The organism is Stutzerimonas kunmingensis, assembly GCF_032106285.1.
In the GTDB taxonomy this organism is placed as follows: Bacteria; Pseudomonadota; Gammaproteobacteria; order Pseudomonadales; family Pseudomonadaceae; genus Stutzerimonas; species Stutzerimonas kunmingensis_B.
In genome coordinates this window covers 57,672-114,424 of the sequence record NZ_DAMCPO010000004.1, presented here as the reverse complement: position 1 = coordinate 114,424, position 56,753 = coordinate 57,672, and the positions used below count along the sequence as shown (strand labels likewise).

51 protein-coding genes, 1 tRNA gene and 1 pseudogene (2 of these 53 cut by a window edge) are annotated in these 56,753 nt (G+C 63.0%); 23 read left to right on the top strand and 30 right to left on the bottom strand.

What is annotated here, in order from left to right; genetic code table 11:
• Positions 1-691: the 3' portion of an NAD(P)H-quinone oxidoreductase gene (locus RT582_RS04775; RefSeq protein WP_014819785.1), read on the top strand. Its footprint begins 272 nt before the window's first position; only the last 691 of its 963 coding nucleotides appear in the window; its start codon lies beyond the left edge, outside the window; it ends in the stop codon at positions 689-691.
• Positions 692-782: 91 nt separating this feature from the next.
• On the opposite strand, the gene RT582_RS04770 is transcribed toward RT582_RS04775, so the two are convergent.
• The 5 genes from RT582_RS04770 to minC form a co-directional block, all read right to left on the bottom strand.
• The gene (locus tag RT582_RS04770; protein WP_278401614.1) at positions 783-2,072 is read right to left on the bottom strand and encodes a M18 family aminopeptidase; all 1,290 of its coding nucleotides are present in this window, start codon (positions 2,070-2,072) and stop codon (positions 783-785) included.
• Between the two features lie 113 nt (positions 2,073-2,185).
• Positions 2,186-2,821, bottom strand: a complete 636-nt coding sequence (locus tag RT582_RS04765) for an RluA family pseudouridine synthase (protein ID WP_044314585.1) — start codon at positions 2,819-2,821, stop codon at positions 2,186-2,188.
• A 61-nt stretch (positions 2,822-2,882) separates the two neighbouring features.
• On the bottom strand, positions 2,883-3,140 hold the full coding sequence (gene minE, locus RT582_RS04760; RefSeq protein ID WP_003301267.1) for a cell division topological specificity factor MinE: 258 nt from the start codon (positions 3,138-3,140) through the stop codon (positions 2,883-2,885).
• A complete protein-coding gene (minD, locus tag RT582_RS04755; protein ID WP_003301265.1) occupies positions 3,137-3,952 on the bottom strand; it encodes a septum site-determining protein MinD in 816 nt (271 codons plus the stop codon). Before minD ends, minE begins: the two co-directional genes overlap by 4 nt.
• Positions 3,953-4,048: 96 nt before the next feature.
• Entirely contained in the window at positions 4,049-4,774 is a 726-nt protein-coding gene (gene minC, locus RT582_RS04750) for a septum site-determining protein MinC (RefSeq protein ID WP_090519044.1), read from the bottom strand.
• A gap of 158 nt (positions 4,775-4,932) precedes the next feature.
• On the opposite strand from minC, the gene RT582_RS04745 reads away from it, so the two are divergent.
• Positions 4,933-5,880, top strand: coding sequence for a lipid A biosynthesis lauroyl acyltransferase (locus RT582_RS04745; protein ID WP_090519043.1), 948 nt, complete (start codon positions 4,933-4,935; stop codon positions 5,878-5,880).
• A gap of 51 nt (positions 5,881-5,931) precedes the next feature.
• Here RT582_RS04745 and RT582_RS04740 read toward each other — a convergent pair whose 3' ends face one another.
• The 4 genes from RT582_RS04740 to RT582_RS04725 all read right to left on the bottom strand — a co-directional run bounded on the left by RT582_RS04740 (position 5,932) and on the right by RT582_RS04725 (position 9,312).
• The gene (locus RT582_RS04740) at positions 5,932-6,774 is read right to left on the bottom strand and encodes a pirin family protein (protein WP_313476761.1); all 843 of its coding nucleotides are present in this window, start codon (positions 6,772-6,774) and stop codon (positions 5,932-5,934) included.
• A 94-nt stretch (positions 6,775-6,868) separates the two neighbouring features.
• Complete coding sequence (locus RT582_RS04735; protein WP_313476880.1) at positions 6,869-7,624, bottom strand: MlaA family lipoprotein; 756 nt, start codon at positions 7,622-7,624, stop codon at positions 6,869-6,871.
• Positions 7,625-7,628: 4 nt separating this feature from the next.
• Positions 7,629-8,921, bottom strand: coding sequence for a serine/threonine protein kinase (locus RT582_RS04730; protein WP_044315883.1), 1,293 nt, complete (start codon positions 8,919-8,921; stop codon positions 7,629-7,631).
• Positions 8,922-9,087: 166 nt separating this feature from the next.
• The gene (locus RT582_RS04725) at positions 9,088-9,312 is read right to left on the bottom strand and encodes a DUF2061 domain-containing protein (protein WP_014819793.1); all 225 of its coding nucleotides are present in this window, start codon (positions 9,310-9,312) and stop codon (positions 9,088-9,090) included.
• 281 nt (positions 9,313-9,593) lie between these two features.
• Here RT582_RS04725 and RT582_RS04720 point away from each other — a divergent pair, with 281 nt between their 5' ends.
• The 5 genes from RT582_RS04720 (at position 9,594) to RT582_RS04700 (ending at position 14,414) form a co-directional block, all read left to right on the top strand.
• Positions 9,594-9,908, top strand: a complete 315-nt coding sequence (locus RT582_RS04720) for a DUF485 domain-containing protein (RefSeq protein ID WP_023445032.1) — start codon at positions 9,594-9,596, stop codon at positions 9,906-9,908.
• Positions 9,908-11,563 (top strand): cation acetate symporter, encoded by a 1,656-nt coding sequence (locus RT582_RS04715; protein WP_023445031.1) that lies wholly within the window; start codon positions 9,908-9,910, stop codon positions 11,561-11,563. The genes RT582_RS04720 and RT582_RS04715 overlap by 1 nt, the downstream gene beginning before the upstream one ends.
• 239 nt (positions 11,564-11,802) lie before the next feature.
• Positions 11,803-12,612, top strand: a complete 810-nt coding sequence (locus tag RT582_RS04710) for an SDR family oxidoreductase (protein ID WP_313476758.1) — start codon at positions 11,803-11,805, stop codon at positions 12,610-12,612.
• Positions 12,613-12,740: 128 nt separating this feature from the next.
• Positions 12,741-13,871 carry an MFS transporter gene (locus tag RT582_RS04705; RefSeq protein WP_313476877.1) on the top strand — a complete coding sequence of 377 codons (1,131 nt, stop codon included), beginning with the start codon at positions 12,741-12,743 and terminating at the stop codon, positions 13,869-13,871.
• Between the two features lie 114 nt (positions 13,872-13,985).
• Positions 13,986-14,414: a hypothetical protein gene (locus tag RT582_RS04700; protein ID WP_003301247.1), complete on the top strand. Its 429-nt coding sequence runs from the start codon at positions 13,986-13,988 to the stop codon at positions 14,412-14,414.
• A gap of 15 nt (positions 14,415-14,429) precedes the next feature.
• On the opposite strand, the gene RT582_RS04695 is transcribed toward RT582_RS04700, so the two are convergent.
• The 5 genes from RT582_RS04695 to RT582_RS04675 form a co-directional block, all read right to left on the bottom strand.
• The gene (locus tag RT582_RS04695; protein WP_003301246.1) at positions 14,430-14,657 is read right to left on the bottom strand and encodes a YheU family protein; all 228 of its coding nucleotides are present in this window, start codon (positions 14,655-14,657) and stop codon (positions 14,430-14,432) included.
• Between the two features lie 45 nt (positions 14,658-14,702).
• Positions 14,703-17,450, bottom strand: a complete 2,748-nt coding sequence (locus tag RT582_RS04690) for a hybrid sensor histidine kinase/response regulator (protein WP_313476755.1) — start codon at positions 17,448-17,450, stop codon at positions 14,703-14,705.
• 194 nt (positions 17,451-17,644) lie between these two features.
• Positions 17,645-18,850: an osmoprotectant NAGGN system M42 family peptidase gene (locus tag RT582_RS04685; RefSeq protein ID WP_278349263.1), complete on the bottom strand. Its 1,206-nt coding sequence runs from the start codon at positions 18,848-18,850 to the stop codon at positions 17,645-17,647.
• A 119-nt stretch (positions 18,851-18,969) separates the two neighbouring features.
• On the bottom strand, positions 18,970-20,709 hold the full coding sequence (ngg, locus tag RT582_RS04680; RefSeq protein ID WP_045666273.1) for an N-acetylglutaminylglutamine synthetase: 1,740 nt from the start codon (positions 20,707-20,709) through the stop codon (positions 18,970-18,972).
• A gap of 135 nt (positions 20,710-20,844) precedes the next feature.
• Positions 20,845-22,617 (bottom strand): N-acetylglutaminylglutamine amidotransferase, encoded by a 1,773-nt coding sequence (locus RT582_RS04675; protein WP_313476753.1) that lies wholly within the window; start codon positions 22,615-22,617, stop codon positions 20,845-20,847.
• Positions 22,618-22,792: 175 nt separating this feature from the next.
• On the opposite strand from RT582_RS04675, the gene RT582_RS04670 reads away from it, so the two are divergent.
• The gene (locus RT582_RS04670; RefSeq protein ID WP_104097083.1) at positions 22,793-23,266 is read left to right on the top strand and encodes a MarR family winged helix-turn-helix transcriptional regulator; all 474 of its coding nucleotides are present in this window, start codon (positions 22,793-22,795) and stop codon (positions 23,264-23,266) included.
• A gap of 58 nt (positions 23,267-23,324) precedes the next feature.
• Here RT582_RS04670 and RT582_RS04665 read toward each other — a convergent pair whose 3' ends face one another.
• Genes RT582_RS04665 through egtB form a run of 3 tightly spaced genes read right to left on the bottom strand, consistent with a single transcriptional unit; the run spans position 23,325 to position 27,367 of the window.
• Positions 23,325-25,103, bottom strand: coding sequence for a S8/S53 family peptidase (locus RT582_RS04665; RefSeq protein ID WP_313476751.1), 1,779 nt, complete (start codon positions 25,101-25,103; stop codon positions 23,325-23,327).
• A 3-nt stretch (positions 25,104-25,106) separates the two neighbouring features.
• The gene (gene egtD / locus RT582_RS04660) at positions 25,107-26,069 is read right to left on the bottom strand and encodes an L-histidine N(alpha)-methyltransferase (protein WP_313476748.1); all 963 of its coding nucleotides are present in this window, start codon (positions 26,067-26,069) and stop codon (positions 25,107-25,109) included.
• Positions 26,070-26,071: 2 nt separating this feature from the next.
• Positions 26,072-27,367 (bottom strand): ergothioneine biosynthesis protein EgtB, encoded by a 1,296-nt coding sequence (gene egtB / locus RT582_RS04655; RefSeq protein WP_313476746.1) that lies wholly within the window; start codon positions 27,365-27,367, stop codon positions 26,072-26,074.
• Between the two features lie 149 nt (positions 27,368-27,516).
• Between egtB and RT582_RS04650 the strand changes: the two are divergent.
• Positions 27,517-28,333: pseudogene (locus tag RT582_RS04650) on the top strand (OBAP family protein).
• 2 nt (positions 28,334-28,335) lie between these two features.
• Here RT582_RS04650 and RT582_RS04645 read toward each other — a convergent pair.
• The gene (locus RT582_RS04645) at positions 28,336-29,028 is read right to left on the bottom strand and encodes an SDR family oxidoreductase (protein WP_313476743.1); all 693 of its coding nucleotides are present in this window, start codon (positions 29,026-29,028) and stop codon (positions 28,336-28,338) included.
• A 9-nt stretch (positions 29,029-29,037) separates the two neighbouring features.
• The gene (locus tag RT582_RS04640) at positions 29,038-29,343 is read right to left on the bottom strand and encodes a hypothetical protein (RefSeq protein WP_014819807.1); all 306 of its coding nucleotides are present in this window, start codon (positions 29,341-29,343) and stop codon (positions 29,038-29,040) included.
• 117 nt (positions 29,344-29,460) lie between these two features.
• Here RT582_RS04640 and RT582_RS04635 point away from each other — a divergent pair, with 117 nt between their 5' ends.
• Positions 29,461-33,780: a DEAD/DEAH box helicase gene (locus RT582_RS04635; RefSeq protein ID WP_313476741.1), complete on the top strand. Its 4,320-nt coding sequence runs from the start codon at positions 29,461-29,463 to the stop codon at positions 33,778-33,780.
• Positions 33,781-33,955: 175 nt separating this feature from the next.
• Here RT582_RS04635 and RT582_RS04630 read toward each other — a convergent pair whose 3' ends face one another.
• Positions 33,956-34,819 (bottom strand): DUF6279 family lipoprotein, encoded by an 864-nt coding sequence (locus RT582_RS04630; protein ID WP_104097089.1) that lies wholly within the window; start codon positions 34,817-34,819, stop codon positions 33,956-33,958.
• Between the two features lie 178 nt (positions 34,820-34,997).
• Between RT582_RS04630 and RT582_RS04625 the strand changes: the two genes are divergently transcribed.
• Complete coding sequence (locus tag RT582_RS04625; RefSeq protein WP_014819810.1) at positions 34,998-35,186, top strand: hypothetical protein; 189 nt, start codon at positions 34,998-35,000, stop codon at positions 35,184-35,186.
• A gap of 29 nt (positions 35,187-35,215) precedes the next feature.
• Here RT582_RS04625 and RT582_RS04620 read toward each other — a convergent pair whose 3' ends face one another.
• The 4 genes from RT582_RS04620 to RT582_RS04605 form a co-directional block, all read right to left on the bottom strand.
• Positions 35,216-35,764 carry a hypothetical protein gene (locus tag RT582_RS04620; RefSeq protein WP_312915679.1) on the bottom strand — a complete coding sequence of 183 codons (549 nt, stop codon included), beginning with the start codon at positions 35,762-35,764 and terminating at the stop codon, positions 35,216-35,218.
• Positions 35,765-35,842: 78 nt separating this feature from the next.
• Positions 35,843-36,613, bottom strand: coding sequence for a PAAT family amino acid ABC transporter substrate-binding protein (locus tag RT582_RS04615; protein WP_313476737.1), 771 nt, complete (start codon positions 36,611-36,613; stop codon positions 35,843-35,845).
• Positions 36,614-36,734: 121 nt separating this feature from the next.
• Positions 36,735-37,460, bottom strand: a complete 726-nt coding sequence (locus RT582_RS04610) for an RNA pseudouridine synthase (protein WP_042926141.1) — start codon at positions 37,458-37,460, stop codon at positions 36,735-36,737.
• Positions 37,461-37,538: 78 nt separating this feature from the next.
• On the bottom strand, positions 37,539-37,718 hold the full coding sequence (locus RT582_RS04605; RefSeq protein WP_014819814.1) for a hypothetical protein: 180 nt from the start codon (positions 37,716-37,718) through the stop codon (positions 37,539-37,541).
• Between the two features lie 181 nt (positions 37,719-37,899).
• On the opposite strand from RT582_RS04605, the gene RT582_RS04600 reads away from it, so the two are divergent.
• The 3 genes from RT582_RS04600 to RT582_RS04590 all read left to right on the top strand — a co-directional run bounded on the left by RT582_RS04600 (position 37,900) and on the right by RT582_RS04590 (position 42,423).
• A complete protein-coding gene (locus tag RT582_RS04600) occupies positions 37,900-39,048 on the top strand; it encodes a PQQ-dependent sugar dehydrogenase (protein ID WP_313476734.1) in 1,149 nt (382 codons plus the stop codon).
• A gap of 166 nt (positions 39,049-39,214) precedes the next feature.
• Positions 39,215-41,545, top strand: coding sequence for a glucose/quinate/shikimate family membrane-bound PQQ-dependent dehydrogenase (locus tag RT582_RS04595; RefSeq protein ID WP_313476732.1), 2,331 nt, complete (start codon positions 39,215-39,217; stop codon positions 41,543-41,545).
• Positions 41,546-41,586: 41 nt separating this feature from the next.
• Positions 41,587-42,423, top strand: coding sequence for a CvfB family protein (locus RT582_RS04590; protein WP_179484541.1), 837 nt, complete (start codon positions 41,587-41,589; stop codon positions 42,421-42,423).
• Between the two features lie 42 nt (positions 42,424-42,465).
• Here RT582_RS04590 and RT582_RS04585 read toward each other — a convergent pair whose 3' ends face one another.
• Both RT582_RS04585 and RT582_RS04580 read right to left on the bottom strand, forming a co-directional pair.
• Complete coding sequence (locus tag RT582_RS04585) at positions 42,466-43,047, bottom strand: DUF488 domain-containing protein (RefSeq protein ID WP_230355555.1); 582 nt, start codon at positions 43,045-43,047, stop codon at positions 42,466-42,468.
• Positions 43,048-43,049: 2 nt separating this feature from the next.
• Entirely contained in the window at positions 43,050-43,262 is a 213-nt protein-coding gene (locus tag RT582_RS04580; protein ID WP_003301215.1) for a DUF2945 domain-containing protein, read from the bottom strand.
• A gap of 533 nt (positions 43,263-43,795) precedes the next feature.
• On the opposite strand from RT582_RS04580, the gene RT582_RS04575 reads away from it, so the two are divergent.
• The 9 genes from RT582_RS04575 to RT582_RS04535 all read left to right on the top strand — a co-directional run bounded on the left by RT582_RS04575 (position 43,796) and on the right by RT582_RS04535 (position 53,175).
• Positions 43,796-45,880 (top strand): glycoside hydrolase family 5 protein, encoded by a 2,085-nt coding sequence (locus tag RT582_RS04575; RefSeq protein WP_313476729.1) that lies wholly within the window; start codon positions 43,796-43,798, stop codon positions 45,878-45,880.
• Between the two features lie 444 nt (positions 45,881-46,324).
• Entirely contained in the window at positions 46,325-47,107 is a 783-nt protein-coding gene (locus RT582_RS04570; protein ID WP_313476874.1) for a hypothetical protein, read from the top strand.
• Entirely contained in the window at positions 47,104-47,529 is a 426-nt protein-coding gene (locus RT582_RS04565) for a phage holin family protein (protein WP_014819822.1), read from the top strand. Before RT582_RS04570 ends, RT582_RS04565 begins: the two co-directional genes overlap by 4 nt.
• Positions 47,526-48,284 (top strand): DUF3618 domain-containing protein, encoded by a 759-nt coding sequence (locus RT582_RS04560; RefSeq protein WP_313476727.1) that lies wholly within the window; start codon positions 47,526-47,528, stop codon positions 48,282-48,284. Before RT582_RS04565 ends, RT582_RS04560 begins: the two co-directional genes overlap by 4 nt.
• A gap of 239 nt (positions 48,285-48,523) precedes the next feature.
• A tRNA-Thr gene (locus RT582_RS04555) sits at positions 48,524-48,599 on the top strand.
• Between the two features lie 385 nt (positions 48,600-48,984).
• Complete coding sequence (locus RT582_RS04550; RefSeq protein ID WP_313476724.1) at positions 48,985-49,287, top strand: helix-turn-helix transcriptional regulator; 303 nt, start codon at positions 48,985-48,987, stop codon at positions 49,285-49,287.
• Positions 49,284-51,530, top strand: coding sequence for a VapE domain-containing protein (locus RT582_RS04545; protein WP_313476722.1), 2,247 nt, complete (start codon positions 49,284-49,286; stop codon positions 51,528-51,530). The genes RT582_RS04550 and RT582_RS04545 overlap by 4 nt, the downstream gene beginning before the upstream one ends.
• A gap of 597 nt (positions 51,531-52,127) precedes the next feature.
• Complete coding sequence (locus tag RT582_RS04540) at positions 52,128-52,571, top strand: hypothetical protein (RefSeq protein ID WP_313476720.1); 444 nt, start codon at positions 52,128-52,130, stop codon at positions 52,569-52,571.
• Between the two features lie 91 nt (positions 52,572-52,662).
• Positions 52,663-53,175, top strand: coding sequence for a hypothetical protein (locus tag RT582_RS04535; protein WP_313476717.1), 513 nt, complete (start codon positions 52,663-52,665; stop codon positions 53,173-53,175).
• An 88-nt stretch (positions 53,176-53,263) separates the two neighbouring features.
• On the opposite strand, the gene RT582_RS04530 is transcribed toward RT582_RS04535, so the two are convergent.
• The 4 genes from RT582_RS04530 to RT582_RS04515 all read right to left on the bottom strand — a co-directional run.
• Complete coding sequence (locus RT582_RS04530) at positions 53,264-54,157, bottom strand: tyrosine-type recombinase/integrase (protein ID WP_313476716.1); 894 nt, start codon at positions 54,155-54,157, stop codon at positions 53,264-53,266.
• Between the two features lie 12 nt (positions 54,158-54,169).
• Positions 54,170-55,257 (bottom strand): IS3 family transposase gene (locus RT582_RS04525; protein WP_085988588.1). Its coding sequence is split into 2 segments (ribosomal slippage): positions 54,170-55,005 and positions 55,005-55,257, totalling 1,089 coding nucleotides; the frame shifts between segments, so codons are not numbered across the junction.
• 55 nt (positions 55,258-55,312) lie between these two features.
• The gene (locus RT582_RS04520; RefSeq protein ID WP_313476713.1) at positions 55,313-55,519 is read right to left on the bottom strand and encodes a hypothetical protein; all 207 of its coding nucleotides are present in this window, start codon (positions 55,517-55,519) and stop codon (positions 55,313-55,315) included.
• 341 nt (positions 55,520-55,860) lie between these two features.
• Positions 55,861-56,753: the end of a TonB-dependent siderophore receptor gene (locus RT582_RS04515; RefSeq protein ID WP_313476711.1), read on the bottom strand. 1,237 nt of this gene lie beyond the right edge of the window; the window shows 893 of its 2,130 coding nt (coding positions 1,238-2,130); the start codon falls outside the window, past its right edge; the stop codon is at positions 55,861-55,863.

Sequence of the window (56,753 nt, the reverse complement as noted above, 5' to 3'; positions counted from 1 at the left end):
GGAGGTGGTGGTCGATGCCCGTCATGCGCTGCCGGTTCCCGAGGGCATGTCGCTGCATGAAGCTGCGGTGATCCCGGAGGTATATGCCACGGCCTGGCTCAATCTCTATCGTCTGGGTGCTTTACTGGCCGGCGACAAGGTGCTGCTGCACGCTGGCGCCAGTGGTGTTGGCTCGGCGGCGATCCAGTTGTGCAAGGCTTTCGGCAATCCCTGCTGGGTCAGTGTCGGCTCGGCCGAGCGGCTGGCCTACTGTGAGTCGCTCGGTGCTCAGGGTGGTGTGCTGCGTGGTGACTCGCTCGAAGCGCTACGCGATTTTGGTCCGTTCGACATGATCCTCGACCCGGTCGGTGCCAAGTACGCCGCATTGAACATGCAGCTGCTGGCGATGGATGGGCGTTGGGTGATGATCGGCTTGATGGGCGGACGCAAGGCCGAGATGGATCTGGCTGGTTTGCTGGCCAAGCGCATCCAGTTGATCGGCTCGACCCTGCGCAGCCGCGACGCCGATTACAAGGCCGGGCTGCTGGCGGAAATGGAAGAGAAGGTCTGGCCGCTGTTCACCCAGGGCAAGCTTTCGCCGCGTCTGGAGCGAACCTTTGCCATCGGTGATGTGGAGGCTGCATTCGAAACGCTGGCCAGCAACACCGTGTCCGGCAAGGTGGCCCTGGTGATCGATAGCGCGCTTTCCTGATCCGCATCGTCCTGATGTGGACGGAGCCAGATTTCGCTTTGCCTTGATGGATCGAGCAGGTTTGCAGTGCTGCAGACCTGCCCGGTGCGGTTCAAGGCAACTGGCTGCTGGCGTAGAACGCGGTCAGTACCTTGACCAGATGCGCCAGGTCCTGGCTACCCGCAAGCTCGCGGATCGAGTGCATGGCGAAGGTCGGCAGGCCGATGTCGACGGTACGCACACCCAGCTGACTGGCCGTGATCGGGCCGATCGTGGAGCCGCAACCCATGTCGCTGCGGGTGACGAAACTCTGCACCGGCACTTCGTTTTCCAGGCAGAGATGGCGGAAGAAGCCGGCAGTTTCGCTGCTGGTGGCGTAGCGCTGGTTGTTGTTCACCTTGATCACTGGACCAGCGTTGAGCTTCGGCCCGTGATTGCCGTCGTGCTTGTCGGCGTAGTTCGGGTGCACCGCGTGGGCATTGTCGGCGGAAATCAGCAGAGAATGGCTGATGGCGCGCTGGAAGTCGTCCTCATCCGGCAGCACGCGACGCAAGACCTGCTCCAGGAACGGGCCATCCGCGCCGCACAGCGAGGTCGAGCCGACTTCCTCGTGATCGGTGCAGACCAGCACGCAGGTGTGCTCGGGTTCGGCGTTCAGCAAGGCCTGCAAGCCCGCAAAGCACGAAAGCAGATTGTCCAGACGCGCGCCGGCGATGAAGTCACTGTGCAAGCCGATGACCGCCGCGCTCTGGGTGTCGTAGAAGCTCAGTTCGAAGTCCAGCACCACGTCGGCGACCAGCCCATGTTCACGGCCAAGTTGATCGGCGAGCAGTGCGCGGAAGTCCGGGCTTTCCTGGCTGGCGATCTGGGCCAGAATCGGCGGTAGCTCGTTCTGCGCGTTGATGGCCCAGCCCTGATTGGCTTCCCGATTGAGGTGGATCGCCAGGTTCGGAATCGTCGCGATCGGAACCTTGAAGTCGATCAGCTGGCTTTCGATGCGGCCATCACGGCTATAGGTGACACGGCCGGCCAGCGACAGATCGCGGTCGAACCAAGGAGCGAGCAGGGCGCCGCCATACACCTCGACACCCAGCTGCCAGAAGCCCTGGCGCTGCAGCTCGGGCTGCGGCTTGACCCGCAGGCACGGGCTGTCGGTATGGGCGCCAACCAAGCGCAGGCCGTGTTCGACGAGCGCCTTGCTGCCCAGCTGGAAGGCGATGATGGCCGAGTCGTTGCGGGTGACGTAATAACGCCCGCCCGCCTCGGTATGCCAGACGTCGCGCTCGTCCAGCGCACGGTAGCCGGCGGCCTGTAGCGCCTGGGCGAGATTCTGGGTGGCATGGAACGGGGTAGGGGACGCCTGCAGATATTCGATCAGGCCTTGGTTGAGAGCTTTGCGCATTTCGGACTCCGGACTGCAAGGTCACGAAGTCTATAGCATTCGACACCTGGTAATAAGCGCACCGGAACCGCCTGCATCTAGTAAGTGCGCGCGATGGCACGTGCTTGTCGTCATCAGAACGGTGCCGGGCACTCGAAGCGTAGGCGCTCGCCGGTTTGCGGGTGGGTCAGGGTGAGCATACTGGCGTGCAGACACAGGCGCTCATGGGCTTGCAGGGCTTGCTCGTGGGCATACAGGCGATCGCCGAGCAGCGGATGCCCGATCGACAGCATATGGACTCGCAACTGGTGGGAGCGGCCGGTGATGGGGGTCAGCTCGACGCGGCTGTAGTCGCCGCAGCGTTCAAGCACGCGCCAGAAGGTCAGTGCGTGCTTGCCCAGCTCGTGGTCGACGACGTGGCGCGGCTTGGTCGGCGGATCGTAGCGCAGCGGCAGGTCAATGCTGCCGCTGTCCTGTTCGGGCTGGCCCCAGCACAGCGCGGTATAGGCCTTTTCCGTTTCACGATCATGGAACTGACGGGACAGCTCACGGTGCGTATCAGCGTCGCGGGCGAGCACGATTAGTCCGGAGGTTTCCCAGTCCAGGCGATGCACGATGCGCGCTTCGGGATAGCCGTTTTCCTGCAGGCGGGTCACCAGGCAGTCACGGTTGTCTTCGGCGCGGCCCGGTACGGACAGCAGCAGGGTCGGCTTGTTGATGACCAGCAGGGCGGCGTCCTGATGGACGATCTCGATAGCGCTTAGAGGCATTCGCTTTTCCACAAACGAAGACGGCGACCCGTGGGCCGCCGCTTCTGTACGCCGGTTTCGCTCAGCGATCCGGCAGGGTGATATTGAGTTCGAGAATCGAGCAGCTGCCCTGGTCCTCGAGTGCAACCTGGACCTGATCGCTGTCGATGTTGACGTACTTGCGGATCACCTCGACCAGCTCTTTCTGCAGGGCCGGCAGGTAGTCCGGCTCGGTGCGCTGGCCACGCTCGTGGGCGACGATGATCTGCAGACGCTCCTTGGCGATCGCGGCTGGGGTTTCCTTCTTCTTGCGTTCACGGAAGAAGTCGAAAAGGTTCATTCGCGGCCTCCGAAAAGTCGTTGCAGGAAGCCCGGCTTCTTGACGTCGAGGAAGCGGTGCGCGACTTCCTTGCCGAGCAGACGGTCCACGGCGTCGCTGTACGCCTGGCCGGCGTCGCTCTGGTCGTCGAGAATCACCGGGATACCCTGGTTGGAAGCCTTGAGTACAGCCTGCGACTCGGGGATCACGCCCAGCAGGCGGATGGAGAGGATTTCCTCGACGTCTTCGACGCCGAGCATTTCGCCCTTGGTGACACGCTCGGGGTTGTAGCGGGTCAGCAGCAGATGCTCCCGGATCGGTTCTTCGCCGTTCTCGGCGCGACGCGACTTGCTCGCCAGCAGGCCGAGCATGCGGTCGGAGTCGCGAACCGAAGAGACTTCCGGGTTGGTGACGACGATGGCTTCGTCGGCGAAGTACATCGCCAGGTGCGCGCCCTTCTCGATACCGGCCGGGGAGTCGCAGATGACGTATTCGAAATTCTTGCCCAGCTCGTCGATGACCTTGCCAACGCCTTCCTGGGTCAGCGCGTCCTTGTCGCGTGTCTGGCTGGCGGCCAGCACGTAGAGGTTCTCGAGACGCTTGTCCTTGATCAGGGCCTGGGTCAGGGTTGCGTCGCCATTGATTACGTTGACGAAGTCGTAAACCACCCGGCGTTCGCAGCCCATGATCAAGTCGAGGTTCCGCAGACCGACGTCGAAGTCGACGATGACAGTCTTGTGGCCGCGCAGAGCGAGGCCGGTACCGATGGCGGCGCTGGTGGTGGTTTTACCAACGCCACCTTTGCCGGAAGTGACTACGATGATCTTGGCCAAGGTGATTCACCCTAAATATTTAAAAAATCGGGACCTTTCGCCGATTTCAGCGTCAGGATTGCCCGTTTGGTCCTTGAAAATTCGCGGCAGTATCCGTTAAAGGCGGGTGATGTTCAACACGTCGCCAGAGAGGCTGATCTGTACCGCTTCAGCCCAGAGAGGATCGCGTCGCAGATCCTCGGCTACCTTGTACTGGCCGGCGATGGAGACCATTTCAGCGGTGAGTTGCTGACAGAAGATCCGCGCCGAAGTGTCGCCTTTGATACCCGCCAAGGCGCGACCTCGAAGCGGACCGTAGACATGGATGTTGCCATCGGCGAGAAGTTCCGCACCGGGGCTCACGGGAGCGAGAACGATGAGGTCGCCGCCTTGCGCGTAGACCTGCTGGCCGCCGCGGATGGGGGTGGTCACGACGCGGGTCGGGCGATAGACCGGCTCGGCTGGTTTGGCCGGGGTTTTCGAGCTCAGGTCGACCTGCCGCTCACGAGCACCGGAAGGCGGCAGCACCGGCAGATCGAGCACCGCGGCCGCCTCGAGGTGGGACGGTTCGCTGGTGCGCAGGGCCAGGGTACGCAGACGATGCTTGCGGCACAGGCTGACCAGCGCAGCGATATCGATCTCGCGAGCCGCCTCCGGCAGCTTGTCCAAGGCCAGGACCAGCGGGGTGTTATTGAAGAAGTCCGGCGCCTGCTCGACCTTGGCCGCGAGTTGCTCGTCGAGACGCTCGATGTCGTTGCTGGCGAGTTCCAGCACGGTGATGGCGAGCATGCTGCCCTTGAGCTGGAAGGCTGGGGACTGATCGGTGAGGTCGGCTTGGCTCATGGTCTGTCTGCTGCGGTAAATGGCGAGGACTTATAGCGGGGAGCGCCGCCGCCTGCAACCCGGCAAGGGCCTGCGGAACGATCACTGGTGCGTTGAGGTTCGGTCAATGCGGGCATTTGCCGGTAGAATGCGCCGCTTCATAGGCTGTCGAGCTATTCATGGACCGTCCTCAGTTTCGTGCGTACTTCCTGCACCCGCGCTTCTGGCCGCTGTGGCTGGGCCTGGGCGTGCTGTGGCTGCTGGTCCAGTTGCCATATTCGGTTCTGTTGAAACTGGGGCGCGGGCTTGGCGCACTGATGTTTCGTTTCGCCGGTTCGCGTCGCTACATCGCCCGGCGCAATCTGGAGCTGTGTTTCCCCGAACTGAGTCAGGCGCAACGCGAGCGTCTGTTGCGGGAGAACTTTGCCTCCAACGGCATTGCCTTCTTCGAGATGGCCATGAGCTGGTGGTGGCCGCAGGCACGCCTGCAGCGCCTGGCCAGGATCGATGGGCTCGAGCATCTGCAGCAGGCTCAGGCTGCAGGGCAGGGTGTGATCCTGATGGCGCTGCATTTCACTACGCTGGAGATCGGCGCCGCGCTGCTCGGCCAGCGGCACACCATCGATGGCATGTATCGCGAGCACAAGAATCCGCTTTTCGACTTCGTCCAGCGTCGCGGGCGCGAACGGCACAACCGTGATGCGAGTGCCATCGAGCGCGAGGATGTGCGGGCGATGCTCAAGGTATTGCGCGCGGGGCGCGCCATTTGGTACGCGCCGGACCAGGACTATGGGCGCAAACAGAGCCTGTTTGTACCGCTATTTGGCGTCCAGGCGGCGACCGTCACCGCCACGACCAAGTTCGCCCGGCTGGGCCGGGCGCGGGTCATACCCTTCACCCAGGAACGCCTGGCGGACGGTTCGGGGTATCGACTGGTGATCCATCCGCCGCTGCAGGACTTCCCGGGTGAAAGTGAAGAGGCGGACTGTCTGCGGATCAACCAGTGGATAGAAGAGGCGGTCAGTGCGGTACCCGAGCAGTACCTCTGGGCGCATCGCCGCTTCAAGACCCGCCCGGTAGGCGAGCCCAGCTTGTATAAAAAGAGGAAGACGCGTTCGGCCGTCTAGTGGACTGCCATTTGCGCCAGGCCTGGTGCCTTCCCGGGCAGATCGTGCAGGTCAGGCCAACGTACCGTCCCGGAAGTCTCGCAGCGCCTGCTCGATCTCCTCGCGGCTGTTCATCACGAATGGCCCGTACTGCACGATCGGCTCACCGAGTGGGCGGCCTGCCAGCAGCATCAGCCGGGCGCCACGTTCGCTGGACAGATTGAGCTCGCCGTCCTGGGACATCTGAACCAACTGGCCTTTGCTCACCGCCTGCTCACCCACCCGCAGCGTCCCTTCATAGACGTAGAGCAGCAACCGATGGCCATCCGGCACTTGCGGCGAGACGGCACTCTCGGCTGAAAGCTGCAGGTCGAACAGCAGAGGCTCGGTATCGGGCCGCTGCACGATCCCGTGCTGTTCGATATCGCCGGCCTTGAACACGCCGGCGATGACCTTGGCCTGCACGCCGCCCGGCTGGGCGAGTCGCGGTATTTCGGCCGGGGCGAAATCGCGATAGTCCGGATCGCCGAGCTTGGCGTGGGAGGGCAGGTTCAACCATAGCTGGAAGCCGCGCATGGTGCCTTCCTGCTGCTGCGGCATCTCGCTATGGATGACGCCGCGCGCTGCGGTCATCCACTGCACGCCTCCGCTCTCCAACAACCCCACATTGCCCATGTGATCCTCGTGGCGCATGCGTCCTTCGAGCATGTAGGTGATGGTTTCGAAGCCGCGATGTGGGTGGGGCGGGAAGCCGGCAATGTACTCGTCAGGGTCGTTGGAACCGAACTCGTCGAGCATCAGGAACGGATCGAAGCGCTCCGGGGCAGCGCCGCCGAAGACGCGGGTCAGGCTGACGCCGGCGCCATCGGACGTGGCGCGGCCGCTGGTGATGGAAAGAATTTCACGCTGGGACATGATCGAATGCCTCTCGGTTTGAATTCGCCAAGAGTAGATGGGTTGCTTCGATCAATGGGTGCGTAATATCGCTACAAACAATCGATAAAGTGGGTTATTCCTCTACCAGCAGATCCCGCGCCCGGCTGTAGACGTAGCGCACCTTCTCGTATTCGAACGGCGAATTGAGCTGACCGTAGCGGAAGCTGGTGACATGCCGCGCATTGACGGCCCGCAGCGCCGTCAGGCTCAACTCGCCGCCGGTGGTTTCGGAATACTGCAGAAACTCCACCTGCCGCTCGACGGCGAAGTCGGCCACGCGGCCCGTGGTGTCGCGCAGGTTGGACGGGCCCAGCGCCGGAAGAATCAGGTACGGCCCCTGGGGAACGCCCCAATAACCGAGGGTCTGGCCGAAGTCTTCGCTCTGACGCGGCAGCCCCATGCGCGTTGCCGGGTCCCAGAGGCCGCCCACACCCAGGATGCTGTTGAACAGGAAGCGTGCGGTGGCATTCGCCGCGCGCTGGCCCTTGAATTGAGCCAGGCTGTTGAACAGCGTCGGCACTTCGCCGAGGTTGCTGAAGAAATTGCTCACGCCAGTGCGCACCGGCCGCGGCGTGACGTAGCGATAGCCGCGCACCACCGGCAGCATCACCCACTGATCGAGCCGATAGTTGAAGTGGTAGATGCGCCGGTTGACCGACTCGAACGGATCGTAGACGTCCAGTGCCTGGAAGGTGGCGCGCTCGAACTCGCGCTGATCCAGGCCGGGATTGAACTCCAGATTGCGCAGCGGATGGGTGAAACCATCCTCATCCACCTTCGGCGTGTCGGCGAAGGCCAGACCACTGGCCAGAAGCAACGGCAGCAGCATTCCTTTAGCCACGGAAGAACTCCAGCATGTGTTGAGTGTTTACGCGGTAGTTGAGGTTGCCGCAGTGGCCGCCTCGCGGATAAAGGGTCAGGCGATCACCGAAGGTACGGCGCAGGAAGCCGAGGTCACCCTCGCCGAGGATCAGGTCGTCGGCGTTGTGCATGACGGCGATCTTCGGACTCTGGCGCAGGTAATCCTCCAGCGCGTACAGGCTGACCTGCTGGATCAGCTGGGTCAGGCTGCCGCCGTCGTACTGGGCGCGCCACATCGGAATCACCTGCTCGGTGATGTAGCAGTCGAAGCTGCACAGCAGTGCGCGCTTGAAGAACGGCTCCAGACGGGTGCCTTCGTTGATCGGATACTCGGGAGGCGTGATCAGGCCGCGACGGTTGATCAGGTCGGAGGTGAAGGTGATATCCGCGGCGGAGAAGCGGAACACCGAACCGATGAGCATCGCCATCTGCTCGTCGCTGAGCTTCAGGTTCGATTGCTGGAAATCGTAGAGAACGGCCTCGTCGAGGTCGATATAGCCCTTCTGACGGTAATAGCGCGTGAGCTTTTCCAGAATCACTTCGTAGAAGGTGGTGTGGTCGTTAATGCCTTCGACGCGGGTCTGCACCAGCTTGTCCAGGTTGCTGACCGAGGTGTAGAGGTTGACCGGCGGATTCAGCAGCAGCACGCGCTTGAAGTTGAAGCTGCGGCGGGTTTCGTCCAGCTGGCTGACGAACGCGGCATTCAGGGCGCCGAGGCTGTAGCCGGTGAGGTGGTATTCGGTGACGGGCAGCTTGTGGTGCTGCGCGCGGACTGCCTGCATGACCCGGTACAGGTCCTTGGCATCGTCGCTGCTGATCCCGGGTGTTGCGTAGCGCGAGGCGGCGGACATGAAGTCATAGCTGGTCGGCGACGACAACTGCACCACATGGTAGCCGGCGCCGTAGAACAGACGCTTCAGGGCTTCGGTCTTGCCTGCCGAATAGCGCGCGCCGGTACCGGAAATGATGAACATGAGTGGCGCGGGGCCGCTTTGCCGAGCGAGCCGATAACGCAGCTTTTTGACCGGCCAGAAGTTGTCCGGCAGGGTGAACTCGCGTTCGGGACGCAGACGCAGGTTGTAGTCGGCCTGGTCGATATCGTCATCGGTCGGCACTTCGGCGCGTAGCTCGATGGGCGTACCGGCGATGGTGGCTTCGAAGGGGTTGGACAGCGGGAAGCCGTACTCCTCGACAGTCAGATCGGCGGCGTGGACAGGCGCAACGACCAGGGCGAGCAGGGCGGTCAGGCGCAACAACAGCTGCATGGTGCTTCTCCGTTAACAGGCCCGGCTGGCCTGTGGCAAGGCAGCGACGGGGTCCCGCGCTACCTGTCCCAATAGAACTGCATCGGCCGCACAATGCAAGCCAACTTCACTATGGCAGCGCGGTTGCGGATTCGATCCCTGCGCAGGATGAGAAATGACGACGGCGTCAGGCGTGATGGTGCAGCCAGGCATGTTTGGGGATGGGCATCTTGCTTGCCGGACTGCGTTCGAAACGCTGCCAGAGCTTCTCGTGGAAGTAGAAGCCCACCGAGTTGCACAGCGGTTCGACGGTGGCGACCAGGCCGCCAATGGCGATGCTGCCAGTCAGTGCATAGGTCACCGAAAAGGCGATGCAGAAGTGCATCAGGGTGAACGTCACGGTCTTCAGCATGGCCCCGTCTCCTTGTGCAGTCGAGAATCGTTCTCGCGATGGAGAGAGTCTGGTCGAGCCCGGGCAATGTCTGAAATCAACGTTTCGCATGTGCGACATAGCGCCACACTATTTGTATGTGGATTTGTTGCGGCGCCCCATTTTCCGCGGCTGAACGGCTCTACGACGGGTGTTTTTGTGAACTGCATTCAGACCAAAGTCGGGTGGTGTTCATCCGACCCAAGCCTAAAGTAGCCGCCCCTGCTCCCACCGGGGGGTAGCGACCGTGGAGACAGATTCCAATGCACAATGAAAATGTTTACCGGCAGATCTATGCCAATCCGCGTTTCCAGGAACTGGTTGCCAAGCGCGGCCGTTTTGCCTGGCTGCTATCGGCTGTCATGCTCAGCGCCTACCTGGCGTTCATCCTGCTGATCGCCTTCGAGCCAAAGATCCTCGGCATTCCGCTGTCCGCCAATACCGTGACCACCTGGGGTATCCCGGTTGGCGTCGGGGTGATCTTCATGGCGTTCATCCTGACCGGTGTCTATGTGCAGCGTGCCAATGGTGAGTTCGATCGCATCAACCAGGAAATCCTCAACGAGGCACAGAAATAATGATCCTGCGTTTCCTGATGGCTGCCTTCCTCCTGGCAGTCTCGCCTGCGCTGCTCGCCGATGCGATTACCGGCGAAGTCCAGAAACAGGCCACCAACTACACCGCCATCATCATGTTCGTGGTGTTCATCGTCTTCACCATGGGCATCACCAAGTGGGCGGCCAAGCGCAACACCTCCACGGCTGATTACTACACCGCGGGTGGTAGCATCACCGGCTTCCAGAACGGCCTGGCTATCGCCGGCGACTTCATGTCGGCGGCATCCTTCCTGGGCATTTCCGCGCTGGTCTACACCAGCGGCTACGACGGCCTGATCTACTCCATCGGCTTCCTCGTCGGCTGGCCGATCATCCTCTTCTTGATGGCCGAGCGCCTGCGCAACCTGGGCAAGTTCACCTTCTCCGACGTGGCGTCCTATCGCCTCGGTCAGACGCAGATCCGTCTGCTCTCCGCGTTCGGTTCGCTGATCGTGGTGGCCTTCTACCTGATCGCGCAGATGGTCGGCGCCGGCAAGCTGATCCAGCTGCTGTTCGGCCTGGACTACTACGTAGCCGTGGTGCTGGTCGGTGTGCTGATGGTCATGTACGTGCTGTTCGGCGGCATGCTCGCCACCACTTGGGTGCAGATCATCAAGGCGGTCCTGCTGCTGTCCGGTGCCTCCTTCATGGCCATCATGGTGATGAAGAGCGTTGGCTTCGACTTTGGCAGCCTGTTCGCCGAAGCAGTGAAGATCCACGAGAAAGGCGCTCAGATCATGAGCCCGGGCGGCCTGGTTTCCGATCCGATCTCGGCGATCTCCCTCGGACTGGCGCTGATGTTCGGCACCGCTGGCCTGCCGCACATCCTGATGCGCTTCTTTACCGTTTCCGACGCCAAGGAAGCGCGCAAGAGCGTGTTCTACGCCACCGGCTTCATCGGCTACTTCTACATCCTGACCTTCATCATCGGCTTCGGCGCGATCCTGCTGGTCAGCACCAACCCGGACTTCAAGGACGTGACCGGCGCCATCGTCGGCGGCACCAACATGGTCGCCATCCACCTGGCCAGCGCGGTGGGCGGCAACCTGTTCCTCGGCTTCATCTCCGCAGTCGCCTTCGCCACCATTCTCGCCGTCGTGGCGGGTCTGACCCTGGCCGGTGCGTCGGCGGTTTCCCACGACCTCTATGCCTGCGTGATCAAGCAAGGCAAGGCGCGGGAAGAGGACGAGATGCGCGTGACCAAGCTGACCACCCTGACCCTGGGCGTGGTGGCGATTCTGCTCGGCATCATCTTCGAAAAGCAGAACATCGCCTTCATGGTCGGCCTGGCATTCTCCATCGCCGCCAGCTGCAACTTCCCAGTGCTGTTCCTTTCCATGTACTGGAAGGGCCTAAGCACCCGCGGCGCGCTGTTCGGTGGCTCGCTGGGGCTGTTCACTGCGTTGCTGCTGACCATCATCAGCCCGACCGTATGGGTCGACGTGTTCGGTTATGCCGAGGCGATCTTCCCCTACAAATACCCGGCGCTGTTCTCGATGGCCGCCGCGTTCATCGGCATCTGGTTCTTCTCGGTCACCGACAAGTCCAAGCGTGCCGGCGAGGAGCGCGAGCGCTTCTTCGCCCAGTTCGTTCGTTCGCAGACCGGCCTGGGTGCCACCGGTGCCGTCGCGCACTGACGCAATGCTGGCAGAAACAAGGGCAGCCCTCGGGCTGCCCTTTTTTATTCGTGGCGCAGGTCGCTCGTGCAGCTATAGCGAGCCCATGCTGCCGCCATATTGCCTGCCCGGAACCGTGCGGTCAGCCCCATGAGCCGCGGGTTTGCCAAGGGCATTCATCAGTCTGATGGATGCCGGTCCGTGCCCCGGCATTCGCTAGACTCGCTGGCACTACCCGAACAACAAAAGGCAGCACAACGATGCACAACCGCATGATGATTACCGGTGCCGGCTCCGGGCTCGGTCGCGAGATTGCCCTGCGCTGGGCGCGTGAGGGCTGGCAGCTGGCGCTTTCCGATGTCAACGAAGGCGGCCTGGCGGAAACCCTGAAAATGGTCCGCGAAGCGGGCGGTGACGGCTTCACCATGCGCTGCGACGTGCGTGACTACAGCCAGCTGATCGCCTTCGCCCAGGCCTGCGAGGAGAAGCTTGGCGGCATCGATATCGTGGTCAACAATGCCGGTGTGGCTTCCGGCGGCTTCTTCGACGAGTTGTCGCTGGAGGACTGGGACTGGCAGATCGCGATCAACCTGATGGGCGTGGTCAAGGGCTGCAAGGCGTTCCTGCCGTTAGTACAGAAGAGCAAGGGCAAGATCATCAACATCGCCTCCATGGCGGCGCTGATGCAGGCACCGGGCATGAGTAACTACAACGTGGCCAAGGCCGGCGTGGTGGCGCTGTCGGAAAGCCTGCTGGTCGAGCTGCGCCAGGCCGAGGTCGGCGTGCATGTGGTCTGCCCGTCGTTCTTCCAGACCAACCTGCTGGATTCCTTCCGCGGCCCGACGCCGAACGTGAAGGCGCAGATCGGCAAGCTGCTGGAGTCCTCGCCGATTACTGCGGCGGACATCGCTGACTACATCCACCAGCAGGTCGCCAAGGGCGAGTTCATGATCCTGCCGCACGACGAGGGCCGTATGGCCTGGAAGGTCAAGCAGCAGAACCCTCAGGCGATCTACGACGATATGGCGCTGCTGGCCGAAAAGAAACGCGCCAAGAGCAAGGCGCTCTGAGACTGCCCGGCCGCTTCGGCGGCCGCTGCGGTTGCCTCGGGGAGAGGCGGGGAGTAGGGTTGCCTGTCCGGCTTTTTTCGCCGTAACCCTATGGATCGCTTGTGAATTTCCCCTCCCGCGGGCTGCTGATGCTGGCGCTGGTCCTGGCTGCCATCAACCTGCGCCCAGGTATTACCTCCTTCGCTCCGCTGATCGAGCGCATCGCCGAAGAGCTTTCGCTTTCTCGCGGTCTGATCAGTCTCACCACGGCCTTGCCGGTTCTGCTGATGGGCTTGCTCGCCCCCCTGGCGCCGCGGCTGGCCGTGCGTTTCGGGCTGGAGCGCAGCATCGCGCTGTGCCTCGGGCTGATCGGCGTGGCATTGCTGTTGCGGCTGTTCGGCCACAATGCCGTTCTGCTGATCGGCACCGCCGGGCTGGTTGGCGCAGGGATCGCCGTCGCCGGGCCGCTGCTGTCCGGTTTCATCAAGCGCTACTTCCTCGAACGCATGGGCCAGACCGCCGCCTGGTACTCGCTGAGCATGGCGGTCGGCGGCACCCTCGGCGTAGTGGTGACGGCGCCGGCCACCGAGGTGATGGGGCAGGACTGGACGCGTGGCCTGGCGCTCTGGGCGCTGCCGGCCCTGGCTGCGCTGCTGATCTGGTCGCGCTTGCCCAATCAGCCGGAAGCCGCCAGCGAGAGTCGTGCCGGTTTGCCCTGGAAGGAGCCTCGGGCCTGGTTGCTCAGTGTCTACTTCGCCCTTCAGGCCGGGCTGTTCTACGCGCTGGCCACTTGGCTGGTGGCTCGTTATCACGAGGTTGGCTACAGCCTGCTGCAAAGTAATGCGTTCTTCAGTGGCTTCATGCTCATCGGCCTGCCGAGCGCCTTTGCCATGCCCTGGTTGGCGCAGCGGCTAGGCAATCGGCATCGAATCATGGCGGCGTGCGGCGGGTTGGCGACCCTTTGTCTGGCAACAATCGCTCTGGCACCGAGCTGGCAACCCCTGCTGGCCTGCATGCTGCTCGGCGTCGCGCTCAACGGCACTTTCTCCCTGGCGCTGATCTCGCCGATGTACGAAGCCAATACTCCGTTGGCGGTCAGCCGGCTGACCGCGATGATGCTCTGCACCGGCTACTGCCTGGCGTGCCTGACACCGGTACTGGCCGGGCTCGGGCGTGATCTGGCGGGTGACTATCGCATGCCATTCCTGGTCCTCACCGGCATGGCGGCATGCATGTCGTTGTTGGCGATGCGCCTGCGGCCACGGCATCAGGATCGCTGAACCGTCCCGAGGCTGTGGCCTGTTTCACCACTTCCCAAGCCGCGGGTGACCCGCCCGCCGCGCTGTGCTAGAAAGCTCGCCGTCCCAGTTCATCCCTGCGTTTCGGAGTTTCGAGTGGAGTCTGAATCCATCGTTTATGGCTGCATCCGTGATTGGCCTTCCGCCGACCCCGAGCAGTGCCGCCAGCGCCGGGCGAACAATCTGGCTGCCGTGCAGGCGTTGCCGCAGGGCGAGGCCTGGCCCTTCATCGGTCGCGAGATGTTTTCCTTCTGCCGTAACGAGGAGCTGGGCCTGTACCAGACCCAGGTGATCCACTTCGGTGCCAGCTACCGCGCAGTGGAGTACGAGTGGGCGCTCTGGGTCCAGCGCTTCGAGGAGCTGCTCAAACAGTTGTACTGGACCAGCGCGGTGGTGCACCTGGAAACCGAGCTCAACGGCACCCACACCTTTCGCTGGGAAACCGATACCGGCAGCCACAGTCCGCAGCAGAGCGACCTGCGCATGCGCTGTGCCTGGGAGCGCGAGAGCGGTCTGTTCGGCTGAAACGCGCGGCGGCGTTCAGTCCAGCCACTCGCGCGGCACATCGCGCCTGAGGGCCAGCTGGCATTGCTGACTGTCGGGGTCGAAGACGATGACCGCCTCCCCCTTGTCCAGCGCGCGGCGCACCCGTGTCACCCGGGTTTCAAGCGGGGTTTCGTCACCATTATCGGTGCCATCGCGGGTGACGAAATCTTCAATTAGGCGGGTCAGGGTGTCCGGTTCGAGCTGGTCGTGCGGTATGAGCATGGGATTTCTTCGGGTGAGCCGGTTTGCCACAAGGCCGGGCGGACGTTAGCTCGCGCCGCCCTGCAGGTAGCTGTCCAGGCAAGCATACAGCTGCCGGCTCTCCAGAGGTTTGCCGATGAATTCATCCATACCCGATTCCAGGCCGCGCTGACGGTGCTCTGCCAGTACGTGGGCGGTCACGGCGATGATCGGCACGGCTTGTAGCTCAAGCTCCGCTTCCAGCTTGCGTATCCGCCGGCTGGCTTCGAAGCCATCGAGCTCCGGCATTTCGCAGTCCATCAGGATCAGTTGCACGGCTTCCGGATCGCGACGATAGAGGTCCACGGCCTGGCGTCCGTTGTCGGCGAGCTGAACTGCGTAACCGCGCTTCTTCAGCAGGCCGCGCACCACCATCTGATTCACCGGGTTGTCTTCGGCGACCAGAATGCACGGCTCGCGGGGTGGCTGCTCGGCCGGCGCTTCTTCGATAGCTTCGCTGGTCCGCCGCGGCTCCTCGGCGTACAGGGTTTGCAGCGCCTCGCGCAGCGGCGTGCTCTGCAGAGGGAGCGCCAGGCTGATCAGGCGTAAGCCGGGCGATGGTGGCGGTGGCTCGTGGACTGGCGAATAGAGCATCAGCACCCGCTGATTCGCCTCCAGATGCGGGCGAAGACGCTCCAGCCACTGCGCCGGACTACCCGGCCAGGGCGCCAGCAGAACCAGCAGTGGCGGGGCGGTGAAGTCAGACAGGTAGTCCGGCAGGCATTCCGGGGTCTGGCAGCGCTCGGTGCGCATGCCCCAGCGCCGCAGCAGATGGCTCAACGCTTCGAGGCCCTCGGTATCCTGCGAGGCGAGCAGCGCCGGGCGGCCGCCGAGCAGATGGGCGAGGGGGTCTTCCGTGTCGCTGGCGCTTTGCAGCGGAATCTCGAAGCAGAAGCGACTGCCGCGGCCCGGTGCGCTCTGCACCTCGATATGGCCGTTCATCATTTCCACCAGCTCCTTGCTGATCGCCAGGCCAAGTCCGCTGCCACCATAACGTCGGGTGGTACTCGAATCGCCCTGAGAGAAGGACTCGAACAGTTGCGCCAATACTTCCTGACGCATGCCGATACCGCTGTCGCTGACGCAGAACACCAGGCGCCGGGTGCCTTCCTGGGTCTGACGGCAGGAGACTTCGAGCAGTACGTGGCCGTGCTCGGTGAATTTCAGCGCATTGCTCAGCAGGTTCATCAGAATCTGTTTGAGTCGCGTGGGGTCGCCACGAATCCGTCGCGGCACGCCGGGCTCCAGGCCTACGTGCAGGCTCAGCTGTTTCTCCAGCGCCTGCGCGGTGAACAGGCGGATGGTTTCGGAAATCAGGATTTCCAGATCGAAGTCGATGTCTTCCAGGCTGAGCTTGCCGGAGCCGATCCGGGCGTAGTCGAGGATGTCGTTGATCACCGCCATCAGCGAGTTGCCGGAGCTGGAGATGGTATCCAGATAGAACTGCTGGCTGCGGTCCAGCGGCGTTTCACGCAGCAGTTGCAGCATGCCGAGCACGCCATTGAGCGGAGTGCGGATCTCGTGACTCATCTTGGCCAGGAAGCGGCTCTTGGCTTCATTCTCGCTGGCGGCCCGCTCGGCGGCCTCACGCGAGCGGTAGCCCTCTTCCTTGAGCAGGTTGATGCGATCGGCCAGGCCGATGGACAGGGTGATCAGTTCGAAAGCGACGCTGGCCTTGACCACCGCCGCGCCGTACAGGCCGAACAGCTCGAAGCCCAGCGAGCCGGCCGTGACCAGGATGAACGAGGCCAGCAGTACGCCCCAGGCCAGCGTGTAGTAGACGCCATAGCGCACGCCGCGACGCCAGACGAAGGCGCCGGTGGCAAGCAGGCCGACCGAGGCGGCGATCACCGTGATGCTGGCCAGGATGCTCCAGGTCTGCACGTCCAGCAGCAGCCCGGAAACCATGCTGCCGAGGGCGATCAGCAGCGTGCAGCGCAGCACCAGGTCGAGCCGTGGAAAGAGCTCGCGGGTGTGCAGGAAGTGGCGGCTGAACTGGATGGCGATCAGGCAATGGCTGAACATCAGGACGTAGATGCCCATGGCCACCAGCCCGCCGTCGTCGGCCAGCCATTTGACCAGCAGGCCGTCGAAGGAGAGCGCGAACAGTCCGACGTTGAGGGTGTAGACCAGATACCAGAAGTACGCCGGCTCGCGCAGCGAGGCGAAGAGGAACAGGTTGTAGCAGAACATCGCGAACAGCACGCCGTAGAAGGCGCCGCTGATGCCGCTCAACTCCTGTTGCTGGGCCGCGCTGGCGTTGTAGCTGCTGAAGTACAGCGGCACGTAGAGCGTGCTGGTGGTCTTGATGCGCAACAGAAGGGTGGTTTCGCCCGGAGGCAGATCGACGGGAAACCAGAAGTCGCTGACCTTTACCGGACGATCCGCGAAGGGGTAGCGATCTCCGGTCAGCTGCCTGCTGATGCTGCCGTCGGGGTACTGCAGGAACAGCTCGATGTGGTCGAGCAGCGGGTAGTTGATTTCGACGAAGCCGCCGAGCGGTGCGTCCAGCTCGTTGACCAGTCTGGCGCGTAACCACCATGTCGAGCTGTTCTTGCCCTCGTTCACATGGCCGCTCTCGACGGTGCGCATGCGCTCATCCGCGAATGCCATGACTTCATCGACATCCAGCGTGCCATCCGGGTCCTCGAGGTAGAGGGTGCCGCTTCCGAGTGACTTGCGCAGGTCGGGTGAATCGAACACGACGGGCGAGATTGCCCAGGCTTGGAGCGACAGGCAAAACAGCAGCAAAGCCAGGCATGAACGCGGCGTCATGTTTCGTTCCGGAAGAGGCGCGCCCAAATGGGCGACACATATTAGTAGAGCGATGTGACGGTACCGATTCCTTGGGCTCTACATGGCGCCTTCAGAGTGCCGCACGTCCTTGTCCGGTTAACTTTGCCGAGTTACACGCCGAGCGGCAAGCGTCTGCTGTGCGAAGCAGGCGCCTGGTCACGTAAGCCGATGGCTCAACTATCACGCTCCTGGGGTTGGTGCTGGCGCCCGATCAGTGTGTCGACGGGTGGTACACGGGTGTCGTTCTCCATCTGCGCATCATGTTCCAGTTGATGGCTGAAACGTTCCAGCGAGTCCTTCGAGTGCTGTGAGTCGCTGGCGAAGACCGGCTGGCTGAGCATGTAGCCGCAGAGCAGGCGGCTCATGGCCGCGAGGCTGTCGATGTGGGTGCGTTCGTAGCCATGGGTGGCATCGCAGCCGAAAGCCAGCAGCGCGGTGCGGATGTCGTGTCCCGCTTCGACCGCCGATTGGGCGTCGCTGTGGTAGTAGCGGAACAGGTCGCGGCGCACCGGGATTTCGTTCTCGCTGGCAAGCTTGAGCAGGTGCCGGGACAGATGGAAGTCATAGGGGCCGCCGGAGTCCTGCATCGCCACGGTTACCGCATGCTCACTGGAGGCCTGGCCCTTGGCGGCTGGCGCGATGTCGATGCCGACGAACTCGCTGACATCCCAAGGCAGGGCGCCGGCGGCTCCGGAGCCGGTTTCCTCGGTGATGGTAAACAGCGGATGCACATCGATGGGCGGTTCGCGGCCGCTTTCGACGATGGCCTTCAGTGCCGCTAGCAGCGCGGCGACGCCTGCCTTGTCATCCAGGTGACGGGCGCTGATGTAGCCGTTCTCGGTGAATTCCGGCATTGGATCGAAGGCGACGAAATCACCGACGTTGACCCCCAGCGCGCAGGTTTCGTTGCGGCTGTAGGTATAGGCGTCCAGGCGCAGCTCGACGTGGTCCCAGCTCACCGGTGCTTCATCCACGGCGGTATTGAAGGCATGCCCCGATGCGAGCAGCGGCAGTACGCTACCGCGGATAACTCCGGTATCGGTGAAGACACTGACGCGGCTGCCCTCGGCGAAGCGGCTCGACCAGCAGCCCACCGGTGCCAGGCCCAGGCGGCCGGTATCGTGAATCTCGCGAACAATGGCGCCGATGGTGTCCAGGTGCGCCGCGACGGCGCGATCCGGGCTGTAGCGCCGGCCCTTGAGTGTGGCGCGGATGGTCCCGCGGCGGGTCAGCTCGTAGGGGATGCCCAGCTCGGCCAGGCGCTCGGCAACATAGCGCACAATGGTGTCGGTGAATCCGGTGGGGCTGGGGATGGCGAGCATCTCCAGCAACACGCGTTGCATGTAGTTGAGATCGGGTTCGGGGAGTTTTGCGGTCATGAGAGCTCCTGTTGACGGTGCCTTTTCAGCCACCGGATGGAGTGAATGTCGGAGAGCGGGACCCGCCATAGTGACGAACGACCTGTGGCGACCCGGCTTGGCGCCGGGTCGCGCCAGACTTAACCTGCGGTGCTAAGTGGGAAGAGCAGGTCGATGAAGCGTTCGGCGGTCGGCTGCGGCTGATGATTGGCCAGGCCGACGCGCTCGTTGGCCTCGATGAAGACGTACTCCGGCTGGTCCGGTGCAGGCACCAGCAGGTCCAGGCCCACCACCGGGATGTCCAGCGCGCGGGCGGCGCGTACGGCGGCGTCGACCAGCTCGGGGTGCAGTTGCGCGGTGACGTCTTCCAGCGTGCCACCGGTATGCAGGTTGGCGGTGCGGCGCACCGCGAGCCGGTGTCCGTCCGGCAATACACTTTCGAAGTCGAAGCCGGCGTCGCGCAGGCAGCGCTGGGTTTCCTCATCCAGCGGAATGGAACTCTCACCGCCGGTAGCGGCCTGGCGCCGGCGGCTCTGCTTCTCGATCAGCGAACCGATGCTGGTGCGGCCATCTCCGATGACTTCCGCCGGGCGGCGTATCGCCGCGGCGACCACCTCGAAACCGATCACCACGATGCGCAGGTCGAACCCCGGATGAAAGCTTTCCAGCAGCACGCGGCTATCGTACTGCCGGGCGCGCTGGATGGCGTCTTCCATTTCGGTCGCATCGCGCAGGTCCACGGCGACGCCCATGCCCTGTTCGCCATCCACCGGTTTGACCACCACGCTGCCGTGCTCGGCGAGGAACGCGGCATTTTCCTTCGGGCCGGCGGCCAGTTGTTGCGCCGGAAGGCAGATGCCCGCCTGGGACAGGGTGCGGTGGGTCAGGCGCTTGTCCTGGCAGAGCGTCATGCTGACAGCCGAGGTCAGGTCGGATAGCGACTCTCGGCAGCGTACCCGCCGGCCGCCCTGGGTCAGGGTGAACAGACCGGCTTCGGCATCGTTGATCTCGATCTCGATACCGCGCCGCCGGGCCTCGTCGACGATGATCTTGGCGTAGGGGTTGAGCTTTGCTTCCGGGCCAGGGCCGAGAAACAGCGGCTGGTTGAAGCTGTTCTTGCGCTTGACGGTGAAGGTCTGCAGGTCGCGGAAGCCCAGCTTGGCGTACAGCGCCTTGGCTTGCTGGTTGTCGTGCAGCACCGACAGATCGAGATAGGCCAGGCCGCGGCCCATGTAGTGTTCGATCAGGTGACGCACCAGCGCCTCGCCGACGCCCGGCCGCGGGCAGCTTGGCGAAACCGCCAGGCACCACAGGCTGGAGCCGTTTTCCGGATCGTTGAAGGCGCGGTGGTGGTCGATGCCCATCACGCTGCCGATGATCTGCCCGGAGGTCTCGTCCTCGGCCAGCCAGTACACCGGACCGCCCTGTTCGCGAGGGGTGCAGCGCTCCGGGTCGACTGGCATCATGCCGCGCGCCTGGTACAGGCCGTTGATGGCCTGCCAGTCGGCTTCGCTCTGGGCACGGCGCACGCAGAAACCGCGGAAACGCTTCTGCGCAGGGCGGTAGTCGGTGAACCAGATACGCAGGGTATCGGAGGGGTCGAGGAAGAGTTGCTGCGGTGCATAGGACAGAACCTGATGTGGCGCGGCGACGTACAGCGCGATATCGCGCTCGCCCGCCTGCTCGTTGAGCAGTTCGGCAGCGAGTTGGGCGGGATCGGAGTAGGTGTGGCCGACCAGAATGCGACCCCAGCCGCAATGCAGGATCACCGGGCCGCAGGGCTCCTCCTGACCGTCCTCGGCGAAGCGTGCCTGCAGCCGCTGGTAGGTCGGAGCCTGTCCGCGCAACAGACGCTGACCGTAGGCTTGGGACTTCTGCATGGTGCGTTCCTTGATGCTAAGTCACGAACCGGCAGCGGCGGGGCGATGTGCTTGCCCCCGTGGCGCGTGGCAACCGCAGCCGTTCGTGAGCGGGTTATCGGGGCCGTCGTGGCCTGGCGCCTGCAGCGGCCAACGTCAAAGGCCTTGTTCGCTCAACCATAGGTTGACCGCCGCCAGCTGCCAGAGTTTTGAACCGCGCAGCGGCGTGAGCTGGCCATCCGGATCGGCGAGCAGCTTCTCCAGTGCCTGCGGGTTGTAGAGGCCGCGCTCCTGGCTGGGGTCGAGCAGCATCTCGCGAACCCAGTTCAGCGTCGCTCCCTGCAAGTGCTTGAGGCCCGGCACCGGGAAGTAGCCCTTAGGCCGGTCGATCACCTCGGCAGGAATCACCTGGCGCGCCGCTTCCTTGAGCACATACTTGCCGCCCTCGGGCAGCTTGAATCTGGCCGGGATGCGCGCCGACAGTTCGGCAACGCGGTAGTCGAGGAACGGCGTGCGCGCCTCCAGGCCCCAGGCCATGGTCATGTTGTCGACGCGCTTGACCGGGTCATCGACCAGCATCACCGTGCTGTCGATACGCAGCGCCTTGTCCACCGCCGCATCGGCGCCGGGCTGGGCGAAGTGCTGACGGACGAAGTCGCCGGAGAAGTCGCCCTGGACCCACTGCTGCTGCACGGTCTCGGCATATTCCTCGTACGTGCGGTCGCGGAACGCGGCCAGGTAGGCCGCCACCGGGTCTTCGGCGCCGTCCACCAGCGGATACCAGTGGTAGCCGGCGAACAGTTCGTCCGCACCCTGGCCGCTCTGCACCACCTTGCAGTGCTTGGCCACTTCCCGCGAGAGCAGGTAGAAGGCTATGCAGTCATGGCTGACCATCGGCTCGCTCATCGCCTGGAAGGCGGCCGGTAGCTGCTCGAGGATTTCCTTTTCCTGAATGCGCAGCTGGTGGTGGCGCGTGTTGTAGTGCTTGGCGATCAGATCCGAGTACTTGAACTCGTCGCCGCGCTCGCCGCCGGCATCTTCGAAGCCGATGGAAAAGGTCAGCAGGTTATCGGCCACGCCGGCTTCGCGCAGCAGGCCGACCAGCAGGCTGGAGTCGACACCGCCGGAGAGCAGTACGCCGACATCCACCGCGGCGCGCTGACGGATCGCCACCGCCTCGCGCATGGTGTCCAGGGTGCGCTGTTTCCAGTCTTCGAAGCTGTAGTTGCGCTCCTCTTCACGGGCGCCGAATTCCAGCTCCCACCAGCGCTGGGTGGTGGTCGCGCCATTGGCGTCGACGCGCATCCAGCTCGCCGGCGGCAGCTTCTCGATACCGGCGATCAGCGTGTCCGGTGCCGGAACCACGGCGTGGAAACTCATGTAGTGATTCAGCGCCACCGGATTCAAAACACCGGCGATATCGCCGCCCTTGAGCAGTGCCGGCAGCGACGAGGCGAAGCGCAGGCGCTGGTCGGTGCGCGACAGGTACAGCGGCTTGACGCCGAGACGGTCGCGGGCGATGAACAGCTGCTGGCTGTCGCGCTCCCAGATGGCAAAGGCAAACATGCCGTTCAGCCGCGGCAGCAGCGCTTCGCCCCAGGCATGGAAGCCCTTGAGCAGCACTTCGGTATCGCCTTCGGAGAAGAAGCGGTAGCCCAGGCCTTCCAGCTCGGCGCGCAGTTCCGGGTAGTTGTAGATGGCGCCATTGAAGACCATCGACAGGCCGAGGGCCGAGTCGATCATCGGCTGGCCGGACGCCTCGCACAGATCCATGATCTTCAGGCGTCGGTGACCCAGGGCGAGTGGGCCCTGGCTGTGGAAACCGCACGCGTCGGGGCCGCGCGCAGTCAGTTGTTGAGTGATGCGTTCAACCGCAGCCAGATCGGCCGGGCGGTTATCGAAGCGAAGTTCTCCAGCTATGCCACACATAAGATCCTTACCGGTTTTGCCGTTGGGGAGTGTGACTGGCCCGTCACCCGCGAAGTTCAGCCTTTCGGATCAGCGCAGCGGCACCGATGCGGCCGGGAACAGGTCAGTCAGCTTTTTACACCAAAACAAAAAAATGCTTTGATGTCAAAGTTAGTTTTCGCAAGAAAAGCCGCATATGACTGAAGAAACAGTTTTAAACGAAAGCAATAGTGCCGGGCTGGAAGCCTTCGAAATGCCGCTGTTTCAGGCCATGCGCCGGTTGCAGCAGGACGCCGAAGTACATGCCAAGCGTCTGGCGCGCTACGGAGGCTTGAGCCCTGTGCAGCTGATGATCCTGCAGGTGCTGGCTAGCGAAGGGCAGTTGACCGCAAGTGACCTGAGCCGGCGCGTCAGCCTTACCGCAGCCACGCTTTCCGGGCAGATCGACCGGCTGGAGGAGCGCGGGCTGTTGCAGCGCCAGCGCGACGACCAGGACCGCCGCCGCCAGTGGCTGCTGCTCAGCGATAGCGGCCGCGCCTTGTTGCAGCAGGCGCCAGCGCTGCTGCCACCGGAATTCCGCGCGCGTTTCGCCGCCTTGCCGCAATGGGAGCGCCACGCGCTGACCGCCGCGCTGCTGCGTGCCGCCGAGCTGTGCGGCGACATGGAGTGAACACCTAGGGGTCTGTTCCCGTTTCATCGCGAGCCCGCGAATGAAACGGGAACAGACCCTAGCGCGAGTTCTTCAGGCTTTCCACGGTCAGCTCCAGCGCCTTGCGCATGTCCAGCCGTGCTGAGCGACCGACATCGCGATCATCCAGTCGATAGCCGCGCTCGGACGGCAGGATCGGCGCGGTAAGGTCATCCGCCTCGGCGGGCTCGAAATCCGAGTCGCGGCCGATGGTCATGGCGCTGCGGCGTAGCAGTTCACGCACCTGATCCGGCTCCAGCCCGGGATTGACCGAAAGCATCGCACCCACCGCACCGGCGACCAGCGGCGTGGCATAGGAAGTGCCGCAGTGCACGTCGCCGCGCTGCTCGGGATCGAGAGTTGCTGCACGGGTGCAGGCGGCGGCGGTGATGTCCACGCGCATATCGACGTTGGATGATTTGCGCTTGCGTACGTAGTCGGGGTGCTCCACCGAGACCTTTTTCCGGTCGTTGCGCTCATGGCCGCCGACCACCAGCAGCTGCTCGGTGATGAACGAGGAGGGCAGTCGATAGTCGTCACGCCCGGAGTGCGCCGAGCCATTGCCGGCGGAGTTGATCACCAGGACGTCGGGATGTTCGCGGCGCAACCAGAGGAAGAATTCCTCCAGCAATTCCTCGTAGCCGCTCATGGCAATGCCCGAACGCAGCAGCGAATCCACCGGTTCGCCCTCCACATCCACCGTGCCAATGCGGTGGATGCCCCAACTCCAGTTGAGGATGCGCGCGCCGTCCTCCACCAGATTCACCGAGGCCGCGACGTTGGCCGTGATGCCGGCGTCCGAGTTGCGCTCGACGATCACCTCGAAGCCCGGCCCGGTGCCGTCCAGTGCACTGAGAAAGCCCTGGTCGCGGGCATCGCTGGCGTGGGCGGCGAGAATGCCGGCGACGCTGCTGCCGTGATTGTCCGGCCGGTCGGCGTCGCGGGCGTAGAGGCAGATGCGCTGTTGTTGTGGATCGCAGGGTCCGAGGTACTCGGCAAAATGCGGTGCATCGAAGTCCACCGCACGCTCGATGATGCCGATACGCACCGGCTGTTTTTCGCCGGCGCGCTGGCCGGCGGGAATGCGTTCGCGGTAGTAGTCCACCGCATCGAGGAAGCGGTTGGCGGCCCACTCCCGGTTCTGCGGACGCTTCTGATCCGCGGTCTTGCCGGTTTCCTGCTCGTCGTTCTCGGCGGCCGATTCCTCGATCACCACGGCATCCACGCCTACCTCGCTGCCCAGGCGCAGCACCATGGCGTCGCGCTCGGTCAGATCTTTCACTGGTAGGCGCAGCTGATAGGTGTTCAGCGGCGGTATGGCGCCGACCACCTTGGCGCCGTACTTCTCGGCGAGCTGCCGCGCCTTGTCCAGGCCTTCGTGATCCTCCTCGATGATCAGGCTGACCAGGTCTACGTAGGTGGTCAGGTCATCCATGTTGCGCGCCACTTCATCGGGTTTGGCGGCGAGCACCTGGCTGCGACCAGCCGAGAGCCAGACCGGATTGCTGCGTTGCCCGTGGCGTTCCAGCCACAGCGGGCCGCTGCGCACCGCGTCCGGCGCTAGGGTCAGGCGCAGCTGCTTGCCGTCGCGTTGGAGCGTGTCGGCAGCCACTCGCTCGCCGTTGAGGTGCAGCTGCACCTCGCCACGGGGCAAACCTTTGGCGCTCAGGCACCAGCTCAGCGAATCCTCGGCGAAGAGGTCGCCGCAGCGCTTGAGCTGGGTGATGCGGATGGGATCTTCTGCAGCTGCCGGAAAGGCGGCGAGGGCGCTCAATAACCCGAGGCCGAGGGTGAACAGGGTGGAGGCGCGTTCTGGCATGGTTCAACGTCGCTCGAGGTAGTTGACGCTGAAAAGCCCGCGCCGATCGGTCCACTGACCGCGACAGTCGAAGCCGGCGGCATCGGCCAGGGCAGCGAAGGATTCCAGCGTGTACTTGTAGGAGTTTTCCGTATGCAGGCTTTCCCCAGCATCGAAGTGGAAGCGCCGGCCTTCGATGGTCACGTCCTGCGCATCGGGGCTGATCAGGTGCATCTCAATGCGCGATTCGGCCTCGTTGAAGAAGGCGCGATGGACGAAGCGTGACGGGTCGATGTCGCTGTCCAGCTCGTTGCGGATGCGCTGCAGCAGGTTGAGGTTGAAGGCGGCGGTGACATGGGCGCGGTCGTTGTAGGCCGCCTCCAGCACCGCGCGGTCCTTGACCAGGTCGACGCCGATCACCAGGCCGCCGCCGGCCGGCAGCACATCGTGCAGACGCTGCAGAAAGGCTGCGGCCTCGCCCGGGGTGAAGTTGCCGATGCTGGAACCGGGGAAGAACATCAGCGGGTGCTCGCTGGAAAAATCTTCCGGCAGGTTCAGCTCGTTGGAAAAGTCGGTACAGGCAGCATGCACCTCCAGCCATGGGTAGTCCGCCGCCAGGCGTTGGGTACTGCTGAGCAGGAAGTCCTCGGAGATGTCGATGCCCAGATAGCTGGTCGGGTGCAGTGCCTCCAGCAGCAGGCGTACCTTGCGACTGGCACCGCTGCCCAGCTCGATCAGGTCGCTGTGAGGGCCGGCGATGTCGAGGATGTCGTTGGCCGCCTCGGCGAGAATCTGCTCCTCGGTGCGGGTGATGTAGTACTCGGGCTGCTGGCAGATCTGCTCGAACAGCTCGGACCCGCGACGATCATAGAAAAACTTCGGCGAGGCCCATTTCGGGCTCGCGGCGAACCCGGCGAGGGTTTCGTCGCGCAGCGAGGCGTCGTGTGGCTGTTGCAGCTGATCGTGAAAGTGAATTGCCAGCGCCATGTTCAGAGCCCTCTGGCCAGGCGCAGCCCGGCGAACTGCCAGCGCATGGCCGGCTGGAAGAAGTTGCGGTAGGTGACCCGTAGGTGGGATTCCGGCGTGGCGCAGCAACCGCCACGCAAGACCATCTGGCCGGACATGAACTTGCCGTTGTACTCGCCGAGGCTGCCCTCCAGCGGGCGAAAACCCGGATAGGGCAGGTAGGCGCTGGCGGTCCACTCCCAGACATCGCCGAACAGCTGCCTCGGGCCGTCATGGCCAGGCGGCGCGGCGACCGGTTGCAGGTAGTCGCTTTCAAGGAAATTGCCGCGCAATGGCTGGTCGGCGGCGGCGACTTCCCATTCCGCTTCGCTCGGCAGCCGCGCACCGGCCCAGCGTGCGAAGGCATCGGCCTCGTAATAGCTGATGTGACAGACCGGTGCCTCCAGGTCCAGCGGGCGTAGACCACCAAGGGTCATCTCGTACCAGCTGGCGTCCTCGCGCAGCCAGTACAGCGGAGCGTTCCAGCCGGCCTGATGGATCAGGTCCCAGCCGTCCGACAGCCACAGCTCCGGGCGGGCATAACCGCCGTCAGTGATGAACGACAGGTATTCGCGGTTGCTCACCAATCGTTCGGCAAGCTGGAAATCCTCGACGAACTGGCGATGTCGCGGGGTTTCGCAATCGAAGGCGAAATCGCTGCCGGCATGCCCGATGTGCTGCACACCGCCGGCGTATTCATGCCAGCGCGGGCGCTCGGGGCTGCTGGGCCGGGGCTGGGCGAGATCGTCGCGATAAACCGGGTGCAGCGGGTTCTGCGCGAGGATGTGCTTGATGTCCATCAGCAGCAGCTCCTGGTGCTGCTGCTCGTGCTGCAGGCCGAGGCCGACGCGGCGGACGATTTCGGCAGCCTGCTCGCGCGGCGGATTGCTCAGCAGTTCGCCCATGGCCTGGTCGACGTGGCGGCGATAGCGATAGATCTCGTCCACACCCGGGCGGGATAGCACACCGCGCCGCGCCCGCGGAAAGGGCAGGCCATGAGTCTGGTAGTAGGAATTGAACAGGTAGTCGTAGGCCTCGTTCAGCCGCCGGTAGCCGGGCAGATAAGGCAACAGCAGAAAGGTCTCGAAGAACCAGCTGACATGCGCCAGGTGCCATTTCGGCGGGCTGACTTCCGGCGTGCTCTGGATGACGTAATCCTCGACCTGCAGCGGCGTGCAGATCGCCTCGCTGGTGGCGCGTACCTGCCGGTAACGCTGCAGCAACAGGTCGAGTTCGGCGAGTACCGGGTGCGAATGTGGCTGCTCTGCCAGGTTGCCCATGGCTGTCCCCCTCGGGTTTGACGACCGAAACGGCCTCCCATAGCGACCCGGCGCGGCGGGCAAAAGTTTCTGCCGGCCGGCTTGGCGACCATGAAGAAAAAGCGGCCGCGCTCTGGTCACTCTGTATGAGCAAAGCAGGGGATCGAGCCATGCGAAAGTTGTCAGTCCTGGGTTCCGCAGTGCTGTTGGCTGCCTGCGGGCAACACAATACGGCGTCCTACACCGACGCCGCGGGCGCGCCGAAAAGCGCCGAGACGCGCACCCTCGAGGCCGGCGCAAAGCTGTTGCAGGGCAAGGCGCCGCTGAATGCCGTGAGCGCTTACCTCAACGGCTTTCACTTCTACAACGGCGACATGGACGGGCAGATGGAGGCCCACCACTACGTCACGCGGCTGAACGAGGACGTGATGCAGGCGCTGATCTACGACGGCAATGACAGCGATGCCAAACTCATGGGCGTCGAATACATCATCAGTGCGCGCCTGTTCGCGACACTGCCCGAGGACGAGAAGAAGCTCTGGCACAGCCACGATTACGAGGTGAAGTCCGGCTCGCTGGTTGCACCTCGCCTGCCGCAGGTCGCGGAAAAGCAGCTGATGGAACAGGTGGTCAGCACCTATGGCAAGACGTGGCACACCTGGCATACCGATCGCGACAAGGAACTGCCCTATGGAATTCCGGCGCTGATGATGGGCTTCACCGCGGATGGCCAGCTGGACCCGGCGCTGGAACAGGCCCGTGACGACCGTCTCGACGTGGATACCCAGGCGATCCGCCGCAGTCGCGAGTCGATCCCGCAGCCGACGGTCGATCCGGCGGCAAATGCCTGGGAGAAAGGTGAAGTGATCCAGCTGCAGCGGGTGCGGGGGGGCCGGCGAGCATCGCCACGGCGATGGGGCTGGGCGGGCGGAAATCATCGAGTCGGGACGCCTGCAACAACAGCAACAGCGCAGCGATGAACTCTGAGGTTACTCGCCGTCGACCGGGGGCGTCGGGCGAATCAGGATTTCGTTGACGTCGACATGGGCCGGCTGCGACAGGGCATAGAACACTGCGCGGCCGACATCCTCCGGTTGCAGGGCATAGGGCGGCGGCTCGTCGAACAGCGGCGTGTCGACCATGCCCGGCTCGATCAGAGTGACTCGCACACCGCTGCCGCGCAGTTCTTCGCGCACGCTCAGACCCATCCCGGTCACCGCCCATTTGCTAGCGCTGTACATCGAGCCGGGAATGACGAAGCGCCCGGCCGCCGAACCGGTGAGCAGCAGATGACCGCGGCTGGCCTTCAAGGCGGCCAGCGTGCAGCGCAGGGTCAGGCCGACGCCGTAGACGTTGGTCAGCAGCATGGTTTTCCAGACTTCGGGATCGGCGCCGCTGAAACCGCCGTCGCTGTCGGGGATGCCGGCGTTGGCGTATACGGCATCGAGCTGGCCGTAGTGATCGAGCACGCGTTGCACCATGGCTTGCTGCTCGGCGTAATCGGTCACGTCGCAGCGAATGGCGAGGGCGCGCTGCGGCCCGATTTCATCGACCAGGTGCTGCAGCTTGTCCTCGGAGCGTGCGGCTAGCGCCAGCCGGTAGCCGGCCGCCGCTGCCAGGCGTGCGGTTGCCGCGCCGATACCGGATGAGGCGCCGGTGATCAGCAGCACGTGATCGCTCATGGCCGCTCCTCAGTAGTTCGGCGTGGTTTCCGGAATGGCGCTGTCGTCGGTGATGAACGGCATGCTCCAGGGTTCGAGGGTGCAACCCTTGTCGATCAGCTCCTGACGGGTCTGCTCGATCACCTGCGCCATGCGCAGCGGGTCGGCGTAGTCGCGCACCTGCGCCACGCGGGTGATTTCCTCGCCGCTGCCGTTCATCACGGTGAAGCCGAAGCTGTCGTCCTCGGGGTTGGCGCTGGTCACGCAACCACAGGGCAGGAAGGCTTCCGAGGCCAGTTGCATGGCGTTGTCGAGGCTGAGCGGGGTGGTGGTCATGGTCATCTCCGTTGCGTTGCGGATGTATCAAGTTGACCGCCATATCCCATGGCCGTTTCCCGACCGCCGACCGGCTGTCGCTTGTGCAAAGGCCGGGGCGCCACCATATTCATCGGCATGACCACGTCATCCGTCGATCCGCTTGGCCGTTTCCACCCCGCCGTGGCGGGCTGGTTTTCCCGCAGTTTCCCCGCACCGACGCCGGCCCAGGCGGCTGCCTGGCCGCTGATCCGAGTCGGTCGTTCGACCCTGGTGGCCGCACCCACAGGCTCGGGCAAGACGCTGACTGCCTTTCTCGCCGCCATCGACGGTCTGGTGCAGCAGGGGCTGGCCGAGGGCGGCCTGGCCGACGCGACGCGCGTGCTCTATATCTCGCCACTGAAGGCCTTGTCCAACGACATCCATATCAACCTGGAGAAGCCGCTCGCCGGGATCACCGCGGAGCTGGCGCGTCTGGGGCTACCTGCGCTGGAAATCCGCACCGCGGTGCGTACCGGCGACACGCCGCAGGCCGAGCGCAACGCCATGCGCAAGCGCGTGCCGCATATCCTCGTCACCACGCCGGAATCGCTCTATGTGCTGCTCGGCTCGGCATCTGGGCGCGAAATGCTCGCCGATGTGCAGAGCGTGATCGTCGACGAGATTCACGCCATCGCAGGCAACAAGCGTGGCAGCCATCTGGCGCTGTCGCTGGAGCGACTGGAAGCGCTCTGCAATCGGCCGCTGGTGCGGGTCGGCCTGTCGGCGACGCAGAAACCGATCGATGCGGTGGCGCGCTTTCTGGTCGGCGTCGAGCGACCGTGCGAGATCGTCGACATCGGCCATGGCCGCGCCCGCGATCTTGCGCTGGAGGTGCCGCCGGTGTCGCTGGAAGCGGTGATGAGCAACGACGCCTGGGCACTGGTCTACGATCGCCTTGCGGCACTGGCTGGCGAGCATCGCACCACGCTGGTGTTCGTCAACACGCGGCGCATGGCCGAGCGCACCACCCGCCACCTGGCCGAGCGGTTGGGTGCAGAGGTGGTCGCTGCGCATCACGGAAGTCTGGCCCGCGAACAGCGGCTGAGCGCCGAGCAGAAGCTCAAGCGCGGCGAGTTGCGGGTGCTGGTGGCCACTGCCTCGCTGGAGCTGGGCATCGACATCGGTGATGTCGAGCTGGTCTGCCAGCTGGGCTCGCCACGCTCGATTTCGGCTTTCCTGCAGCGGGTTGGGCGCGCCGGGCACCAGGTCGCCGGGGTGTCCAAGGGGCGGCTGTTTCCCAGCTCCCGCGACGACCTGATCGAGTGTGCCGCGCTGCTCGACGCCGTGCGTCGTGGCGAGCTGGACACGCTGAATATCCCGCACGCGCCGCTGGATGTGCTGGCCCAGCAGATCGTCGCGGAGGTGGCCTGTCGGGAATGGGAGGAGGAAGCGTTGCTCCAGCTGTTCCGCCGCGCGATGCCCTATGCCGCGGTCGACGACGCGACCTTCCAGGCACTGCTGCGAATGCTCGCCGAGGGCTATACGACCCGCCACGGAACCCGCGGCGCCTATCTGCACCGTGATCTCGCGACGCGCAGCCTGCGTGGCCGGCGCGGTGGCCGGCTGACCGCACTGACCTCCGGCGGCACCATCGCCGACAACGCCGACTATGCCGTGCTGCTGGAGCCGCAGGGGCTGAATATCGGCACGGTGAACGAGGACTTCGCGGTGGAGAGCCTGGCCGGCGATGTGTTCCAGCTGGGTAACACCTCGTATCGCATCCTCAAGATCGAGTCCGGGCGGGTGCGTGTCGAAGATGCTCAGGGCATGCCGCCGAGCATTCCCTTCTGGCTGGGCGAGGCGCCAGGGCGCAGCGACGAGCTGTCCTTTGCCGTGGCGCGGCTGCGTGACGAGATCGATCGGCGGTTGGCTGAGGGGGCGGCGGTGGGCAGGGTGGACCTGTCGCCCGCGATCGATTGGCTTACCGGCACCCTTGGCCTGGCGGAAACCGCCGCGCGACAGATCGTCGAATACCTGGCGCGTGCCCGCTCCGCACTTGGCGCCTTGCCGACTCAGCAGCGGCTGGTGATGGAGCGCTTCTTCGACGAGTCCGGCGGCACCCAGCTGGTCATTCACTCGCCCTATGGCAGCCGCATCAATCGCGCCTGGGGGCTGGCACTGCGCAAGCGCTTCTGCCGCACCTTCAACTTCGAGCTGCAGGCGGCGGCCACCGAGGACGCCATCATTCTTTCGCTGTCCACCAGTCACAGCTTTCCGCTGGCGGAAGTCTGGCGCTACCTGCATTCGGCCAGTGCCGAGCAGGTGCTGATCCAGGCACTGCTGGATGCGCCGCTGTTCGGTGTGCGCTGGCGCTGGATCGCCACCACGGCACTGGCGTTGCCGCGCATGGCCGGCGGACGCAAGGTCGCGCCGCAGCTACAGCGAATGAAGAGCGACGATCTGCTGGCCACGGTCTTTCCCGACCAGGTTGCCTGCCTGGAAAACATCGTCGGCGAGCGCGAGATTCCCGATCATCCGCTTGTACGCCAGACACTCGATGACTGCCTGCACGAGGCTATGGATAGCGAAGGCTTGCTCGCGCTGCTGCGGCGCATGGAGGGCGGCGAGGTTGAACTGCTGGCGCGTGATCTGCCCGCACCGTCGCCGCTGGCCATGGAGATTCTCGGCGCGCGCCCTTACGCCTTTCTCGACGATGCACCGCTGGAAGAGCGCCGCACCCAGGCGGTGCTCGCGCGGCGCTGGAGCGATCCGGAGTCGGCTGACGATCTGGGCGCGCTGGACCCGGAAGCGATCGCCGCCGTGCGTAAGGAGGCCTGGCCCGAGGCGCGCAGTGCCGACGAGTTGCACGAGGCGCTGACAGCGCTCGGTTGCATTGCCGAAGCCGAGACCGCCGCACAGCCGCAATGGAGCGAATGGCTGGCCGAACTGGCCCGTGGCGGCCGCGCGACGCGCATGCAGGTGGCGCACGACCGTGTCCTCTGGTTGCCGCTCGAGCGCCTGATGCTGCTGCGCGCGGTCTATCCGCAGGCCCCGTTCCAGCCGCATCTGCAGGCGCCCGGCGGCTACGATCAGCCAATCGAGGAAGAGGCGGCACTGGTCGAGCTGATTCGTGCGCGGCTGAGCGGCTTCGGCCCGCTGCCGGTGGCGTTGATCGCGCGGCCGCTGGCGTTACCGGCCTCTGCCGTCGCGGCGGCGCTGGTCCGTCTGGAAAACCAGGGTTACGTGATGCGCGGGCGTTTCAGCGCTGGCGCAGTGGAGGAGGAGTGGTGCGAGCGGCATCTGCTGGCGCGTATCCATCGCTACACGGTCAAGCGCCTGCGGCGGGAGATCGAGCCGGTCGAACGTGTCGATTTCATGCGCTTTCTTGCTGACTGGCAGCATCTGTCCGCGACCACGCGCATGCAGGGGCGCGAGGCGCTGGCCACTGTCGTCGAACAGCTGGAGGGCTTTCAGGCCGCGGCCGCAGCGTGGGAGGCCGATCTCTTGCCGGCGCGCCTGAAGGATTATGGCGGCACCTGGCTGGACGAGCTGTGCCGCTCCGGCCGCATTGTCTGGACGCGGCTGGCCGGGCGACTCAGGGCCAGCACCGGGCCGGTACGCGGCACGCCGATCGTGCTGCTGCCGCGGCGCCAGTTACCGGCCTGGTATGCACTGGCCAGCGACGCGCCGGCGCCGGAGCTGTCTTCACGGGCACAGCGGGTGTTCGAATGTCTGAACGCCCAGGGCGCGCTGTTCTTCGATGAGCTGCAGCACGACGCGCATCTGCTGCGCAGCGAACTGGAGGATGCCCTTGGCGAGCTGGTGGCGGTGGGTTTGGTGAACGCCGACAGCTTCGCCGGTCTGCGCGCATTGCTGGCGCCGGCGAGCAAGCGCTCGCGCACGGCCCGACGAAGCCGTGGTGGTGCCTTTATCGGCGGGATGGACGACGCCGGCCGCTGGGCACTGGTGCGCAAGTCTGGAGCGGGCGAAGAGGAGGCAAGAACACCGGCGTTCGATGCAGAGGCGCTGGAGCACATTGCCCGTGTGCTGCTGCGCCGTTACGGCGTGGTGTGCTGGCGCCTGCTTGCGCGTGAAGCGGACTGGTTGCCGCCCTGGCGCGACCTGTTGCGGGTCTACCATCGGCTGGAAGCCCGTGGCGAGATTCGCGGCGGACGCTTTGTCGCGGCGGTGGCGGGCGAGCAGTTCGCTCTGCCGGAGGCGCTTGGCTTGCTGCGCGAGGTGCGCAAGGGGCCGCTGACCGGCGAGATGCTGGCGGTGTCCGCGGTCGATCCGTTCAATCAGCTCGGCACCCTGTTACCGGGCGCCAGGGTGCCGGCTCTGGCGGCTAACCGGATCCTGTTTCGCGACGGGCTGCCGGTGGCTGTGCTGGCGGCGGGCAAGCCGCAATGGCTGGTCGAACTGGACGAGGATGCCCAGCGCGAGGCGCGCCGCCTGCTGACGCCAGCCAGACGCTGAGTAGTTAGTTAGTAGCCTGTTTGGTACGTTCAGTTGGTAAATGTCGGCGCCCATGGCTCCGATACTGTGTTGCTGCTCCTTGCCATGGCCCGCCAGGACCCGTCGCAGCGCCTTTGTTTTGCAGCCATGTTCATCCGACTTTGCCTTAACCCACTCACCGCCCAACCACCAGGGATCAGGCTGTCGGCGCCAGGCATTTCAGGTCGCTGAAGTCGGTGCGCAGCTGCGCCAGGCGCCCGCTGAGGTGGGTCCGCTGCCCTTCGTCGGCAAGGCTATAGAGGTCGGCCACCAGGTCCAATCCGGCCTGCTCGGCACGCTGCAACGCGGCCTGATCGTCCGTACTCAGCAACTCCTCGCGCTCCTGCAGCAGCTGCGCAATGCGGTCGTCGAAATCGGCGCGGTGGCGCTGCTCGACCGCAGCCAACAGCAGCTCTTGCCAGCGCTCGCGGTTGCCCAGCCAGCGGCTGTTCTGCTCGTTCAGGGTGTGAGACCAGAGCAGCACGCGTTGTCGCTGGTCCGCGTTCAACTGGCCGAACCAGTACTGCAGACGCTCCTGCATGCGCTCGGCGCGCTCGCGAATCTGCCGTTCCAGCGGCGGAGCCAGGTATTTCTCCCGGTACTCCTCTCGGTTTTCCTCCAGCGCGCTGCGCAGTTCGGCGACCTGCTTGTCGCTCAGGGCACGCAGCAGGTCCGTTGCGGTGGGGGTGATCTCCACGGCAACGCTGTGCATGGCGTCGCGGACGTCGCGGTACTGTGGTTCGAGATCGCGGCGATCGAGCTGGCCGCCAGCAGTTTCACGCTCAAGCTGTTCGAGGTTGGCCAGCAGTTCCGGCAATTGCGTGCTGCAGTGCCAGGCCAGGTGCTCGCGCAGGCGTTCGCGCAGCTCGTCCTTCTGACGGTTATCGAGGTCGAGATAGTCGTTGAGCGTCCAGGGCACGACCATGTCGAGGTTGCGATAGACCAGGGTGGCGCGGCTGCAGCCGTTCAACAGCGCGGCGCAGAGCAGGGTCAGCAGGAGCAGGCTGGCAATGGGGCGCATCGTCTTTCCTCGAGCGTCGGCGGCTGTTCTGTAGAGCCACGGCAGCGCCGGGGGTTCGGCTGGCGGACCGTTTCGTCGGTACCGGCGAGCAAAGGCGGCTGGCCTGTGGTCTTCCCTACATGGAGTCGTTCCGACGATATGGGACGGCCGATTTACCCAGCAGCAGTGGAGAAAAGCCATGACCTCTCAGATCAAGCACCTCAGCGGCGAAGACGTACCCAAGGCCTGGCGCCCGACCTGGGCCGTGTGCTGGGTGGTGGAGCTGAACGGCACCATCGTCGGCGGCCCCTATGCCACCGAACAGGAAGCGCGTGCGGTGGCCGATGGCGACGAGGAGCCGCGGATCTCGCAGACCCCGGCGCCCTGAAGCGGTAACAGCAGGCCCTCGGCCCGTAGCTAGCGGGACTGCTCCAGACAGTGCTGCGGGCAGGGCGCCTGATACGGGACCGATGGCGGTGGCGGTGCGACCAGCTGATTCACCAGTGCCAGCGATTTGTCGAAGGATGGATAGCCGCTGCGCGCGACATCCAGCTCGCCGTAGGCGTCGCGGTAGCGTTCTGCGCGATCCTCGTCTGCTTCGTTGAGCAGGTACGGCTCGTGGTAGATCTTGTAGAGCAGCGCTACCGCATGGGGGTGGCCCTTGCGCTTGGCCTTCTCCAACAGGTCGAGCACTTCCGATGGCTCCGGACCCTGGCGGATCAGCAGCAACGCCTGATAGAACTCCGTCTCGCCGCGCCGATCCAGCTTCGCACTGCGATCGAGCAGCGCCTGGGCAAGCTCGTAGCTGTCTTCGTCGCCGATCGAAATCAGAATTTTCGCCTGCATCAAATCGTTCTGGTAAAGCAGTCGCTCTGCACGACACTGGTCGTTCCAGACGCTGTCGCAGGATTGAGTGGCGCAGCCGCCGAGGGTCAATAGCAGACTGACCAGCAGTGCCTTTTTCATGGCTGAATTGGTACTCCGTTCTCTTTTCGCCAGTATGAGCCGTGCCAGCTTCGATTCGCCAGTGGCGCTTACGTTCGCTCAATAATTGGGACAGGGCGCGCTCATCTCTTGCAGGCCGTAGCGCCTGAGCAGGGTCTGCCAGCGCGCGCTGTGCGGCAGATCGGCGATGAGCTGATGCACGAACTGCGTGGTTTCGGCTGGCAGGCTGGCGGTCATGAGCACGTGCCGGTCGAAGACATAGAGCGGGCGTGGCGAAACATGCAGCGGTGCGTCCGGCGCCTCTGTCAGGCTGAAGAACAGCCGTGAGGAGCGCGGCATCAACGCGACATCGATGCGCTGGTTGAGCAGCTTGTTCAGGTTCTGCAGATCGTTGTGCCCGTCTTCGCGCTGGATCAGGCCCTTGTCGATGTCGCCTTCCAGCGCCCGGTAGAGATGCCCGAGCACGCCGCCCAGACGCAGCCCGTGCAGTGATTTCGGGCCGTCATAGTCGACCGGCTTGTCGTTGTGGGACACGAAGTCCTGGATGTCGCACAGCAGAGGCCGAGTCCAGCTGGCGCCGGCGGTGAGGCGCTCGGGGAAGAACTCCGGCGTGGCCCATAGGAGGATGCCGGGCTCCTTGTCCTCGAGGCGTGCATCGAGACGTTTGCGCGGCAACTGGGTCAGCTGGAAGTGATAGCGGTCCTGGTTGGTCGGATGCTCGTTGAGCAATTGCACCAGCGCTTCGGAGAGCCCGGGGTTCTGCCCCGAGGCAAAGGGCGGCGAGGGTTGGTAAGCCCATACGGCGACGGGCTCGGCAGCCAGGATGCTCAGCGGGAAAACGGTCAGCAGCAGGAGCATCAGTTTCTGCATCGCGGTCCTGTCTTGAGTGAGTGGCCATCGTGGCGAAGTGCCGCTCAAGACTGATTCAGCAGGGCAGGTAAAGCAAGCGTGCTCCGCCGGCCGGCGCTGGCGATGGCGTGCGGGCGCGGCGTCAGAAGCGTTCGTGTTCGCCGACAAAACGCCACTGGCCGGCCGGTAGTTTGGCCATGGACAGGCGGCCGATGCGAATGCGTTTGCAGGCAAGCACCGTCAGCCCGATGGCTTCGCAGAGCAAGCGGACTTCGCCGGGCGCGGGCTCCTTGATCACCAGGCGCAGACGGTTTTCGCTCTGCCAGCTGACCTTGGCCTTGGGCAGGATCTTGCCGCGGTGGCCAATGCCCTTGGCGAGCAGGGCCAGCCCGTTTTCTTCGGCTTCGCCGCTCACTTCGACGACGTATTCCTGCTCCAGCTTGTCGCGCGTGCTGGTGAGCAGGCGGATCACTTCACGTTGCTGGCTGAAGACGGTCAGCCCGCTGGCGTCGGCGTCCAGTGGCAGCAACAGGTTCTGCTGCAGCAGATGACGCTGCAACGCTTCATTGCGGCTGGGGTCGTCGCTCCAGTGTTCGCTGGCCTGCAGTACGCGGCGGGTGCTGTCGACGTCGGCATCGATCACCAGCCCGGCCGGTTTGTGCAGCAGCAGCGTCACAGGCGTGATTTCCTTCGCGGTAGCGCCGGCCTGCAGTTCGACACGCTGTTCAGGTAGCACCTTGATGAACGGCGCTTCGACCAGTTCTCCGTCGACCGTTACCCAACCACCCTCGATATACAGCTCGGCCTCGCGCCGGGAACAGCCGAGTTGCTCGGCGAGGCGTTTGGCAAGGCGTACGGGGTCGGTCATGGTGCGCTCGGAGACGAGAAAGGAGGGGGTAGAACGCGGCGAGCCATGATAAAGCCGGCTCGCCGAAGGCGGTTCAGATCACTTCTTGCTGATGGTGATCTGGCGGGAAGGACCGTTGGTCTGGCCACTCACACCGTTGGGGATGGTCTGGACTTCGCCGCCTGCCTTGATGAAAGCGGCCATTTGCGCAGCGAGGGACTGGCTGGTTTCGGTGGCGGGTTCGGGCTTGCGCTTGGCGCTGGTGGTTTTAGTGGCCATGGATCGCTTTTCCTTTAATCAGTCGAACCGGGCATTATACAGATTTGATCAAAATTTGTTCAGGTTTTTGCAGGCCGTCATTTCCTGAAGCGTTTTTGCAACCACTCAGCGAGCCGCCTGGTCTTCAATTAGCCGCGAAAGCGAGTTTCTCGACGCCGGATCATCACCTGAGAGGAAGACCATGCTGCGCCATGCCATTCGCACCACACTCTGTGGTTTTGCCATCGCCGCTTCGCTGCAGGCTGTCGCCGAAACTGAACGTCATTCCAGCGACGCTGGGCCGGTAACGGTCAAGGAGATCGCCAGCGGCCTTGAAAACGCCTGGGCACTGGCCTTCCTGCCGGACGGTAAGCGCATGCTGGTGACCGAACGGCCTGGCCGCCTGCGCGTGATCGGCCTGGACGGCAGCCTCTCCGAGCCACTTGCTGGCGTGCCGGAGGTCTTCGCCCGCTCCCAGGGTGGTTTGCTCGACGTGCGATTGTCGCCGGACTTCGATAAGGACCGCCTGGTCTACCTGACCTATGCCGAGGCCGGTGAGCAGGGCAAGGCTGGAACGGCGGTCGGTCGTGGCCGGCTGAGTGACGATGACACACGGCTGGAGAACTTCGAGGTTATCTTCCGTCAGCTGCCGAAGCTCTCCACCGGGGTGCACTTCGGCTCGCGGCTGGTGTTTGACGGCAAGGGACACCTGTTCGTCGCGCTCGGCGAAAACAATCAGCGGCCGACCTCGCAGGACCTCGACAAGCATCAGGGCAAGGTGGTGCGCATTGGCCTGGACGGCAGTGTGCCGGAGGACAACCCCTTCGTTGGCCAGGACGGCGTGCGGCCGGAAATCTGGTCCTACGGCCATCGCAACCAGCAGGGCGCCGCACTCAACCCCTGGAGCGGCGTGCTCTGGACCCACGAACATGGGCCGCGTGGCGGTGACGAAGTCAACATTCCGCAGGCCGGCAAGAACTACGGCTGGCCGCTGGCAACTCACGGCATCAACTACAGCCTGCTGCCGATTCCTGAAGCCGAGGGCGAAACCGTCGAGGGCACCGAGCCGCCGCACCACGTCTGGAAAAAATCGCCGGGCGTCAGTGGGATGGCGTTCTACGATGCCGAGCGCTTTCCCGGCTGGCAGCACAGTCTGTTCATCGGCGCGCTGGTGGATCAGTCGCTGATACGCCTGCAGCTCGACGGCGACCGCGTGGTTGGTGAGGAACGCCTGCTCAAGGACCTCGGTGCGCGCATCCGCGACGTACGCCTTGGGCCCGACGGTTACCTCTATGTGCTGACCGATGCGGGCAATGGCAAGTTGCTTCAGGTTGGCCTGGACACCCAGTAAGTCTCACCTGGCGGGGTTGCCGGCCCCGTCTTGCCAAGTCACGTCGCGCCAATCGCCCCTGTGCACGGAGCATTCCCGCTCGTCGCCTGTCCCACTCTCATGATGGCCAGCCCTGCTGGCCGTCGCAGTGTGGTGATTTGAATAACAAGATCGAGGGAGACAGGCCGTGGCTGTGGTCATCAGCGGAGTGTTCTGCATCATCGTCGGGCTCGCGCTCGGTGCAGGGGGAGCGAAGGTCGTCAGCCTTGGCGGTACCTGGTATTTCGCCATCGTCGCGGCAGGGTTTCTGCTGACCGGGGCCCTGCTGCTGATGCGCCGCCGCGCGGCGCTGTGGGTTTACGCGCTGCTGATGCTCGGGGCGCTCGGTTGGGCGCTGTACGAAGTGGGACTGGACTGGTGGCAGCTGGCGCCGCGCGGCAGCATCATCGCGCCGCTCGGGTTGTGGCTGCTGACGCCCTGGATCGCGCAGCGGCTGGGCTGGCAGCACTTCGGTTTTCGCGCCTGGGGCGGCGCCGCGCTGCCGCTGATGCTGGCGGTCGTGCTCTGGGGCGCGGCAGCGGTGTACGCCGTTGGGCACGACAGTCACGACATCAAGGGCATGCTGCCGCCGCCTTTGGCCGAAGCGCCGGCCATGGACCAAGCCGTGCCGACCGGCGACTGGCACGCCTACGGACGCAGCCAGCAGGGCCAGCGCTACTCGCCGCTGGCACAGATCACGCCGCACAACGTCGAGCGACTGGAGCCGGTGTGGCATTACCAGACCGGGGATCTGCGCGGTCCGGACGATCCGGATGAAACCACCTACGAAGTCACCCCGCTCAAGGTCGATGACAGCCTGTACCTGTGCACGCCGCACAATCTGGTCATCGCGCTGGATGCCGAAACCGGCGAGGAGCGCTGGCGCTTCGATCCCGAGGTGCCGCATTCGGTCAACCGCCAGCACCTGACCTGCCGCGGGCTTTCCTACCATGCAGCGCCGCCGGCGACCGAGGGCCAGGCCTGTCGGCAGCGCCTGTTCATGCCAACCGCCGATGCCAGGCTGATCGCGCTGGATGCGAAGACCGGGGAGATTTGCCCCGGCTTCGGCGACAACGGCGCGGTGGATCTCTGGGCGAACATGCCCCACGTGAAGGAAGGCTTCTACTATTCCACGTCGCCGCCGGTGGTCGCGCGTGATCGGGTGATCGTCGGCGGAGCGGTGAATGACAACGTTCGCGCCAACGAGCCGTCCGGCGTCATCCGTGCCTATGACGTCTATACCGGCGAGCTGAAATGGAACTGGGACCCGGGCAATCCGGATGAAACGGCACCGATCGCCGCCGGGCAGACCTACAGCGCGAGCAGCCCGAACAGCTGGAGCATTTCCAGCGCGGACGAGGCGCTGGGGCTGATCTACGTGCCGCTGGGCAATCAGGTGCCGGATCAGTGGGGCGGTAAGCGCAGCGAGAACAGTGAGCGTTTTTCCTCCTCAATCGTCGCCCTCGATCTGGATAGCGGCCAGCTGCGCTGGGTCTTCCAGACGGTGCGCCATGACCTCTGGGATATGGACGTGCCGGCACAGCCCAGCCTGATCGACATTCAGACCGAGAACGGCCCGGTGCCCGCGCTGGTGGCGCCGACCAAGCAGGGCGACATCTATGTACTCGACCGTCGCACGGGCGAGCCGGTCCTGCCGGTGCGCGAGGTGCCTGCACCGCAGGGCGCGGCCGAGGGTGACTGGGTCGCCAGGACGCAGCCTGCGTCGGCACTGACCTACGAGCCGCCGAAGCTGCAGGGCAAGGACCTGTGGGGTGCCACGCTGATCGACCAGATGATGTGCCACATCCAGTTCCACTCGCTGCGCTACGAAGGGCGGTACACACCGCCATCGACCCAGGGCACCCTGGTCCATCCGGGCAATTTCGGGGTGTTCAACTGGGGCGGCGTAGCGGTGGACCCGGTGCGGCAGATGGTGTTCAGCACGCCGGCCTATCTGGCCTTCACCGCGAAGCTGATTCCCCGGGAGGATGCCGAGACGACCTACGTGTCCGAGGAGGAGCCGTTCCTCAACGAGAACTTCGGCTCGCCCTTCGCCGTTGAGCTGAAGGCTTTCGTCTCGCCCATCGGCCTGCCATGCACCGCGCCGCCTTGGGGCTACGTGGCCGGCGCCGATCTGCGTACCGGCAAGACGCATTGGCTGCGCAAGAACGGCACGGTGCGCGACCGCTCGCCGATTCCGCTGCCGTTCAAGATGGGCGTGCCGAGCCTTGGCGGGCCGATGCTCACCGCCGGTGGCGTCGCGTTCCTGAGCGGGACGCTTGACTACTACCTGCGCGCCTACGATGTCAGCACCGGCCGCGAGATATGGAAAGCGCGTCTGCCGGCCGGTGGCCAGGCCACGCCGATGACCTACGAGAGCCGCTCGGGTCGGCAGATGGTCGTGGTGGTTGCCGGCGGGCATGGTTCGCTGGGCACCAAAGCCGGTGATTCGGTGATCGCCTATGCATTGCCACGCTGACAGGCGCTAGAATCGCCGCCTTTATATTCGGGACCGCCCACATGGCCGCAATCGGACGTTACAACAGCCTGCAGATCGTCAAGCACACCGGTTTCGGCCTCTATCTGGACGGCGGCCCTGACGGCGAAATCCTGCTGCCCAACCGCTACATCCCCAAGGACATGCCGACCGAGGTGGATGACTGGCTGAACGTCTTCATCTACCTCGACAGCGAGGACAAGCTGATCGCCACCACCGAAAAGCCCAAGGTGCAGGTCGGTGAATTCGCCAGTCTGAAGGTGGCCGAGATCAACCGGGTCGGATTGTTTCTCGACTGGGGACTACCCAAGGATCTGCTCTTGCCGCACTCGGAAGAGAAGCGGCCGCTGCAGGTGGGTGATTACTGCGTAGTCTACGTCTACATCGACAAGCGCACCCGGCGCATTACCGCCACGGCGCGCCTGGACCGCTATCTGGACAAGACCCCGGCGAACTACAAGGTAGGAGAAGCGGTGGACCTTCTGATCGTCGAAGCCACCGATCTCGGTTTCAAGGCGATCATCAACGGCCAGCACTGGGGCCTGATTCACAAGAACGAGGCGTTCAAGTTTCTCCGTGGTGGCATGCGCGAGCGCGGCTACATCAAGGAGCTGCGGCCCGACGGCAAGATCAGCCTGAGCCTGCAGCCGGTGGGCAGCGAAGCGACCGATGCGCTGCAGGCGTTGATCCTGCAGAAGCTGGAAGAAAACCAGGGCTCGCTGGATGTCAGCGACAAGAGCCCGGCCGAGGAAATTGCACGTCGCTTCGGCGTCAGCAAGGGCAACTTCAAGAAGGCCATCGGTGGTCTTTACAAGCAGGGCCGCATCGTCATCCACCCGGATCGCATCGAACGCGTCTGAGCCAACCCCATAGGGGTGGTCACAATGACCACCCGGTGGCCGCTACAGATCCAGATTGATCTGCCCGCTGCCGACTTCCTTTCTCAGCGACTCGCCTTTGCCCTCCGCATAGCTCAGCTGCCCGTCGACCAGGCGGGCAGGGGCGGTGAACGGGTGGGCGGCCGGCGGCTTCTCGTCCTGGATATGCAGGACTTCGATGCCGCGTATTTTCAACACGTCCGAAACCAGCGAACGATGGCAGCGCCACCAGAGCACCTCGGCGCACATCATTGCCGTGCGTCGCTGGGCCGCCATTTCCAGTAGGCGCTGCAGACCGCGGTTGAATTCATCGCTGCGCAAATGATCGGCATAGCCGCGAAAGGAGCTGTTGCGCCAGGCCAGCTTTGGCGAATCCTTCAGAGGTCGCCGTCTGCCGCCCAGCTCTTCGATCCATTGATAGTGCAGCCCGTGCGCTTCCAGACCTTCGCGCAGCGCTGCCTCGCCGAACTGCGGCAATCGCCGTGAGCCGGGAAAGCGGCGGACGTCGGCGATGGCCTCGATCTGATGGTGGCGCAGTATCTCGATCAGCTGCTCCAGGGAGCGCGTCGAGTGGCCGATGGTCCACACCGTGGCTGGCTGAGCCATGCTCAGCTCAGCTTCCTGAGTGCCGACTCTTTATGCATCGCCACATGATCGGTCTTGTCGCTCTTGATCTCGTATTGCGGGGCATCCGGGCTGGCGCGCCGTGTGCGGCCCATGAATTCGGTGTCCGCTGTGTGCACGCGGGTGATGTGACCGCTGACCCGTCCCGCTTCCGAGTTCCAGCTGACGTGATCGCCCACTTTGTACTTATGGCTCATGGTGCCTCCGTTTCGTCGTTCGGTAAGGCATCCGACAGCCATATGCCGACGAAGATCGGTTACTTCCGGCCGCTGGTTCCTCATCCCTAACAGACGGCTATCAGCTCCTCCGCTATATACCGTTCGTCGGCAAGCTCGATAGCGGTTAATCCCTCTTAAGACCTCGGAAGTTCAAAAAGCCGACGCTTATTTTGGCGCCAGACAACCAACTAGGGCGGTTAAACGTAATATCAATTCGACAGCTATCGCCATATGAGTAATGGCAACTTAATGTTATTTGCTCTATATGGCGTTTTTCTGGCGATCTATTACTGGCAAAAAAATTTCCATTAATTTTTGGAACCTATTATAAAGCCGCCACGCAAGACGATTTGCCGGTTTGTTCAGGGGGTGGACGGCGGGAAATTTCTTGTTGAACGGTTCGTTTGTTGTGACACCGCGGCCCTCCTCAAGAGCAACGCCCCACGACTTATCGACCTCCCGTCACTTTTTAAAGGCTCGGCCTTTGAAGTAGTAAGTTCCGGAGAGACTCAATGTCCACCAACCTGTTTTCCGGTGCCCGCAAGGCACTCGTCGCTTCCATCGCCGCCGCTGTTCTTCTGGGTGGTGTCACTGTTGTCACCACGCCTTATGCCGCTGCATCCACAGTTGCCGCTGTATCGGTTTCCGCCAAGATCAACGCGTTCACCAACACCGATTGGCTGAACGGTGTCTGGCGCACCGGCGCCGGCTTCTCGATCCCGGCCACCTCGGCAAACCGCACCGCGTTCGTGGCCGGCGTTTCGGTACGACTGGCAGACGGTCAGGTACGCAAGATCAGCCGCGCGCAGATCGTCGGCAGCAACATGAGCATCTTCCTGGAAGGTGCAAAGCTGGACGGCAACAAGGTTGGCGCACCGCAGGTGGTCACCATCGGTAGTACGGCCGTTACGGCGCCGATAACTTCCACCGCCCCGGTCACTTCACCGACTACCGTCGCTGCACACTCGACCAGCATCAATGCATTCACCAATACCGATTGGCTCAATGGTGTATGGCGCAAGTCGCCGGGCTTCTCCATTCTAGCAAGTGCTGCCAACAAGGCCGCTTTCAAAGTTGGTGCGTCGGCAAAACTGGCAGATGGCCAGGTCCGCAAAGTTACCCAGGTGCAAGTTGTCGGCGCAAATATGAGCGTCTATCTCGAGGGTGCGGCAGTTAACGGGAGTGTGGTCGGCGCACCCAACAAGTTATCGCTGGCGACAACCTCTACTACCAGCCCGGCTCCGGCGCCTACTGCTCCGACTAACTCAGTCATTGCGACCAGTAACCTGAACAACTACACCAATACTCATTGGCTGAACGGTATGTTCCGTACTGCTGCCGCCTTCTCTATTCAGGCAAGCAGCGCCAACGTGGCAGCGTTCAAGACTGGCGCTGTGGTGAAGCTCGCTGACGGCCAGACCCGCAAGGTGCTGCGCACTCAGCTGGTTGGCAGCAACATGAGCGTCTTTCTCGATGGCGCTGTGATCAATGGCACCACGCTGGGTTATCCGAAGACCATCTCGGTAGTAAGCACATCGACCAGCTCTCCGTCGTCTCCGGCTCTGACTACTCCGCCAGTGGAAGCAGCACCGGCTCCGGCGCCTGCGCCTACCGCACCTGACACCACCAACGGCAAGCCGCTGCTGGTCGGCGTCAACCTGTCCGGCGCAGGCTTCGGCCCGTCGGTTGTTCCGGGCAAGCATGGCACCAACTACACCTACCCGGCCGAGTCTTACTACAAGAAGTACTCCGACCTGGGCATGCCGCTGGTTCGCCTGCCGTTCCTCTGGGAGCGTATCCAGCCCAAACTGAACTCTCCGCTGAACGCTGAGGAGTTCGCCCGCCTGAAGCAGTCGCTGGACTTCGCGCAGAAGCACAACGTCAAGGTGATTCTCGACCTGCACAACTACTACCGTTACTACGGCAAGCTGATCGGCTCCAAAGAAGTGCCCATCAGTTCCTTCGCTGCGGTGTGGAAGCAGATCGTGCAGCAGGTGGTCAACCATCCTGCCGTCGAGGGCTACGGCCTGATGAACGAGCCGCACTCCACCAACGGGCTCTGGCCGCAAGCTGCCCTGGCTGCTGCTCAGGCAATCCGCACCGTCGACTCCAAGCGCTGGATCTACGTAGCGGGCGATCGCTGGTCGAGCGCCTTCCACTGGCCGCACTACAACACCCAGCTGGTCACCAACCCGTGGATGCGTGATCCGAAGAACAACCTGGTTTATGAAGCGCACATGTACGTGGACAAGGATTTCTCGGGCAACTACTTCGACAAGGCCGAGAAGTTCGACCCGATGATTGGTGTCAATCGCGTCAAGCCCTTCGTCGACTGGCTCAAGCAGAACAAGCTGCGCGGCTACATCGGTGAGCATGGCGTACCGGACTTCTCGCCCTCGGCCATCGTCGCTACCGACAACCTGCTGGCTTACCTGCGTCAGAACTGCATCCCGAGCACCTACTGGGCTGCCGGTCCCTGGTGGGGTGAGTACGCCATGTCGCTGGACGTGAGCAGTGGCAAGTACCGTCCGCAGCTGCCGGTTCTGCAGAAGCACGCCAAAGCCGCAAACAGCTGCACCAGCATCGGTCCGCTGTAACGACACCATCCAAACAAGAACGGGCCCCAAGGGCCCGTTTTTGCGTTCCTATACTGTATTGGCTGATTACAGCTCGTCGGCTCGCTGTGACGGGGTGATCGCCAACGAGCTGACCCGATGGTCACCATCGCTGTCGTTCCCGCCGTTCCGCTTGTTCGACCTTCGCATTCCCCCAAGCCAAGCTGCATGCCGGCTGCGCGCCAATCGCGGGCAGATCGCCACCAGATCTCGCTGTTTCACGTCCTCCCTTCCTGCAGTGCGGCATAGCTGACCTCGGTTCTCGAAGCCCCGTACCGCTTGGCCAGAAACACGGAACTCGAAAATTTGGGTCCGGTCACCATTTATGTGCGTACTGAAATCGCACAGCCGCGGAACCCCGCACTGCTGTGCTTCACGGACCGTGGTCATCCGGCCAAACCCTATGACCCTATAAAGGTGGACAAAATGACGACACCCGATGAAGAGATCACAGGTTACGGCGGCCCAGCCAGAACCGACGCCAACGCGCAGTCAACGAGCGCTCCCGCTCAGCCCACCGGCCAGACCGGCCAGGCTGGCACCACGCAGGCAAGCAGCTCCGCTTCCGCTCCGAGCGCCGAGGAACTCAAGGCAAAGGCGCGCGAAGCCGGCGAGCAGGTGAAGAACCAAGGCAAGGCTCAGCTGGACAGCTACCGCGGTACGGCCGCCGATGAGCTGGAAAAGGTTGCTCAGAGCGCCAAGGCAGCAGCGGCAGAACTTGAAAACCAGGATCGCACTGGCCTTTCCCATTACGTCTCCGACATGGCGCAGAGCATGGTCGACTTGGCCGACAATTTGCGCGGCAAGAGCGTCGATGAGCTGGTGGGCGAGGTGAACCGTCTGGCTCGCAACAATCCCGGCCTGTTTATCGCCGGCAGCGTTGCACTTGGCTTCGGCCTGACTCGTTTCGCCCGCGCTTCCAGCCATCGCGCTGAATCCGCAACGCGTGAACCGACGACCGATTACGGCCATTCCGACGCCAGTCGCCCGCATCCGACTTCGCCGCTCGGGGTGCCGGCAGACGTGACCGCCGAGACGCTGCCGAGCCAGTCCGAACTGGACTCGCGTATTTCCAGTGGCGCACCGGGCAGTACCGTCGGCAGCGTAAGCAATGCCGGCATGGCGCCGAACACGGGTAGCACCAATGGCGTGGGCAGCAACGGTGTTGGCAGCACTGGCAAAGGCACGAACGGAGGGCTTAATCGATGAACGAACAACGCAACCTCAATACGCCTTACGAACCCGGCAACCCCGAGCACGATAACTCGGTCGGCGGTTTGCTACGGCAGCTGACCCGCGAAGTGCCGTCGCTGTTCACCAAGGAACTGGCGCTGGCCAAGGCCGAGCTGAACGAATCGCTGCGTGCCACCAAGGCAGGCGCTGCCAGCGTCGCAACCGGCGGTGCGGTGCTCCTGGCTGGCTTCATCATCCTGCTGATGTCGGCGGTCTACTTCCTCAGCACCATGATGGAACCCTGGCTCGCCGCGTTGATCGTCGGCGTGGTCGTGGTGGTCATCGGCATGATCATGGTCTCGGCCGGCAAGAAGAAGTTCGAAGCCTCTTCGTTCAAACCCGACCGCACCATCCATTCGCTGCAGAAGGATAAAGAAGTCGTAAGGGGGCACGCATGAGCACGCATAACCAGGTAGACGTAGAAGCACAAAAGGACCCCGATACGCTGGAGCGCGAGATCGACCAGCAGCGCTCCGAGATCGGCAACATCGTCCACGCGCTGGAAAGCAAGCTCTCCCCGGGGCAGATGATCGATACCGCGCTCGGCTACGCCAAAGGCGGGGGTGGCGAGTTCCTGCATAACCTCACCGATACCGTTAAGGCCAATCCGGTACCGACGTTGCTCACCTCCGTCGGCCTGGTGTGGCTTATGGCCGGGCAGAATCGCCGCCCGGACTATAGCGACAGCGCTTCGACCGGTCCGTCGATGACCGACAAGCTCGCCGCCAAGGCCTCTGGTCTAAAGCAGCAGGGCACCGGCATCAAGGACAAGGCGGCGCAGATGAGCCATAGCGCCTCCAGCTCACTGGGCAATGCCCGTCATCGCGTCGGTGACTCCAGCCGGCACGCCGCGGAAAGCCTGCGGCACACCGCAGACCGTGCGCGCGGCGGGTTCACTCAGCTGCTCAACGAGCAACCGCTCGCATTGGGCGCCATGGGCATCGCCCTCGGCGCGCTGCTGGCGGCCTCGGTTCCACCGACCCGTCGTGAAGACGAACTGATGGGCCAGAAGAGCGACGAGCTGACCGGCAAGATCAAGGACAAGGCCCGCGAGGGCTATGCGATTGCCAGCGCCGAAGGCGAGCAATTGGCCGGCCAGGTCAAGCACGACCTGGAGCGTGACCACGGCCAGCCTGCGTCGCGGCCGCACTGATCGCCCGATGCGGATTGCAGCATCGAGGGCGATGCGCGCGGACTTGAGTCCAACCGCAGAACCCCCGATAATCCGCGGCCTGGCGCCGGTGTAGCTCAGTAGGTAGAGCAGCGCATTCGTAATCGGTGCACTTTGTCTCGATAAATCGGCTGTAAGCCTTGCGACACTAGGCTTGCAGCCGATTCGATTCGAAACAAGGGAGCGTCCCAAACACGAATTGAACAACACCGACAGCCGATGCCGCTTTAGCTCATCTGGTAGAGCACATCATTCGTAATGATGGGGTGGCCCGTTCGAGTCGGGCAAGCGGCACCATGTTGTCGATAAAAGGCCACCTGAAAAGGGTGGCCTTTTTGCTTTCAGCCTCGACAGCCACGGCGGTGGCCGACATTGCGGCCTTCGGTCTCCTCAGGTCGCGTGTGGCGCTTGCGGAGCAGCTTCGCCTGACGCTGAGCCATCAGAGCTGTTTCGACACGACAGACGAGCGCCTGGACGGCCGGAAAAGTGTTGGTTTTCACCTAGATCATTTAGTGAGATATTTGGCTCGTCGACGGCAATCGTCGATAAGGCTTTTGGCGGCCTACATTGAGCCGAGTCCCTCCCTGGATGACAACGGGGGTTAGGGTCCGATCTGCGGCGATACGGCTGCGGATGTCCCCCATGATAGTTCCGTCATGTTGGGAATCCGAGAGCCGCAGATATGACATACGAACCGAAGAAACTCACCTCCGAGGCGCTGGCCGAGCTCCACACTCTCCATGATGAAGCCCTTGTGACCGCTACGGAGGCTGCCGCCTTTCTGCGAGTCGCTTACGGCACCCTCGCTTGGTATCGCTGCCAGGGGGGTGGCCCTGAATACGGCCGCATCGGCGGGAAAAGCGTCCGTTATCGAATGGGCGACCTCCGCGAATATGCGAAGCGCCAACGTATGAGCGATAGCCTTCAGCGCACTGCAATGGCGATGCAAGCTGGCCGTGCCAAGCGGAAAGGGGGTGGCCAATGAGCATGCAAAAAGAAGCCCGCGGGCAAGGCGGGCTGCAGGAGAGCACATCAAAGGGGACTTACGGAAGCAATGATGCCGCCGCACTTCCTCGAACGACACCACTGTTTGATGTCGATTGTCTGATCCGCGCTGGGCTGACTTTGATTCCCCTTCATCGCTGGGATGCCAAGGACGCAAGGGGGCGCCCTCGGGGTAAGTCGCCTGTGGACGGCGCCTGGCAGGTGAAAGATTACGAAAACCGTGCAGTGCTGGAGCGCGCAAAGGAAGCCGGCTTGAACGTAGGCGTGCGACTGCCTGCAAGTTGGGTCGTCCTTGATGTGGACCCACGGAACTTCGAAGACGGCGTTGATAGCCTCGCGAAGTTGGTGGCTGACACAGGTGTCGACCTGTCTACTGCGCCGCACGTCATCACGGGCTCAGGCGGCCACCATTATTACTTCCGCAAGCCTGAAGACCTTTCGCTCATGGACAGCCTGGAGAACTATCCGGGGATCGAATTTAAGAGTCTCGGCCGTCAAGTGGTGGCTCCTGGCTCAATCCATCCGTGCGGCAAGCGCTATGAGTGGGACGACCTTACGCCCCCGCCCATCGAAGCGCCTCAAATGCCGGAATCGCTACTTTCTTTGGCGAAGCGGCCTGTCAGGGCACACGGAGAGGCTGCAGGTTATGGCGAATTGACACCCGAGATGCTCGCCGAGACGCTGGACCAACTTGACCCACACGCATTTGATGAGCAGGAAAAATGGCTGATGTTAATGATGGCCTGTCACCACGCAACGGCTGGCGAAGGTCGTCAGGAGTTTATCGACTGGTCCACACAGGCCGCAGGGTATGAAGACCACGCCTACCTGATTGGTCGGCGGTGGGATTCATTGCACGCAAATCCCACTAGCGGGCAGCGCGGCCGCCCCGTGACCATCAAATATTTGCATAAGGTAGTCCAAGATGCCGGAGGCGCCGTCGCATGTCCGAAGCCAGAGGACGAGTTCGATGTGGTCGCCGTCGAGGAGGACGAAAAACTGCCGCGGCTGGAGCGGCTGAAAAACGGAAGGATTGTTAGCAACTTCCCAAACTGTCTCAAGCTGGTTCGTCATATCGATAAGCAGCTGGGGCTTGTATTCGACGAGTTCGGGGGCGGGTTCCATCTTGTCGCTCCGCAGTTGCCGTGGGATGTCGACGTCGGTCGCAGGCTCAACGATGATGTGGTGCGTTGCATTCGGCAGTTCCTTGTAGAGAAAACAGGGGCCAACTGGACGAAGGATGACGTGCTTGAAGCTGTAATGACGGTCGGTCGCGAGAACTCAAGGCACCCAGTGCGCGACTACCTCACGGGCCTTACATGGGATGGTGTGCCTCGCCTGGACTCACTGCTGGTCAAGTATGCCGGCGCCGCGGATAACGGCTATGTGCGAGCTATCGCAGCGAAGATGATGATTGCTGCGGTGAAGCGGGTAAGGGCTCCCGGCTGCAAGTTCGATAACGTGGTGGTGCTTGAAGGCTCCCAAGGGTGTGGAAAGAGCACCTTTGTAAAGATGCTCTCTCCTCATGTGGAATGGTTTTCTGATTCTCCCATCGGAAACACCGAATCGAAGGACGCAGCGCTATCGCTTCAGGGCCATTGGCTCATCGAGCTGGGCGAAATGTCGGTGCTTTCTAGGTCAGGAGTGGAGTCGCTCAAGGCGTTCGTATCCAGCAGCGTCGACTACGTTCGTCGCCCTTATGGCCGGCTCCACGAGGAACTGCGTCGGCAGTGCATTTTCATCGGCACCACCAATCAGGGAAGCTACCTGAAAGACCAGACAGGGAATCGTCGCTTCTGGCCTGTAGAGGTCGGAGCGATTGACTTGGCAGCGCTGCAAGCTGATCGCGATCAGCTTTGGGCTGAGGCAGCAGTTAGGGAAGAGCAAGGCGAATCTCTGTTCTTGCCACAGGAGCTTTGGGAAGTAGCCGAGACTGAACAGGAGCAGCGCCTCACCGAAGACCCTTGGGCCGATACGCTCCGTCACTTCCTGGACGGCGGCGAGAGGTGGGATGACGTTCAGCAAACGACTGTAGAGGCGGAGCCGCTACAACGGGTGCATTCATCCTCTTTGCTCACCGACGTTTTGGGTATTCGCACCTCGGATCAAACGCCTGCGCATTCGCAGAGGCTGCGAGTCGTTATGGAGAAGACCTTGGGTTGGAAGCACAAACCGAATATCCGCGTGGACAATAAACAGGGCCGGGGCTACCAGAGGAAGTAATTACGGCCACGGGCGTTGCTCTCGCTGCTACCCCTCGAAATTGAGAGCAACGCCCGAAAGCCTTGCGGCACTAGCCTTGTTGCTCTGTTGCTATTGTTATTACTATTTATATATAAGCTAGTAAAGAGCAAACATAAATATCGACTCAGAAATGCCGTGGCCGGAATTTGGTATTTATATTCAGTGTATCACCAGGATATATAGTGAGGCGCTGCAGCAGCAGCAACACAGCAACGATCCTTATACCGCAAGGCTTTCGGACGATGCGGAGCGATAACGAGGGCAGCATCAGTAGCATCAGTTAGTCTCACCTCCTAGAACAAACCACCCGTGGCCGACCATAGTGGGGAGTCGGTTACTCTATGGGTGTTTGTGCAATTCTCCCTCCTGCTCAATAAGCCTCCTCACCGAAGCGCTATAAATAATGTCCTCTCTCCCGTGCCAGGCCTTGCCCTCACGCGCGTAGAGTCGGCCGCCTAATCAATGATCTGCGCGCCCCTCAATCTAAGCTGTTGTTTCCCATCGATATATAAGGGCATGCCCGCGCGTATAAACACGGCACGATAACTTTTAAAACCAGTTAACTGAGGTCGTGCCATGACCATTAAGAAGTTCACTCCTGAAGTTCAGGACCTGTTTATTCAGATACTTGAAGACACCGCATCGCCTAAACAGGCGGCAGCCGCGTGTGGCATCTCTCGTACTCTGGCATTCGAGTACAGGAAGAACGACCTAGAGTTTCGCCGCCGTTGGGAACAGGCAATTGATGTCGCGATGGACGCCCTGTTGGACGAAGCCTATCGACGCGCCTGCATCGGGGTGGAAGAGCCTGTTATTTACCAAGGCCAAGTTTCCATGACTCGCGATGCAACTACCGGTGAAGAGCGCCCGCTGACTATGCGGAAACATAGTGATCGCCTCCTGGAAGTGATGCTCAAGTTCCGCTATGGCGACCAGCTAGCCGACCGACTCCGCGTGAAGGTAGATGACACAGGCCTCAGCGCCGATGCGCTCCTGAAGATGAGGTGTTCGGAAAGCTGATTGCCACTATTTCGATACTATACAAAGCGCTGGGGCTCCTGTCTCCAGGCTTTCGCAGCATGATGGAGGCTCGTATATAAGGAGGATCGTCATGGACCTTGAAAGCATGAGCATGTCCGAGCTGCTGGATATCCACAACGAGCTGGCCGACACGAAGGCGGGACCGAAGACATTCGCGTCCAAAGCGAAGCTGATCGAGCGAATAACCAAGACGGCCGAGGCGAAAAGCATCGACCTGGGCTCTTTCAGGCAGCGTAGCGAGCCTGAGGTAGCCGTCAGGGATGCAGAGCAACAGACCGAGCGCACCGAAGCGCCAGAGGCTACGACAGAGACAAAGCCGAAGCGCGGCAAAGGCGTGGGTGACCTCGCCCGAGCACTCATCATGGATGAAGCCGGCTATCCCTATCAGCTGATCGCAGCAATGGTAAACGTCCAGGTGGACGGCGCTTCGGCATCACCTAAGTCGGTTGCATGGTATGCCAGCAAAATGCGAAAGGCTGGCATCGACGTGCCCGCCAGGAAGAAGCACTTCTCCGCTGACTTGAACGAAGAGGATTCGGCGGAGTGGCTGGCAGGTGTGACGGTCACGCCACCCGCCGAGTGAATGTTTCTGCCGTGGAAAAACAAAAGGCCTCCACCCCGGAGGCCTTGTTGTTTCAGCAGCTTAGAGAGCGTTGGCGCCTAATTTCTGGTTAGGCAGCCTTCTGTTCAGCTGCCGCCTCTTTGAGCACTGGTGGCCATACACCGGGCGTCCATTGCAGCCCGAGGCGTTCGAGAATGTGCCTAGAGGCCTTCTCCTGATAAGGCCGTAGGTGTTCAGGCCCTACATGGATGTAACCCATCGTCACGTTGCTCGCCGCATGGTTGAGCAGGTATTTCAGTTCCAGCAAGGGCACGCCTGACTCAACAGCCAAGGTGGAGAACACATGCCGCAGGGCATGACCTGTCAGTCCATTCAGCTCGTGTTGCGCAACCTCGGTGACGTGCCCCGACTTCGAGTCCGAAGGGAAGAGCCACTTTGTCTTGCGATCAATGCGAGGCGCTTCGGTAGCCCGATGGCCGAGCAGGTCCTTTAATGGGCCGGACAGGGGCAGGTCGAATGCTCGATTTGTGCCCCCTTTAGGGTTGGGCACATGCAGGCATCCATCGGACAGGTGCTCAAGGCGAGCTTCGCAGGCTGAGGTCCGACGCATGCCGCTCAGCAGCATGAACAGATGAAGGTCTCGCCTCACTGGGTTCAGCTCCAGGACGGCTTTGCCCCACTCTTTAAGCTGTTCCGCGTTGGCATCCACCTTGCGACGCCTCAGCCCGTGGTAGTCCACGTTCAAGCAAGGATTGGCCGGAAGGTCGGGATGCTCGCGAAGGCCTCGGTTATAGAGGGCGCGGAAGATGCGGAAAACATTGTCTGCCGATGGGGCGCCATTCTCTTTGGTGATCCGCTTGTGCCGCTCCCTGACAGCGGCCCTGTTGCTGCCAATATCGGCCAGTGGCCTATCCAACCAGTCGGAGAGGTATTGCTCGCAGTTGTATCTGTAATCCGAGGCAGTGCGAGGGGAGAGGGTAATCCACCCATTTTTAGTACTCACCAGAAGTAGAGGTCAGGCCGCGAGGGCCAACTTCTGTTTGGGGGTGATGCCTCCCAGGGCCATATTTGGTCGCTCATGATTGTATGTCCAGATCCATCGTGTGGCGTGTTCTTGCACCTCAGCGATGGACTCGAACAGGTAATGCCCCAGCCAGTCATAACGTACCGTGCGGTTGTAGCGTTCGACGTAGGCATTCTGCTGGGGATTGCCGGGCTGGATATGTTCTAGGCGGATGCCATGCTTCTCTGCCCACAGCACAAGCTTGCTGCTGATGTATTCCGGGCCGTTGTCACTGCGAATCGACCGGGGTTTGCCACGCCATTCGATCACCTGATCCAGCGCACGCACCACCCGCTCTGCTGGCAGTGATAGGTCTATATCCATGGCCAGGGCTTCGCGGTTGAAGTCGTCGATCAGGTTAAACAGGCGGAAGCTGCGACCGTCTGCCAGTTGGTCATGCATGAAGTCCATCGACCAACAGTGATTGATCGCCTCCGGCACAGCCAGAGACTCGGGCTTCTCACGCACGATGCGTTTGCGCGGCTTGATTCGCAGGTTCAGCTCCAGCTCGCGATAAATCCGGTACACCCGCTTGTGATTCCAGCGGTGGCCTTTCACGTTGCGCAAATACAGGAAGCACAGGCCGAAACCCCAGTTGCGCTGGTTGTGCGTAAGCCGGATCAGGTGGTCGGCGATCTCGGCATTTTCCGAGGACAACCGTGGCTGGTAGCGATAGCAGGTGACGCTAACCCCGAAGGCCTGGCATGCCAGCTTGATGCTAGCTCGACCAGAGCGAACTGCACGCTGCGCCATCTCTCGCCGCCGAGATGGCTTCACCACTTTTTTGCCATCGCTTCCTGGATGATCTCGGCCTTCAGGCGCTCTTCGGCGTACATCTTCTTGAGGCGACGGTTCTCATCCTCCAGTTCGCGTAGCCGGGCCATCAATGAAGCGTCCATGCCACCGAACTTGGCGCGCCACTTGTAGAAGGTTGCCGAACTGATGCCATGCTCGCGGCAAAGCTCAGGGACTGGGCTGCCGGCTTCGGCCTGCTTGAGGATAGCGATGATCTGGCTGTCCGAAAAACGCGATGTCTTCACGCAAAATTTCCTTGATCCGATTAGGAGAAAATTCTACTTCTGACGAGTACTGATTTCAGGGTGGATTTGCCGTCAGAGATGGATGGTCGCCCAGCTTGACCCTAACCTGCTTCCCGTTGACGAGGCTTTGGACATAGAAGCCTTTCTTGCTTTTAGAGACGATAAGGTAGAAACCGCGCAGTTCTGGGTCCGCATACAGGGTGGTCTTATCAGTTACCGCCGAAACACGTTCGACCAGGGCTTGGGTGATTTTGGCTTTCATTAATAGGTGCTCCGAACAAAGCATAAACACGCTTTTTTGCCCCATGAAACCTGTGTTCAGGCCAGGCAAAACAAGCTCGAAACCTTATTAAGTCGAGCATTTTCAATGCTGTAAGCGATTTTCCGTTCTAATTTTTGCTTCGAACCAAATCTTCACAAAAGTGACGCGCGCCGATTCGTAATGCGAAGGTCGCAGGTTCGACTCCTGTCTCCGGCACCAATGAAATCAAAGGGTTAGCTTCGGCTAGCCCTTTTGTTTTTGGGCCGGTGTCCCCGAAATGCCCGGCCGGTGGTGTTGCAGGGAAGTGCGGGGCGCAGCCATACAGGCTGCGCCCTTATTCGTTACAGCGTGATCGCTATGCCGGCCTGGAGCGTGCGGGGGGCGCCCGGGTAGGCCCAGATGTTGCCCCAGGCGCGCTCTTCGTACTCTTCGTCGAACAGGTTGTTGAGGTTCAGGTTCAGGCGAACCCGTTCGGTCAGCGGGTAGTAGGCGAGCAGGTCGACCGTGGTGTAGGCGTCCATGTCGAACGCGGTGCTGGTGGCGCCGCCCTTGCGGTCGCCGACGTACTTGACGCCCATGCCAACGCCGAGCCCGGCCAGCGGACCTTCGGCGATTTCGTAGGTATCCAGCAAATTGAAGCTGTGGCGCGGCACGTTGGCCAGGCGCGTGCCGGTCGGCATCGATGCGCTCGAGCTTTCGGTGACTTCGGCATCGACGTAGGCGTAGCCGCCGATCACGCGCCATTGCGGGGTGATGTTGCCGGCCACGCTGATGTCGAAGCCGCGGCTGCGCGCTTCGCCGGCAGCAACCTGGTAATTGCTGTCGAGCGGATCGCTGGTCAGCACGTTTTCCTTGGTGATGTGGAACAGCGCCGCGGTGACGCTGAGGTCGTGCTCCGGCAGCTCGTACTTGATGCCGACTTCGTGGGCGATGCCTTTTTCCGGGTCGAACGCCTGGCTGCTGCGGTCGGCGCCGCGGTTGGGCTTGAACGAGCGCGAGGTGTTGGCGTAGACGGCCAACTCCTCGGTCAGGTCGTAGATCAGCCCGAAACGCGGGGAAACTGCGTTGTGCGCCTGGTCCCAGCTGCCGGCGGGGGTGAGCTTGTTTTCATAGCGCTGTTCGAAGCGTTCCAGACGCGCGCCGACCTGCGCTGTCAGGCGCTCGGTGAGGGCGATCTGGTCCTGCAGGAAGAACGCGTAGGACTTCAGGTTTTCGTCATCGTAGGTCGTGGTGC

Coding starts and splice junctions, on each gene's coding strand:
- RT582_RS04770 (WP_278401614.1), bottom strand. CDS start 2,072: ATGCGCAAAGCTCTCAACCAAGGCCTGATCGAATATCTGCAGGCGTCC.
- RT582_RS04765 (WP_044314585.1), bottom strand. CDS start 2,821: ATGCCTCTAAGCGCTATCGAGATCGTCCATCAGGACGCCGCCCTGCTG.
- minE (WP_003301267.1), bottom strand. CDS start 3,140: ATGAACCTTTTCGACTTCTTCCGTGAACGCAAGAAGAAGGAAACCCCA.
- minC (WP_090519044.1), bottom strand. CDS start 4,774: ATGAGCCAAGCCGACCTCACCGATCAGTCCCCAGCCTTCCAGCTCAAG.
- RT582_RS04745 (WP_090519043.1), top strand. CDS start 4,933: ATGGACCGTCCTCAGTTTCGTGCGTACTTCCTGCACCCGCGCTTCTGG.
- RT582_RS04740 (WP_313476761.1), bottom strand. CDS start 6,774: ATGTCCCAGCGTGAAATTCTTTCCATCACCAGCGGCCGCGCCACGTCC.
- RT582_RS04735 (WP_313476880.1), bottom strand. CDS start 7,624: ATGCTGCTGCCGTTGCTTCTGGCCAGTGGTCTGGCCTTCGCCGACACG.
- RT582_RS04730 (WP_044315883.1), bottom strand. CDS start 8,921: ATGCAGCTGTTGTTGCGCCTGACCGCCCTGCTCGCCCTGGTCGTTGCG.
- RT582_RS04725 (WP_014819793.1), bottom strand. CDS start 9,312: ATGCTGAAGACCGTGACGTTCACCCTGATGCACTTCTGCATCGCCTTT.
- RT582_RS04720 (WP_023445032.1), top strand. CDS start 9,594: ATGCACAATGAAAATGTTTACCGGCAGATCTATGCCAATCCGCGTTTC.
- RT582_RS04715 (WP_023445031.1), top strand. CDS start 9,908: ATGATCCTGCGTTTCCTGATGGCTGCCTTCCTCCTGGCAGTCTCGCCT.
- RT582_RS04710 (WP_313476758.1), top strand. CDS start 11,803: ATGCACAACCGCATGATGATTACCGGTGCCGGCTCCGGGCTCGGTCGC.
- RT582_RS04705 (WP_313476877.1), top strand. CDS start 12,741: ATGCTGGCGCTGGTCCTGGCTGCCATCAACCTGCGCCCAGGTATTACC.
- RT582_RS04695 (WP_003301246.1), bottom strand. CDS start 14,657: ATGCTCATACCGCACGACCAGCTCGAACCGGACACCCTGACCCGCCTA.
- RT582_RS04690 (WP_313476755.1), bottom strand. CDS start 17,450: ATGACGCCGCGTTCATGCCTGGCTTTGCTGCTGTTTTGCCTGTCGCTC.
- RT582_RS04685 (WP_278349263.1), bottom strand. CDS start 18,850: ATGACCGCAAAACTCCCCGAACCCGATCTCAACTACATGCAACGCGTG.
- ngg (WP_045666273.1), bottom strand. CDS start 20,709: ATGCAGAAGTCCCAAGCCTACGGTCAGCGTCTGTTGCGCGGACAGGCT.
- RT582_RS04675 (WP_313476753.1), bottom strand. CDS start 22,617: ATGTGTGGCATAGCTGGAGAACTTCGCTTCGATAACCGCCCGGCCGAT.
- RT582_RS04670 (WP_104097083.1), top strand. CDS start 22,793: ATGACTGAAGAAACAGTTTTAAACGAAAGCAATAGTGCCGGGCTGGAA.
- RT582_RS04665 (WP_313476751.1), bottom strand. CDS start 25,103: ATGCCAGAACGCGCCTCCACCCTGTTCACCCTCGGCCTCGGGTTATTG.
- egtD (WP_313476748.1), bottom strand. CDS start 26,069: ATGGCGCTGGCAATTCACTTTCACGATCAGCTGCAACAGCCACACGAC.
- egtB (WP_313476746.1), bottom strand. CDS start 27,367: ATGGGCAACCTGGCAGAGCAGCCACATTCGCACCCGGTACTCGCCGAA.
- RT582_RS04645 (WP_313476743.1), bottom strand. CDS start 29,028: ATGAGCGATCACGTGCTGCTGATCACCGGCGCCTCATCCGGTATCGGC.
- RT582_RS04640 (WP_014819807.1), bottom strand. CDS start 29,343: ATGACCACCACCCCGCTCAGCCTCGACAACGCCATGCAACTGGCCTCG.
- RT582_RS04635 (WP_313476741.1), top strand. CDS start 29,461: ATGACCACGTCATCCGTCGATCCGCTTGGCCGTTTCCACCCCGCCGTG.
- RT582_RS04630 (WP_104097089.1), bottom strand. CDS start 34,819: ATGCGCCCCATTGCCAGCCTGCTCCTGCTGACCCTGCTCTGCGCCGCG.
- RT582_RS04625 (WP_014819810.1), top strand. CDS start 34,998: ATGACCTCTCAGATCAAGCACCTCAGCGGCGAAGACGTACCCAAGGCC.
- RT582_RS04620 (WP_312915679.1), bottom strand. CDS start 35,764: ATGAAAAAGGCACTGCTGGTCAGTCTGCTATTGACCCTCGGCGGCTGC.
- RT582_RS04615 (WP_313476737.1), bottom strand. CDS start 36,613: ATGCAGAAACTGATGCTCCTGCTGCTGACCGTTTTCCCGCTGAGCATC.
- RT582_RS04610 (WP_042926141.1), bottom strand. CDS start 37,460: ATGACCGACCCCGTACGCCTTGCCAAACGCCTCGCCGAGCAACTCGGC.
- RT582_RS04605 (WP_014819814.1), bottom strand. CDS start 37,718: ATGGCCACTAAAACCACCAGCGCCAAGCGCAAGCCCGAACCCGCCACC.
- RT582_RS04600 (WP_313476734.1), top strand. CDS start 37,900: ATGCTGCGCCATGCCATTCGCACCACACTCTGTGGTTTTGCCATCGCC.
- RT582_RS04590 (WP_179484541.1), top strand. CDS start 41,587: ATGGCCGCAATCGGACGTTACAACAGCCTGCAGATCGTCAAGCACACC.
- RT582_RS04585 (WP_230355555.1), bottom strand. CDS start 43,047: ATGGCTCAGCCAGCCACGGTGTGGACCATCGGCCACTCGACGCGCTCC.
- RT582_RS04580 (WP_003301215.1), bottom strand. CDS start 43,262: ATGAGCCATAAGTACAAAGTGGGCGATCACGTCAGCTGGAACTCGGAA.
- RT582_RS04575 (WP_313476729.1), top strand. CDS start 43,796: ATGTCCACCAACCTGTTTTCCGGTGCCCGCAAGGCACTCGTCGCTTCC.
- RT582_RS04570 (WP_313476874.1), top strand. CDS start 46,325: ATGACGACACCCGATGAAGAGATCACAGGTTACGGCGGCCCAGCCAGA.
- RT582_RS04565 (WP_014819822.1), top strand. CDS start 47,104: ATGAACGAACAACGCAACCTCAATACGCCTTACGAACCCGGCAACCCC.
- RT582_RS04560 (WP_313476727.1), top strand. CDS start 47,526: ATGAGCACGCATAACCAGGTAGACGTAGAAGCACAAAAGGACCCCGAT.
- RT582_RS04550 (WP_313476724.1), top strand. CDS start 48,985: ATGACATACGAACCGAAGAAACTCACCTCCGAGGCGCTGGCCGAGCTC.
- RT582_RS04545 (WP_313476722.1), top strand. CDS start 49,284: ATGAGCATGCAAAAAGAAGCCCGCGGGCAAGGCGGGCTGCAGGAGAGC.
- RT582_RS04540 (WP_313476720.1), top strand. CDS start 52,128: ATGACCATTAAGAAGTTCACTCCTGAAGTTCAGGACCTGTTTATTCAG.
- RT582_RS04535 (WP_313476717.1), top strand. CDS start 52,663: ATGGACCTTGAAAGCATGAGCATGTCCGAGCTGCTGGATATCCACAAC.
- RT582_RS04520 (WP_313476713.1), bottom strand. CDS start 55,519: ATGAAAGCCAAAATCACCCAAGCCCTGGTCGAACGTGTTTCGGCGGTA.